This window comes from Streptomyces sp. NPDC037083 (assembly GCF_055606485.1).
On sequence record NZ_JBVJSQ010000003.1, the window covers coordinates 112,525 to 168,470 of the forward strand.

The window sequence follows — 55,946 nt, forward strand, 5'->3', positions numbered from 1 at the left end:
CGTAGCCCTCCTCGCCGCTGCTCAGCTTGATGTAGTCGCCGCGCTGGACGGTCTTGGAGGCGAGGATGTGGATGCCCGCGAAGAGGTTCGCCAGCGTGTCCTGAAGCGCGAGCGCGACGGCCAGACCGCCCACGCCCAGGGCGGTGAGCAGCGGCGCTATGGAGATGCCCAGCGTCTGCAGCACGACCAGGAAGCCGATCGCCAGGACCAGGATCCGGGTGATGTTCACGAAGATCGTGGCCGATCCGGCGACGCCGGACCGCGACGAGGTCACCGACTGCACGAGCCCGGCGACGACCCGCGCCGCCGACACGGTCACCACGAAGATCAGCAGCACCGTCAGGCACTGGTTGACGGTGTGCTGGACGGCCTTCGTCAGCGGCAGCACCGCGGCCGCGGCCGCCGCGCCGCCGACGATCGCGGCCCACGGCACCACGGTGCGCAGCGCGTCCACCATGACGTCGTCGCCGCTCCACTTCGTGCGCTTGGCGTGCTTCGCCAGCCAGCGCAGCAGGGTGCGCGACAGGAAGGCGGTCAACAGGCCGGTGGCCAGGGCGATCCCGGCGATGACGCTGTCGTCCAGGGTCAGGGTGCGGTTCACCGGTCACCTCCGGGAAGTCGATGTGCGGCCGACGGGGCCGCAGACGGCCGGATGCGAAGTCTCGTCACGATGTCACCTGCTCGGTTCCGGGAGTGCGGTCGTGCCCGTCCTGCTCGCAGAAGAGGCACGACCGCTCATCCTGCCGCATCCGGCACGGGAGTTCGTACTCGAGGATCCGGCCGCGGCGCGGGGCAAGGGTGGCCGGGCCGGCTCAGATGACCTTCATCCGCACCAGCGCCCCGAGCGTCAACGCGCCCGGTACCAGCGGCAGCCACACGGTGATGATGCGGTAGCCGAGGACCACGGCCGTGGCGACCGCCACCGGGCCGCCCGCCGCCACCAGCGCCACCACCAGTGCGGCCTCGACCGAGCCGATCCCGCCCGGCGTCGGCACCAGCGCGACCGCCGCCGTGGCCGCCAGGTAGGCGACCGCCATGTGCGCCACCGGCACCGGCAGCCCCAACGCCCGCCCCACCGCGGCCAGACCGGCGGCCTGAAGCAGGGGGAACGCCAGGGAGCCGCCCCACAGGGCCAGCGCCCGGGCCGGACGGCAGTGCACCGAGCGTGCCTCGCCGAGCGCGGTGCGCAGGAAGGAACAGACCGCCGACCGCAGCCGCCGTACGAGGGCGAGCGTGGCCGCCGCCGCCAGCGCGACCGCCGCGAGGGCGACCAGAAGCGGGCCGAGCGCCCCGTCGGGCAGCAGGGAGCCGACGCGCAGCGCGTCGGGGAAGGCGAGCAGCAGCACGGCGAGCAGGCCCACCCGGGCCGCGCCCTCCGCCAGCAGATACAGCGCGAGGGCCGCCGAGGAGCGGGCCAGCGGCACCCCGCACACCGCCATGAACCGCAGGTTGACCGCGCTCGCGCCGAGACCCGTCGGCAGCAGGTGGTTGGCCGCGCCCGCCGCGAACTGCGTCGCCAGCAGCCGGCGGCCGGGCAGCCGCTCCACGACCGCGCCCTGCCGGGTCACGGCCGCCGCGACCCACGTGAGGCAGGTCGCCGCCACCGCGGCCAGCAGCCAGGGCCACTCGGCCCGCCGCAACTGCGCGAGCCCCTCGGCGAGGACGGACCGGTGGCGCACCGCGACCACGGTGACGAGCAGCAGCGGCAGCAGACACAGGACCTGGCGCACCGGCAGTCGCCGGGCCGGCCCGGCCGGAGGGAGCGAAACCGTCGTCACACTCGAAGAGGCTGTCCGCACGGCGCCAACTGCGGGTTGCGGCAGCGGGGACGGAACATTACGTACTGTCATCGGGTCCTTCGCGTTCGAGGCCTTCGTGAGGAGGGAGGACGGGAGAAGCTTGACCTCAAGGAAGGTCGAGGTTCTACGGTCGCTTCCATGAGCATGGATGTCACGGCCATGACGCAGCTGTACAGCGTCATGCACGCCCAACAGGAACGCCGCCCGTTCGATCCGGTCACGCTGCGCCGCATCGGCGCCTTCGCCCGCCCGCACCGTCGGCGCATAGCGCTGTTCGTCATGCTGGGGATGCTGACCGCGCTGCTCGCGGTCGCCACCCCCGTGCTCGCGGGGCGGGTCGTCGACGCGATCGTGTCGCACGGCGACGCGGACACCGTCGTCCGGCTGGCACTGCTCATCGCGGGCATCGCGGTGCTGGAGGCGGCGCTCGGCATCCTGGGCAGGAGGCTCTCGGCGACGCTCGGGGAAGGGCTCATCCTCGATCTGCGCACGGCTGTGTTCGATCATGTGCAGCGGATGCCGGTCGCGTTCTTCACACGTACCCGTACGGGGGCGCTGGTCTCCCGACTCAACAACGACGTGATCGGCGCGCAGCGCGCCTTCAGCAACACGCTCTCCGGAGTGGTCTCCAACCTGGTCACCCTGGTGCTCACCCTCGCCGTCATGCTCACCCTGTCCTGGCAGGTGACGCTGCTCGCGCTCGTCCTGCTGCCGGTCTTCGTGATCCCGGCGCGGCGCATGGGCAGCCGGATGGCGGGCATGCAGCGGGAGGCGGCCGCCCTCAACGCGGCGATGGGCACCCGGATGACCGAGCGCTTCTCCGCGCCCGGCGCCACCCTGGTCAAGCTGTTCGGCCGCCCCGAGGAGGAGTCGGCGGAGTTCGCGGCCAGGGCCGCCCGCGTCCGGGACATCGGCGTCCGTACGGCCACCGCCCAGTCGGTCTTCATCACCGCCCTGACCCTGGTCTCCGCCCTGGCCCTCGCCCTCGTCTACGGACTCGGCGGCCGCCTCGCCCTCGACGGCACGCTGGAACCGGGCGCCGTCGTCGCCCTCGCCCTGCTCCTGACCCGTCTCTACGCCCCGCTCACCGCCCTCGCCGGAGCCCGGGTGGAGGTGATGAGCGCCCTGGTCAGCTTCGAGCGGGTGTTCGAGGTGCTCGACCTGAAGCCGCTCATCGAGGAGAAGCCGGACGCCCGTGAGGTGCCCGAGGGGCCGGTGTCCGTCGAGTTCGACGACGTCCGCTTCGGCTACCCCGCCGCCGACAAGGTCTCCCTCGCCTCCCTGGAGGAGGTCGCCGCCCTCGACACCCGCGGCGGCGAAGAGGTCCTGCACGGCGTCTCCTTCCGCGCCGACCCCGGCCAGACCGTCGCCCTCGTCGGCTCCTCCGGCGCCGGCAAGTCGACCATCGCCCAGCTCCTGCCACGGCTGTACGACGTCGACGAGGGCGCCGTCCGCATCGGAGGGGTCGACGTGCGCGAGCTGAGCGCGACCTCCCTGCGGGCCACCCTCGGCATGGTCACCCAGGACGGCCACCTCTTCCACGACACCGTCCGCGCGAACCTCCTGCTCGCCTCGCCCACGGCCGACGAGGGCGAACTGTGGGACGCCCTGCGCCGCGCCCGCCTCGACGACCTCGTCCGCTCCCTGCCCGACGGCCTCGACACGGTGGTCGGCGAGCGCGGCTACCGGCTCTCCGGCGGCGAACGCCAGCGCATGACCATCGCCCGGCTGCTGCTGGCCCGCCAGCGTGTCGTCATCCTCGACGAGGCCACGGCCCACCTCGACAACACCTCGGAGGCAGCCGTCCAGGAGGCCCTCGCCGAGGCTCTCGCCGAGCGCACCGCGGTCGTCATCGCCCACCGCCTGTCCACCGTGCGCGCCGCGGACCTCATCCTCGTCGTCGAGTCCGGCCGGATCGTCGAACGCGGCACGCACGAGGAACTCCTGGCGGCCGGCGGCCGGTACGCGGAGCTGTACCGCACGCAGTTCGAGCAGCCGGGGGTGACCGAGGCGGCCGCGCTCTGAGGGGCGCTGCGACGGCACGCTTCCGCTCGACGGACCGGGCGGACCGCCCGAGGCCGTACCCGCCGGTTGTCTCGACGGGCGGCCGGCACGCCGACTTCGCCGTGCGCGTCGAACCGCACGCGAGCCCCGCCCACGACCCCCGGTTCCGGCGGGCGCCCGCCACCGCTCACCTCGGCGAGATGCCCGGCAAACCCTTGAGGATTGACGGGGGTTGTGAAAGGCGACAAGAATCAGCTCACTTCGCCGCGCCTGAAGTGAGCGAAGTGACGCGAGTGCTCTGGTCGCGCACGCCTTCGGTCCGTTCCGTCCCTGTGCCCGCTCGCGCTCTACCACCTCCCACATCTTCACTTCCGTAGAGGCTCAACTTGTCGCGTTCGCAACAACTCAGAAGTCTGTCCGCTTTGGCCGCCACGGCCTTCGTCGCGGCTGCCGCCACCGCCGTACCCCTGCTCGCGGCCGGCACGGCAAGCGCCACGACGTCCGGCGCGTGCGACTCCGCCACGGTGCAGTACCGCATCGTCGGCGCCGACGGGAACGTCGTCGGCGCGGACTGGACCTCCCAGGGTGGGCTCTACCTCTGGAAGACCGCTCCCGGAACCGTCGAAGTCCGGCTCGCTCCCGGCCAGAAGGTCGGGGACGGCTGCAAGTACCCCGTCTCCCTCGCCGAATACACCACCGAAGGGCCCAACTGGAGCACCTCCGGTCGTCAGACCCTGGTCGACAAGGCCACGGTCTACCTCACCGCCGCGGACGTCGCCGACGGCGGGGACGACAAGCGAACCTGGCAGAAGCTGAACGTCAAGACGCCCGACTGCTACGGCCAGATCGACCTGTACGGCGACGACGTCACCTACGACGGCGGGACGGGCGAAGGGCACGGCCCCGCGCCCTACGAGCCCGAAGGCGTCGTCACCCCCAACCACCTCATAGCGGCGTGGAACGGCGGCGACAAGCCGTGCAAGCCCAGCACACCGGAGAAGCCCTCCCCGACTCCGACGCAGCCGACGCCCACGTCTCCGGCCACCCCCACCGCTCCCGCCGGGGACCAGCCCCCCGCTGAGACGACGGCCCCGCCGACCACTCCCAGCACCTCCACGACCCCTCCCACGAACCCGGACGTTCCTCCGCTGACGACTCCGCCCACCACGCCGGAGCCGACGCCCAGCGACAGCGCCCCGCCGCTGGCGGAGACCGGCTCCAGCGCCCCGGTCGGTCTGATCGCGGGAGGCGCCGCCGTGGTGGTCGCCGTCGGAGCCGGAGCGGTCTTCCTGGCCGGACGCGCGCGCCGCTCATGACGCAGGCACAACGGGGCACTCGCGTGCTCTAGTACGGCGCTCGTGCCCCGGCACGGCGTCAAGGCTCCGCTCGCGGCACTCGCCGTGAGCGGAGCCTTTCTTCGCGAGACCCGCCGCGTCCTCGGTGGACGCGGGTCGCGGCGGGTCGGCTCAGGATGCGGAGCCGGTGACCGTGTTGCCCAGATTCCAGCTGGGCTGCATGGCGGCGACCGCGGCCGTGGCGTCGCTCGCCCGTGGCACGGCGGGCCCGGGTGCGGCGACCGCGGTACCGCCCCAGGCCAGTTGTAACGCGGCGGCCGGTATGAGCAGCAGGCCGACCGCGGAGCGGAGACGGCGGCCGAGCCGGAAGAGGTGAGGGCGTCCGTTCCGCGTGATGCGTTGTCCCTCGTCCAACGTACTGTCCCTTCGGACGTGCGGGTGGGGGTTCCGCCGCGACGCGTGCGAAGCGTGCCGCGGCGGCGGACCGAGGTGAGTGGGTGCGGGGCCCCGGGCCTCACCCGGGCAGGGGCGTGTACTCGAACCAGTCGAAGTGGACCGCGCCGGACGCGGCGTACAGGCCGACCACGCGCCCGGTGAAGCCGCCCGCCACCTCGGTGGAGAGGTAGCGGCCGTCCAGCGAGGCCAGTTCCTTGACGGCGCCGTCGGCGGTCTCGACGCCGAAGACCAGCGAGTCGGGGCCGGTGCGCGAGTCGTGCGGCGCGGGAGCCGGTCCGGTGCGCACCGTGAGCACCAACGGCCCGCCGTCCATGGTGAGTTCGGCGGCCACGCTGCGCAGCGGACCGATCCGGGCGATCACCTGGACGTGCCCTTCGGGGTCGGCCTCGACGCTGTAGTGATGACGCTCGTCCAGGCGGACGGTCAGGCCGCCGCGCCCTTCGGCCGGATCGAGCAGAGTCCGTGCCCGGAAGGCGAGATGCTGCTGCCGGCGGCCGAGGAGTACCGCGTCCGGTGCGTCCAGGGACCCGCCCTGGGAGCGCAGGGTCAGCCAGCCGTCGCGTTCCTTGGTGGTGACCAGCTCCGCCGGACGCTCACGCAACGAGAGCCAGTGCGGCCGCAGTTCGCCCGGCTCGAAGTCGTCGCGCTCGTCTTCGACCCGGCCGGGGGCCACGGGCCAGGGGAGCGGCGGGAGTTCCGGGCCGATCTCGCCGACCACCGGCCAGCCGTCCTCCCAGGAGACCGGGGCGAGGAAGGTCTCGCGGCCCAGGACGTGCCAGCCCGGGGTGCCGCCCTGCGGTCGCACGCCGAGCAACAGCATCCACCAGGTCCCGTCCGGCGCCTGGACGAGGTCGGCGTGGCCGGTGTTCTGCACGGGTCGGCTGGTGCTGCGGTGGGTGAGGATCGGGTTGGCCGGGCAGGGCTCGAACGGGCCGGCGGGGGAGGGGCCGCGGGCGATGGACACGGCGTGGCCGCGTTCGGTGCCGCCCTCCGAGATCATCAGGTACCAGTACCCGCCGATCCGGTACAGGTGTGGCCCCTCGGGTGCGGCGGCGCCCGGGGTGCCCGACCACAGCGGGTACGGCTCGTCGAGGGCCTCACCGGTGTGGGGATCGATGCGGATCTGCTGGATCCCGGCGAACGTGCACCAGCAGGTGCCGTCCTCGTCCCAGGCGAGGTCGGGGTCGATGGTGGTGACGCCGGGCAGCGGAACCGGGTCGGACCAGGGCCCGGCCGGGTCGGCGGCGGTGAACAGCACGCTGCCGCCGCCGGGGGCGACGTTGGTGACGGCGAGCCAGAACCGGCCGTCGTGGTGGCGCAGCGTGGGAGCGTAGACGCCGCCCGAGCAGGGGGTGTCCGCGGGCAGGTCCAGTGAGCCGGGCCGGTCCACCACGTTCCCGATCTGAGTCCAGTTCACCAGGTCGCGGCTGTGGAAGACCGGGACGGCGGGGAAGTACTCGAAGCTGGAGCAGGCGAGGTAGTAGTCCTCGCCGACACGGCAGACGCTCGGGTCGGGATGGAAGCCCGGGATCACCGGGTTGGTGGCGGCTGCGAGGTGCGTCGGCATGGTGTCAGGCCCTCCTGGACAGGTGAGAGTGGTCGGATACGGGGTCGGACGGTGCCGGCGGCTGAACGCCGCCCCGAGCGGGTCCGCGGGCGATGCCTGTCCTCCGTCTCGCGTACGGGCTCGGGGCGGAGGCGGCCCGGCAGGATCCGCTGCCTCGCAGACGTGGTGAAGCCCTTCGACGCTGGCACGGGCCTGCAGCCGGGTCAAGAGAAAGTTTCTTGGAAACCATGGCTCATTCGAGCTTTCGGTTTTCTCTCTCAGGCTCTTGCGCGGCCTTTGAGGCCGCCCTTAACCTCCCGACGATGTCGAAGCGCTTCGACGGCCGGCAGGGGGTGCGGCCGCAGAGAGGAGCAGCCATGACGGGACGACGCCTCGGCGCGCGCCTGGGCGGTCTCGCCTTCGGCGGGGACTACAACCCGGAGCAGTGGGACGCGGACGTGTGGAAGGAGGACGACCTGCTCATGCGCCGGGCCCGGGTCAACCTGGCCACCGTCGGCGTGTTCACCTGGGCCCTGCTCGAACCGGAGGAGGGCCGCTACGAGTTCGGCTGGCTGGACGAACACGTGGAGCGCCTGCACACGGGCGGGATCGCCGTGGACCTCGCCACCCCCACCGCGTCACCCCCGCCGTGGTTCACCCTGGCCCACCCCGACGCGCTCCCCGTCACGCCCGAGGGGACCCGGCTCGTCCACGGCAGCCGGGACACCTACTGCCTGGCCGCCCCCGCCTACCGAGAAGCGGCCCGGCGCATCGCCTCCGCCCTGGCCGAGCGGTACGGCGCCCACCCGGCGGTGGCGCTGTGGCACGTCCACAACGAGTACGCCACGGTCTGCTTCTGCGACCATGCCGCCGCCGGGTTCCGGCGCTGGCTGGGGCGCCGCTACGCCGGACTCGACGCCCTCAACGAGGCCTGGGGGACCGCCTTCTGGAGCCAGCGGTACGCACGGTGGGAGGAGATCCTGCCCCCGCGCGCCACCCAGTGGCACCACAACCCGGCCCACGTGCTGGACTTCCGCCGCTACTGGTCGGACGAGGCGCTGGCAGCGTACCGGGAGCAGCGCGACGCGATCCGAGCCCACAGCGACCGCCCGGTCATCACCAACCTGATGGTGCCCGGCTACCAGCACCTCGACCTGTGGGCCTGGGGCCGTGAGGTGGACATCGTCGGCATCGACCACTACCCGGACGCCCCCGGCCTGGGCGCCGCCGCGGACATCGCGTTCGGCGGCGACCGGGCCCGCTCCTTCGGCGGCGGCAGGCCCTGGCTGCTCGTCGAGCAGGGCGCCTCCACCGTCTACGCGGGCGACCGGATCCTGCCCAAGGAACCGGGGGACATGCTGCGCCACTCCCTCCAGCACCTGGCCCACGGCTCCGACGGCGTGCTGTTCTTCCAGTGGCGCCAGTCCCGGGCCGGAGCCGAGATCTGGCACTCCGCCCTGGTCCCGCACGCCGGACCGGACTCCCGGATCTTCCGCGAGGCCGTGACCACCGGCGAGGCCGTGGCCCGTCTCGGCGAGGTGGCCGGTTCCCGGGTCACCGCCGAGGTGGCCGTCCTGCACGACTCCGACGCCTGGTGGGGGCTGGACGGCCAGGGCCTGCCCTCGGGCGAGCTCGACTACTGGCAGACGCTGCGGCGCGCCCACCGAACCCTGTGGGAGGCCGGGGTCACCGTCGACTTCGCCCATCCGGAGGCCGATCTGACGGGGTATCGGGTCGTCGTCGCACCCGCCCTGTACGTGCTCTCGGCGCGCGCCGCGGAGAACCTCCGCCGCTACGCCGCCGCCGGCGGCACGCTCGTGGTGCAGTACTTCAGCGGCGTCGTCGACGAGCACCACCAGGCGCGTCTGGGCGGCTACCCCGCGGCGCCGCTGCGCGACGCCCTCGGGATCCGCGTCGAGGAGTACCGGCCGCTGCCCGCCGGGGCCGCCCTCACGCTCTCCGACGGCACGACGGGAACGTCCTGGAGCGAGTACCTCGACACCCGGGGCGCCGAGACCGTCGCCGCGTTCCCGGACGGACGCCCCGCGATCACCCGGCACACCCACGGCGACGGCACCGCGTGGTACCTCTCCACCCGGCTCGACGACGACGGCTACGCCGGGCTGCTGCGCCGGACCCTCGCCGACGCCGGGGTGCGCCCTGTCCTGCCCGGCATGCCGGCCGGCGCCGAGGCGGTCCTGCGCCGCGCCGACGACGGCCGGGGCTGGTTGTTCCTGCTCCATCACGGCAGTGAGCCCTGGCACGTACGGACGCCCGGGCACGAACTGCTGACGGACCGCCCGGTCCCCGACGGCGGGCTCGACGTGTCTCCCGGCACGGCCGCCGTGATCCGCCTCGAATGAGCCGGAGGGGGTGCCGCCTGCCGGAACGGGCCGGAGGGGGTGTCGCCTGGAACGGGCCGAAGGGACGCCGTCTGCCGGAATGAGCCCGTGAGAAAGTTTCTGGCGGGACAGCATTGTGTTTCTCTCCCGGCTCAGGGATTCCGCACGACGGTCTGGGCGGCGCGGACGGTGCGCGGGGCGGCCCCGAGTTCGCGGCGGCAGGCCTTGTTGAACGCCTGCAGATCGGGAATGCCTACAGAGGCCGCGACGGCGGGGATGGACAGCGTCGTGGCCCGCAGGAAGTGGCGCGCCGTTCCATCCGCCGGGCACGGATGTAACCGACGACCGTCTCCCCGGTGGTGGCGCGGAACAGCCGGGTCAGGTGGTTGTGCGAGACGCCCGCCGCCCCCTGGCGATCTCGGGCACCGTCAGCGGCTCGGCCAGCCGGGCCTCGATCAACGCCACCGCCGCCACCACCGCGGGATGGGCGGCCTGCGGACCGCGCGTGCTCGGCGCGGCCAGTTGGGCGACCCGCCACAGGGCGGCCCACACCTCGGCCGCCGCCCGCGCCGGAGTGTGCGGCCAGGTTGCGAGCGCCTGCCACAACTGCGCGGTGAGCAGGGAGCGTTCGGGTCCCGTGTCCTGGATCACCGGGACGCTCGTAGGTGCGCAGGCCGAACCCAGGCGCAGGTGGACGTACAGGTGCTCGGAGCGGCCCCGGTAGCGGTAGCGGACCTGCGTCCCGGGCGGAACGAGGCTGACCCGGCCGGGACGGATCGAGTGCGGCGCGCTGTTCACCGTCAGGTCGGCGTCGTAGCCGTAGAGGTGGAACTGCCACAGGTCCGGCAGCAGGAACTCGTCCACCCGGCCGGCGGGGCCGTGCGCACCGACGCCCACGGCGGCCAGCGCGGGGGGCTCGTCGAGGTGGGCGAGGACCGTGTGCATGGGCAGGTTTTCCACCACGGGCGTCCGTCGACCCGCACCAGGACGTCGGCCCTCGGCCTCGCCTTCAAGTCGGGGTGAGAATCGACCAGTAGAGGGTGAACGCGGCCCACGCGGAGCGCCGCCCGCGCCCCTGGCGTGGCCGTCATGGAGAACAGTCGGGAACTGCTCGGCTCGGTCCTGATGGCGCGGTTCGTGGCGCGTGGATCGTTGCGGCTGGACGCGGTCGTCCCGGCGGAGCTGAACGCCGAGGGCCTGCGGGCGCTGGCGGAGGGTGTGCCGCAGGTGCCGTTCGGGACACCGCTGTCCGAGGCGTACGCCAGGGGTTCGTTCGTCCGTCGGCTGCTGGAGATTGCGAAGGTGGCGGGGGCTCTGCACAGCCTGGTGGGTCCGCGGCCGACGGGGGACCACCACTTCGTCCACGTCCGCGAGCCCGGGGGCGGGGACGCGCAGCCGCTGCACGGGGACGCCGTCATCGACGTCAGGCCGGACGCGTTCGACGTGCAGTTGATGTACTACCCGCAGGCGGTGACGCTGGAGATGGGCGGCACCCTCAGTGTGCCGGGCAGCCATCTGCGCCGGATCAACGAGTCCGACACCGGCCGCTACCAGGACCTGCGTGGCCAGGACCGGCTGGTCTGCCCGGCCGGGACAGTGGTGTTTCTGCACCACGGGCTCTGGCATGCGGGCAGACGCAACGACAGCGACACCGTCCGCTACATGTTCAAGATCCGCTTCAACCCGACGGTCTGTCAGCGACGCCTGTGGGACACCTCGGATCTGGACGATCCGCAGGTGACGCGCGAACTGGACGTGACGTTCCCCTGGTACGAGCCGGCGACGGGCCGCCTGGAGCGGTACAACCGCATCCTGTGGTGGCGGACGCTCACCGGCGACGACGGCTTCGACATCGACCACTGGGCGACCCGGGTCTCCAACCGCCCGCAGGAGGGCACGGCATGACGACGGAACCGATGCCCCCCCCCGCCCGGTCCTCCGAGCCGGCCGCCCGGGCGCCGCACCAGCAGGTGCGGGTGCGGTACCTGGCCAACTCCGCCCTGGACTCCCACGTCGTCGGCTGGTCGCTGTACGACGGCACCGGCCGCACCTCACCCACGACGGGCGACAGCGACGAACCGCCGTACGAGACCGGGCTGGCGGCGCTGTGGGACGGCTGGCGGCTGATCCAGGCCGCCCAGCTGATCCCTCCCTACCCGGGCCATGAGTGCGACGTCTCCTTCCTCAAGCACGAGTTCTTCTTCGAACGCATCGTCCAGGCACGGACGGAGCCGCAGGAGGAGGGCGGCCCCGGCCGGGCGACCCGCTGACGGTGCCGACGAGGCGCGGGAAGTCGGCCGACCGGCTGTCGGCCCCCGTCCGGCGGACGGCCCTCACCGCCATGGCGGAGGCGCTCCCTGACGACGCAGGGCCTCGCCGACCGGCGACCCTGCGGACGGCGTGGCCCCTCACTCCTCCTTCGGCGGCGCCGTGCTCTCCCGCACCGTGAGGGTGGTCGCGATCTCCAGTCCGGACTGCGGCACGTCCTCGCCCCGGCCGAGCGCCAGAGCCAGATCCGTGGCGGCCATCGCCATCTCGGCCAGCGGCTGGTGGACGGTGGTCAGGGGCGGATCCACCCACGCCACGACCGGTACGTCGTCGAAGCCCACCACGCTGAGATCGTGCGGGATGCGCAGACCCAGCTCCCGTGCGGCCTGGTAGACGCCGAGGGCCTGCATGTCGTTCGCCGTGAACACCGCGGTGGGACGGTCCGCCCGGGCCAGCAGCCCCCGAGCCGCCTCGTAGCCGTGCTCGCGCGTGAGGAGGGTCTTCACCACCAGGGCGGGGTCCGTGGCCAGGCCGGCCTCGGCGAGAGCGGACGTGTAGCCGGACAGCCGGGCGAGGCAGAAGGGGTGGTCCGGCCCGCTGATCATGGCGATGCGACGGTGCCCCAGGCCGAGCAGGTGCCGGGTCGCCGTCTGCCCGCCCCTCCAGTTCGTGGCGCCCACGAACGGCACGTCGTCGGGCAGTTCGTCGATGGGGTCGAAGACGACGAACGGGATGCCCTTCGCCTTCAGCTGCTCCCGTTCCGCTTCGGAGAGCTGTGCCACGGACAGAACGGCCTGGGGACGTCGCCCTACCGTGTCGTCTAGCTGCTCGGCCGTGTCATGGAGCCCGAACTCGGAGACCAGCACCCCGACCCGGTTCCTGCGGGCCACGCGCTCGACACCGCGGATGATCTCCACGGCCCACATGCTCTCCAGCTCGCGGAAGACCAGCTCCACCAGGTTGCTGCGGCTCTTGGGGGGCTTGCGGTATCCGTAGTCGTGGATCAGCCGCTCGACGCGGGCCCGGGTCTCGTCCGACACCCCGGACCGCCCGTTGAGCACCTTCGAGACGGTGGGCACCGAGACGCCCGCGGACTCGGCGATGTAGGCGATCGTCACCGATGCGGGTCCCTCACCGCGTTCGCCGGGGTTCTCCCCGGGAGCTCTTCCCGCTCGGTTGTCCGGCACAGTCGCCTGTCCCCATCCCCTCAGCCTGCTGCCGCCCCCATTCTGGCACCCCTGACGCACTCCCCGAGGCGCGAACGGGCCGCGCGCGGCAGGCCGTTGGTGCGGTCGCCGTCACCCGGATCGCTCGACGCCCCACAGCGGCAGCCGCTCGAAGAAGGCGACCGCCTCCTCACGCCACCGCGGACGCCAGCCGGCGGCCACCGCCGACGCCTTCTCCGCGTAGCGGCGCATCTCCCCCTGCATCCTCGCCGGAACGCCACGGTGCTCACCGATCTCCCGGACGGCCGCGATGGTCTCCGGCGTGCAGGACGGGTCACCGAGGGCTTCTTCCAGCACGCGCCGCTCGGCGTCGTCGACGGCCGCCAGCAGAGCGCAGACGGTGTAACTGCGCTTGCCGTCGCGGATGTCGGTGCCGGTCGGTTTGCCCATGGCGGCCGCGTCCCCGAACAGGTCCAGGTAGTCGTCACGCATCTGCCCGCAGATCCCCACCAGCCGCGCATAGTCACGCAGTTCCCCGGCGAAGAGCGCCGGCTGCTCGCCCGCGGCCAGGAGCCCCAGCTGCATGGGCGCCAGGATCGAGTAGCGGGCGGACTTGTAGTCGGCCACACAGTGCAGAACATCCTCGCCCGGAGTGGTCGTGTCGCGTTCCAGGTCGATGATCTGGCCCACGAAGGTGTCGGCCGCCGCCCGCGTCTGCACCTCCACCATGGCCTGCCGCACCGCCGCAGGCACCTTCGCGTCCAGCAGCACCCGCAGCGACAGGGCCAGCGCGAGGTCACCCGCGAGCACGGTCAGACCGAGGGCCGTCTGCGGGTGGCCGGGGAAGCGCTCGCGGTAGGCGTAGTAGGTGGACGGGCCACCGCGCCGGGTGGGGCTGTCGTCGATGAGGTCGTCGTGCACCAGGCCGTGGGTCTGCAGCAGCTCGATGCTCAGCGCGGCGGCGTCCAACCCCTCGACCGGTTCGTCCGTCACCAGCCCGGCTGCCTCATGCAGCAGAACGACCCGCATCCGCTTCCCGCCGCGCAGGGACAACTCCCGCAGCAACGTCAGACAGTCCGGGGTGAAACGGCTGAACGACGGCACATCGAGCCCGGCGCCCAACGTGTCGAAGTAGTCCTCGAAGAGCGTGTTGAACCTGCGCTCGTACCCGGCGACCCGCTCGAGAACCTGCTCGCTCATCACTCGTACTTCCTGCTCGGGCATCGGGGGACACCGGTGTAGACGTGCGACGGCACGGGTTCGTGCCCGCGTACAGCGCGGCGGTCGCTTCCGGGAGTCCCGCGGTCGGTAGAGACTTCGGTCTTCTCCCCGGAGTGAAGCGATGTTCCTCACAATCTCCGGGCCTCACGCGTGGTTGTACAGTGACAAACGCCCTTGACCTGCACCAAGCAGGCAGGGAGCCGTCTTCCAGGAGTTGAAAATGCTGCGCACCATGTTCAAGTCCAAGATCCACCGTGCCACCGTCACCCAGGCCGACCTGCACTACGTGGGATCGGTGACCATCGACGCCGATCTGTTGGACGCCGCCGACCTGCTGCCCGGCGAGCTCGTGCACATCGTCGACATCGACAACGGTGCTCGGCTGGAGACCTATGTCATCGAGGGCGAGCGCGGCTCGGGTGTCATCGGCATCAACGGAGCCGCCGCCCATCTCGTGCACCCCGGTGATCTGGTGATCATCATCAGTTACGCTCAGGTGACCGACGCGGAGGCGCGGGCTCTGCGGCCGCGGGTCGTGCACGTGGACCGCGACAACCGGATCGTGGCTCTGGGAGCCGATCCTTCGGCGCCGGTACCGGGTTCCGACCAGGAGCGCAGCCCGCACGCGGTGTCGGTCTGACCGAAGCAGAACAGCAGACCAGCAGACCCAGCCGACCCCGCACCCATCGCACCGGGAGTGCCCATGAGCGACATCGAGATCCGCGACGACCGGGCGGCGGGCCGCCTCGAGGCCATCGGGGACGGCGGCGACGTCGTGGGCCGCATCGAGTACTTCGTCCTGGAGTCGCCCGCCCCCGCGCTGGTCCCGGTGCACACCGTCGTCGAGCCGGCTCACGAGGGCAAGGGCATCGCGGGGTCGCTGGCGCGCGAGCTGTACGCCGTGTCCGAGCGCGAGGGCCTGCCCGTCGCGCCGCTGTGCCCGTACGTCGTGAAGTGGGCCGAGCGCCACCCCGACGAGGCCCCGGCGGCGGACCCCGCCCTGCTGAGCGCCGCCAAGGACTGGCTGCGCGCCCACCCCGGCCGGTTCTGAACCGAACCGGCACCCCTACACCCCGACACCCCGGCGCCGCCGGGGACGTCGGGCGGGCGAGCCCACTCGGGTGAGTGTCCGACGCGGGCCCGGGTACGCGGGGGAGTAGTCCAGAGCCACGCTTCACCACTGGCCGGAGGACCTGATGACCGACCCGTACCCCGCCCCCGTCCCGCCCGCACCGACCCCAGGCCCCGACCCGGGCCCCCCGGAGCCGTTCCCCAGCCCGATCCCGGTCCCGGAGCCGCCGCCCGGCCCCGATCCGACGCCGCCCCCGCGCCCGGGACCCCCGCCCGGCCCCGACCCGACGCCGCCCCCGCGCCCGGGCCCGCCGCCGGATCCCTCTCCGTCCCCGATTCCGCCGGGCCCGGAGCCGGTTCCCAGTCCGGAACCGGGACCGCCCCTGAGCTGAGACGGACGGAAGCGGGCGGCGAAACCCGACCCCGCCGGCCGCCGGCCGCCCGCCTCGGCCGTACGCGCCACCCGCCGCGCGCCACCGACCGCACCGCCGGCCGCACCTGTTTTCTGGGCGCGGCCGGCGGACTTTGTCAGCTCCGTCCCGTCAGCGGGTCTTCACGTCCGTTCCGTCAGCGGGTGTTCATGCCTCGACCTCCGAGCGGTCCCCGCCCCACAGGGTGTGGTACGCCCCCTCGCGGTCCACTCGCCGGTAGGTGTGAGCGCCGAAGAAGTCCCGCTGTCCCTGGGTGAGCGCCGCCGGCAGGCGCTCCGCGCGCAGGGCGTCGTAGTAGGCGAGCGCGGCGGCGAACCCGGGCGTCGGCACGCCCTGGAGCGTCGCGGACACCAGCACCTCGCGCCACGGATCCTGCGCGGCCGCGATCTCCGAGGCGAACGTCTCGTCCGACAGCAGGCTCGGCAGGTCCGCCCGGGCGTCGTACGCGGCGCGGATGCGGTCGAGGAACGCGGCGCGGATGATGCAGCCGCCGCGCCAGATCGCGGAGACGGCGCCGAGGTCGATGTCCCAGCCGTACTCCTCGCTGCCCGCGGCGATCTCGTGGAAGCCCTGGGTGTACGACACGATCTTCGACGCGTACAGCGCCTGCTCCACCCGGTCGGCGAACGCCTGCGCCTCCGCCTCGCCCAGCGCGGACGCCTTCGGTCCCGCCAGGCCGCGCGACGCCTCGCGCAGCGCCGCGTGCCCCGACAGCGATCGTGCGAAGACGGCCTCCGCGATGCCCGACACCGGCACGCCCAGGTCCAGCGCGATCTGGACGGTCCAGCGTCCGGTGCCCTTCTGCTCGGCCTGGTCGACCACGACGTCCACGAAGGGCCGGCCGGTCGCCGCGTCCACGTGGGACAGGACCTCTGCGGTGATCTCGATCAGATAGGAGTCGAGGCGGCCGGTGTTCCAGGTGCGAAAGATGTCGGCGATCTCCGCGGGCTCGTAGCCGGCGACGTCGCGCAGCAGCTGGTAGGCCTCGCCGATCAGCTGCATGTCGGCGTACTCGATGCCGTTGTGGACCATCTTCACGAAGTGGCCGGCGCCGTCCGGGCCGACATGGGTGACGCAGGGCGAGCCGTCCGCCGCCTTCGCGGAGATCTTCTCCAGCATCGGGCCCAGCGACTCGTACGACTCCGGTGAGCCGCCCGGCATGATGCTCGGTCCGTGCAGGGCGCCCTCCTCGCCGCCGGAGATGCCCGTGCCGACGAAATGGAGGCCCTGCTCGCGCAGTTCCCGCTCACGGCGGCGGGTGTCGGCGAAGTGCGCGTTGCCGCCGTCGATGATCATGTCGCCGGGTTCGAGCAGCGGGGCGAACTCCCGGATCACCGCGTCGGTGGGCTCGCCGGCCTTCACCATGATGACCAGTCGGCGGGGGCGTTCCAGTGCCGCCACGAACTCCTTGGCGGTCTCGGCCGCGACGAACTCGCCCTCGTGACCGAACTCCTCGACCAGAGCGTGCGTACGTGCCGCTGTCCGGTTGTGCAGCGCGACCGTGTAGCCGTTGCGTGCGAAGTTGCGGGCGAGATTGCGTCCCATGACCGCGAGACCCGTGACGCCGATCTGGGCTGAAGTGCTCATACGGTTGGCTCCTTGAGAGGTGTGCCCGTCAGTATCGTCCTGGGGACGTCCTGGGGACGTCCTGATCGTCCTGGGGACATCCTGACGGGTTTCGTCCCCGGTTACCCGATGGGTCCCCCTGTGCTCCCGATGCAGTCGGAGCGGCCGGTTGTCGCCTTGTCATGGCCTGTTCGCGGCCTTTATTTTTGCCGCTCCTGACGCAATGTCGAGGGGGACCCCCATGGCCGTACGCGGTCGGCACCGCCGGTATCAGCCGAACAGGATCAACCGAGCCTCGCTCACCGTCACGGCGGGCGGCGCCGGCATGGCGATACCGCTCATCGGCACCGGAGCCGCCCAGGCGGCCGACGTGGACACCTGGGACAAGGTCGCCGCGTGCGAGTCGACCAACGACTGGAACATCAACAGCGGCAACGGCTACTACGGCGGCCTGCAGTTCACCCAGTCCACCTGGGAGGCGTACGGCGGCACGCGGTACGCGCCCCGCGCGGATCTGGCCACCAAGGACCAGCAGATCGCCGTGGCCGAGAAGGTGCTGGACGGGCAGGGCCCCGGCGCCTGGCCGGTGTGCTCGGCGCGGGCCGGACTGAGCCGGGGCGGCGACGCCCCCGACGTCCACCCGAACGGCACGTCGACGAAGTCCGCCCCGTCGTCCGCGAAGGCGTCCCCCCAGACCTCGAGGACGAAGACGTCCCTCGACGACGTGCGGGCGCACAGCACCCCCCAGTCCCGTGCGGGCACCGCGCAGATGTACACGGTCGTCCGCGGCGACACCCTCTCGGGCATCGCCGACACCCAGGAGGTCGACGGCGGCTGGCAGCGGCTCTACGCCGCCAACCGGACGACCATCGGCGCCGACCCCGACCTCATCCTGCCCGGTCAGCGGCTCAGCCTGAGCGAGCGGGCGAGCGCGCCGAGCAGGACGCCGGGCGCCACCAAGCCCCGGCCGGAGAAGCCGAAGGCCTCCCCGGGCGCCAAGAAGACCAAGCCCGCCAAGAGCAACGGGACCCGGGACACCGACGACAAGGCGAGGACCGGCCATTCCCTCGTGGCGCCTGTCGGCGCCGCCACCGGAACGCCGTACCACGCGACCGGTTCCTCCTGGTCGAAGGGCTACCACACCGGCGTCGACTTCCCCGTGCCCACCGGCACGTCCGTGAAGGCGGTCACGGCGGGCGAGGTGGTGAGCGCGGGCTGGGGCGGCTCCTTCGGCTACCAGGTGGTCATCCGGCACGCCGACGGCCGCTACACGCAGTACGCCCATCTGTCGGCGATCTCGGTACGGGACGGGCAGTCGGTGAGCGGCGGCCAGCGCATCGGCCGTTCCGGCTCCACGGGCAACAGCACGGGCCCGCATCTGCACTTCGAGGTGCGGACGGGGCCCGGCTTCGGTTCGGACGTCGACCCGGTGGCCTATCTGAGGGCCGGGGGCGTCAGGATTTGACCCGCACCCGATGCCGGTCGACGACCGGCATCGGGATGTACAGACCTCCGTAGACCGGGGTGTAGAACGACGGGGACGCGTCCGGGTCGGACGAGTCCTCCTCGTAGGGGTCACCCCCCGCGCCGGCCGGGGTCGACGCCGGCACGAGCCGTTCGTCGCCGACCTCCGCCGGCAGGTCCGCGAGCCGCACGCTCTCCAGCCGCAGGCGATCCAGCCGTGCTTCGTCCAGCCGTGCGTCGTCCAGTCGCACCTCGTCCAGGCGTACGCCCTCGACACGCCCATCCTCGAGGTGCGCGGCCGTGAGTCGTACGTCCTCCAGCAGTGGCGCGAGCGACTGCTGCGGGATCACGATCGCGCCGCTCCCGCCCGCCGTCCGGCCGGACACCACGCCGGAGGCCTCGGCCGCTGCGGGGGCCGCAGCGGCGGCCGGTGCCGCTTCCCTCCGCGGGCGCGCCGTGCGCGGATCGGTCGTCCGCGCGTCGGTCGACTGCGGGGCCGTCGTCTGGAGGCGCTCCGTCGTGAGCAGGATCAGGCCGCCCGCCGCCACCACACCGCAGCTCAGGGCGAGCACGGTGCCCGTGGTGCCGTGGCGGAAGGTCTCGCCGAACATCGTGATGCCGACGGCGGCCGCCACCACGGGGTTGACCACGGTCAGCGTCGCCAGCGGGGCCGCGAGGCCCGCACCCCGGTAGGAGGCCTGCGACAGCATCATGCCCGCCGTGGCCAGCACGCCGATCACGGCCAGGGAGGGAACGTCGGCCGTGGAGACGCCGCCGGTCCAGTCGACGGCGACCGTCTTGGTGAACACCGAGGACATGCCGAACGCTATGCCGGACGCCGTCGCCAGGAGCATGCTGCGCACCGCCGGGTGCCGGTGCGCGGCCCGGGCGGCGATCATCAGGGTCACGACCGCGCCGGCGGTGACCACGGCCACGGTCACCCGCTGGGCCGTGCTCAGCGACTGCGCGTCCGCCGCGCCGACCAGGGACAGCAGACCGGCCAGACCGACCGTCGCCATGATCGCGCCCCGCCAGGCCGTCGCTCCTGCCCTGCGGCCGACGAACAGCGCGGCCATGGGCAGGGCGAACACGATGGTCAGCGCGCCCAGCGGCTGGACCAGGCTGAGCGGACCGTAGGCCAGCGCCACCACGTGGAGAAGTCCACCGGTACCGTTCAGCGCGACCGCCGCCCACCAGCCCGGCCGGCGCAGCGGAGCGTACTCCTCGCCGGGCGAGGACATCGCGACCTGCTCCTGCACGATCGCCCCGGCCGCGTAAGCGACGGCGGAGACGAGCGACAGGACCACAGAGAACGCGAGGGCGCTCATGAGCTGCTCCTCTGCGCGAGGCGGGGGCCCGGGGCCCGGCGCGGCGAACGGTCGTCATCCATGACCAACACGATGCCCTGTCGGTGTGTTCCCGTCGTCGTCCCTGAGCACGCAATGAGTCCTACTACCGATGGAGTACGAGGGGCCCTCCGTCCTCCCTCAGGCGGGTGACGTACCAGGGATCCCCCTGATCACCGTCCCTGGCTCCCTTGGTATTACTGGCCTTCGTGGACCTCGACCCCGATCTCGCCGCGCTGCGCCCGCTCGGCGGCTTCTTCGCCCTGCACTGCCCTGGAGGCGGCTCGCGAGGGCCGGCCCGGCGGTTGCCGACCCTCGCACGGGTCTACGAGGAGATCCCCCACGAGGAGGTTCCCGGGGCCGCCGCGTCCGACGGGTACGGGGATCCGCTGGGCTTCCGGGTCCGGAAGGTGGTCCGGGCCCTGCGCGCCCCCGAGGAGCGCATCGGCGCGTCCGTGGCGTACCAGGGGCTCACCGCCCGGCTGTGGTCGGTCGCGCTGGGCTGCGCCGTCCTGTACGGGGCCGTCCCGGACCTCGCTCCGGGGCTGCTGCGCTGGGACCCGGACGCGACCGCCCCGGACGACCTGTGGCTGACGGGGGTGCGCCCGCGGCCCGGGGACGCGGCGACCGTGGCCGAGGCGGTCGTCGACGGTCACCTCGAACCCCTGTCGGCTGCCCTGCGGGCCCGTCACCCGGTCGCGGCGGGCCTGTTGCGGGGCAACGCCGGATCCGCCCTGGCCGCGACCGCACGGCTGCTGGAGCAGTGGGCCCGTGCGCACGGCCGCCCCGACGCCGCCGCACGCACGCGTGCCCTCACCGCGGAGCTGTTCGCCCACCCGTTCCTCGCGGACACCGGCACCCTGACCGGCACCGCCTTCCGCCGTCGCAGCTGCTGTCTGTACTACCGGGCGCCCGGCGGAGGGCTGTGCGGCGACTGTTGCTTCACACGAGCCCCGCGCTCTTCCCCACGCGCCCCGTCTGGGTGACCATGAAAGGGAGCCGGTCGCTGAGATAGGGGTTACGGGTGCGAGTGGGATTGCTGACCCGGGAGTTTCCCCCGGACGTGTACGGCGGCGCCGGTGTCCATGTCGAGTTCCTCGCCCGCGAGTTGCGGCAGCTGATCGACCTCGACGTGCACTGCTGGGGCGAGGGCCGCACGGACGGCGTCCTGCGCCACCGTCCCTGGTCCGCGCTGGACGGGGCCAACGACGCGCTGCGCACCTTCTCCGTGGACCTCGCCATGGCGGCCGCCCTCGAGGGCCGCGAGCTGGTCCACTCCCACACCTGGTACGCCAATCTGGCCGGGCATCTCGCCCAGCAGCTGTACGGCGTTCCACACGTGGTGACCGCCCACTCGCTGGAGCCCCTGCGGCCGTGGAAGGCCGAACAGCTCGGCGGCGGCTACGCCCTGTCGAGCTGGGCCGAGCGGAGCGCGGTGGAGGCCGCCGACGCGGTGATCGCCGTCTCCGGCGCGATGCGCGAGGACATCCTCGCCTGCTATCCGGCACTCGCCCCGGACCGGGTGCACGTCGTGCACAACGGCATCGACACCGCGCTCTACCGTCCCGACCACGGCACCGACGCCCTCGCGCGGATCGGCCTCGACCCGGACCGCCCGTTCGTCCTGTTCGTGGGCCGGATCACACGACAGAAGGGCGTGCCCCATCTGCTGCGCGCCGTGCGGGACATCGACCCGGCAGCCCAGGTCGTGCTGTGCGCGGGCGCGCCCGACACCCCCGAGATCGACCAGGAGTTCCGCGACCTCTTCGCCGAGCTGAGCCGGGCCCGGGACGGCGTGCACTGGATCCCCCGGATGCTGCCCCGCCCCGAGGTGATCCAGCTGCTCACGCACGCGGCCGTGTTCGTGTGTCCCTCGGTGTACGAACCCCTCGGCATCGTCAACCTGGAGGCGATGGCCTGCGGCACTCCCGTCGTGGCCTCCCGGGTCGGCGGGATCCCGGAGGTCGTCGAGGACGGCGTGACCGGCAGGCTCGTCGCCCCGGGCGACGGGGACGAGGCCTTCGAGGCGGGCCTCGGCCGTGCGCTGGACGAGGTCCTCGGCGACCCGGCGGCGGCGCGGCGCATGGGCGAGGCCGGACGGGCCCGGGCAGTGGGGGAGTTCGGCTGGGACGCGGTGGCCCGGCGTACGGTCCGGCTGTATGAGGAGATCCTCAAACAGGCGTAGGGAGCCCCGCGCCGGGGCAGCCATGGGTATCTACCACGGTGAGGGGAGCGGTCATGCGTCGTGGAGGGCCATCGGTGCTCGGGATCGTGCTGGCGGGCGGTGAGGGCAAACGTCTGATGCCCCTGACCGCGGACCGTGCCAAACCGGCGGTCACCTTCGGCGGCACGTACCGGCTCGTCGACTTCGTGCTGTCCAACCTTGTCAACGCCGACATCCTGCGGATCTGCGTGCTGACGCAGTACAAGTCGCACTCGCTGGACCGGCACATCACCACCACCTGGCGGATGTCGAGCCTGCTCGGCAACTACGTCACCCCGGTCCCGGCCCAGCAGCGGCTCGGCCCGCGCTGGTACCTCGGCAGCGCCGACGCCATCCTGCAGTCGCTGAACCTCATCTACGACGAGCGGCCCGAGTACGTGGCCGTGTTCGGCGCCGACCACGTCTACCGCATGGACCCGCGGCAGATGCTCACCCAGCACATCGAGAGCGGCGCGGGCGTGACGGTGGCGGGGATCCGGGTGCCGCGCACCGAGTCCTCCGCCTTCGGGGTGATCACTCCCGGCTCCGACGGTCTGACGATCGAGCGGTTCCTGGAGAAGCCCACCGACCCGCCGGGTCTGGCGGACGACCCGGAGTCGGTGTTCGCGTCGATGGGCAACTACATCTTCACGACCAAGGCGCTCATCGAGGCCCTCCAGCGGGACTCCGAGGACGAGTCGTCCGTGCACGACATGGGCGGTTCGATCCTTCCCCAGCTCACCGAGCGGGGCGAGGCCCAGCTCTACGACTTCAGTCAGAACCACGTCCCCGGCGAGACCACCCGCGACCAGGGCTACTGGCGCGACGTCGGCACGCTCGACGCGTACTACGACGCCCATATGGACCTGATCGCCGAACGCCCGGCCTTCAACCTGTACAACCGCAGCTGGCCGATCTACACCCATTCGGGCCAGCTCTCCCCGGCCCGTTTCAACGCCGGCGGCATCGCCAGCGAGTCCATCATCAGCGCGGGCTGCCTGATCCGCGGGCAGGTCTCGCGCTCGGTGCTCTCGCCGGGCGTCCTGGTCGACCCGGGAGCGGTCGTGCAGGGCTCGATCCTGCACGACAACGTGCACATCGGGCGGGGTGCGGTCGTGCGCGGGGCGGTCCTGGACAAGAACGTCGAGGTGCCGCCGGGTGCGACCATCGGCGTGAATCCGGAGCGGGACGCGGAGCTCTACACCGTCTCGAGGGGCGGCGTGATCGCCCTGGGCAAGGGCCAGCGGGTGACGTGAACTTAATGCACTGTTAACTGTGTGTAGTGTGATCGTACTTGACCGTAATCGCTCAGGCGCGGTTGACTGCTGCCTCACTCTCCGTCGACACGAGGCAAGTACGTGACTGCTGATGACCTGCTGGCACCCCTCGACCTGGCGTTCTGGAACCTCGAATCGGCCGAGAACCCCATGCACCTGGGCGCGCTCGGCGTCTTCTCGGCGTGCTCGCCCACCGCCGGCGAGCACGCCGCCGACCTGCTCGCCGCCCGCGCGGCCGCCGTCCCCGGACTGCGGATGCGGATCCGCGACGTGTGGCGGCCCTTCGATCCCACGCAACCCTTCGACCTGCGTCGCTCGCTGGCCTTCGGCGGCGCGACCCGGGAGGCGGACCCCGACTTCGACCCCCTGCACCACGTCACGCTGCACCCGCCCGCCCCCGACTTCCAGTCCGCGGCCGGCCGCCTCATGGAACGGCCCCTGGAGCGCGGCCGCCCGCCGTGGGAGGCCCATGTGCTGCCGGGCCACGACGGCGTGTCCTTCGCCGTGCTCTTCAAGTTCCACCACGCCCTGGCCGACGGCCTGCGCGCCCTGGCGCTGGCCGCCGCCGTCCTCGACCCCATGGACCTGCCCGCACCCCGGCCCCGCCCCGCCGAGCCGCCGCGCAGGCTCCTGCCCGACATGCGCAGCCTGCCCGACCTGGTGCGCGGCGCCGTCTCCGACGTGGGCCGGGCCCTGGACATCGGCGCGTCCGTGGCCGTGCACACCCTGGGCATGCGCCCCACCCCCGCCCTCACCGCCCAGCCCTCCGGCAGGCGCCGCACGGCCGGTGTGGTCGTCGACCTCGACGACGTGCACCGGATCCGCAAGGTCGCCGGCGGCACCGTCAACGACGTGCTGATCGCGGTGGTCGCGGGCGCCCTGCGCCGTTGGCTCGACGAACGCGGCGACGGCAGCGAGGGCGTCGTGCCACGCGCGCTCATCCCGGTGTCCAAGCGCCGGCCGCGCACCGCCCACCCTCAGGGCAACCGGCTCTCCGGGTACCTGACACGGCTCCCGGTCGACGACCCCGACCCGCTGAGCCGCCTGGCCACGGTCCGTGAGGCCATGGACCGCAACAAGGACGCCGGCCCCGGCCGCGGCGCGGGCGCGGTCGCGCTGCTCGCGGACCACGTCCCGGCCCTCGGCCACCGTCTCGGCGGCCCCCTGGTCGGTCAGGCCGCCCGGCTCTGGTTCGACATCCTCGTCACCAGCGTCCCCCTGCCCGGCTTCGGCCTCAAGCTCGGCGGCAACCCGGTCACCGAGGTCTTCCCGTACGCCCCGCTGGCCCGCGGCCAGGCCCTGGCGGTGGCCGTCTCGACGTACCGCGGCCAGGTCCACTACGGACTGGTCGCCGACGCCGAGGCGGTCCCCGACCTGGACCGGTTCGCGTCCGCGCTGACCGCCGAGGTGGAGACGCTCATCACGGCCTGCGGCTCTTGACGGGAACGGGTTTGGAGGAGGGGCCCGGCGCTCCGTAAAATTCCCCGTTCGAAGGCGGGCGCGGTCGGAGCGCCGCACAGGTGAGCAGGGAAGCGGCAGCGCGATGACGGTGACAGAGGACGGCTCGGCGGCGATCGCCGACGAGGTCGTGGACGAGGTCGTGTACGGGCCCGGCATCGACCCGGAGCGGCTCGCGGTGTGCCTCGCCGTGCTCGACGAGCTCGACCAGCTGGACGTCGACCACCCGGACGCGATCGCCGTGCGCCGGGCCACCGCCGGCGTCTACCGCACCGTGAAGCAGCGCCGTCGGCAGGAGCGCCGGGCCGCCAAGACCGCCCACGACAAGGCGGTCACCGAGGCGACCGCCACCGGCTCGGCCCAGCGCATCGACGACGAGACCGAGGGCATCCTCCCGTCGTCCGTCACGCAGGAGGGCCGGATCGCGGGGATACTCCAGCGCCCACGCTCCTGCTACACCTGCAAGACCAGGTACGTCGAGGTCGACTACTTCTACCACCAGCTCTGTCCGGCCTGCGCCGAGCTGAACCGCTCCCGCCGCGACGCCCGCGCCGACCTCACCGGCAAGCGCGCGCTGCTCACCGGCGGCCGCGCCAAGATCGGCATGTACATCGCGCTGCGGCTGCTGCGCGACGGCGCGCACACGACCATCACCACGCGCTTCCCCAAGGACGCCATCCGCCGCTTCAAGGCCATGGACGACTCCGCCGACTGGATGCACCGCCTGGAGGTCGTCGGCATCGACCTGCGCGACCCGGCGCAGGCCGTGGCCCTCGCCGACCGGGTCGCCGAGGCAGGCCCGCTCGACATCCTCGTCAACAACGCGACGCAGACCGTCCGCCGCCTGCCCTCCGCCTACGCGGCCCTGGTCGACGGCGAGAGCGCCCCGCTGCCCGCCGGCGAGCTCCCCGCCCACCACGTCATCGGCGCCTTCGGCTCCGGCGCCGTCGACGGCCTGGCGGCGTTGCCGGCCGGCATCAGCAACCTGGACGCCCAGCAGGTCGCCGACCTCGCCCTGGTCGCGGGCAACGCCAGCGTCGCCCGGCACCTCGACGGCACCGCCATCGACGCAGGCGGCCTGGTCCCCGACGTCGTCGACACCAACACCTGGGTGCAGACCATCGAGCAGATCTCCCCGGTGGAGCTTCTCGAGACCCAGCTGTGCAACTACACGGCGCCGTTCATCCTGATCAGCAAGCTCCGCCCGGCCATGGCCGAGGCCGCCGGGAAGGCGGCGAGCGGGCGCGCGTACATCGTGAACGTCTCGGCGATGGAGGGCGTCTTCGGCCGCGGGTACAAGGGCGCGGGCCACCCGAACACCAACGCCGCCAAGGCCGCGATGAACATGGTGACGCGGACCAGCGCCCAGGAGATGTTCCAGACCGACGGCATCCTGATGACCTCGGTCGACACCGGGTGGATCACCGACGAGCGACCGCACTTCGACAAGCTGCGGCTCGCCGAGGAGGGCTTCCACGCGCCGCTCGACCTCGTGGACGGTGCGGCCCGGGTCTACGACCCGGTCGTGCGGGGCGAGGCGGGCGAGGACGTGTACGGGGTCTTCCTGAAGGACTACGCGCCGGGCAAGTGGTAGCCGGCACGGGCCGGGTGCGGCCGGTCGTGCCCCCACGGCGCGGCCGCACACCGGCGCGGCCGCTGCCCGTCAGGTCGCGGTGCGCGCCCTTCTCACCCGCGTGCCGCCGTCCACCAGCAGGTCCGCGCCCGTGACCCACTCCGCCGCGTCCGACGCCAGCCACAGCACCGCCCTCGCCACGTCCTCCGGCTCCCCGATGCGGGCCAGCGGCAGGCCGGCCGCCGTCGCCTCCTCGCCCGGCTCCCAGACGAACCGTGCCATCTCGGTGCGGACGAGGCCGGGGGAGACCGAGTTGACCCGCACTCCCGGGCCCAGCTCGCCCGCCAGCTGCTCGGTGAGGTGAAGCAGCGCCGCCTTGCTGGTGCCGTAGGCGCCGACGCCCGGGCCGACGTGGCCCGCGCCCTCCGTGCAGATGTTGACCACCGTTCCGCCGTACTCGCGCATCCAGCCGTGCCACGCGCACTGCACCAGCCGCAGCGGCGCCTCGACGTTGACGGTGAACGCCTTCCGCCAGGCCTCCGGGTCGGCGTCCATCAGGGGGCCGTACGGCTGGTTCGTCGCCGCGTTGTTGACCAGGACGTCCAGACGGCCGAACGCGCGCAGACACAGCGCGGTGAGTGCCTCGGGATGACCGGCGTCCGCGACGCTTCCGGCGAGACCGACCCCGCCCAGCTCGGCGGCGGCGCGCCGCACCTCGTCCGGGTTCCGTGCGCTCACGCACACCCGTGCCCCGGCGTCGGCGAGCGCGCGGGCCACGGCCCGGCCGATGCCCCGGGTGGCCCCGGTGACCACGGCGGCCCTACCGCGCAGACCGTTCCGGCCGTACGACGACGTCATCGGCGTACGGTCTCACGACTCATCCTCAATCGACAGCCCTCAGAGGGGAGTTGCGGGCCGCGACCAGTTCCAGCACGGTGCGCCAGTCCTCCAGGACACCCGCGTCGAAAGCGGCCGTCAGGCCGTCCTCGTCGGCCTGGCGCAGGGTGAGAAAGTCGTCGTCCGCGGAGGCGCCGCGCCAGGGGTGCAGACGCACCAGGCGGGCGACCCGGGGGCCGAGCAGCGGCCGTACCGCGTCGGCGGCGAGCGCCGCCCGGCCGCCGGGGTCGGCGGGCCGCAGCAGGTGTCCGACGGGGCGGACCAGCCCGGTGAGCTGGAGCTCCTTGTCCGCGGGGCGACTTCGGCGCAGCAGCGCGGCCGTCCGCAGCGCGTGGTCGTGGAGGTCGACGGCGGGAGCCGGGCCGTGCGAGGCGTCCCGCACGCCCCGGCACGCGTAGAGCAGGTCCATCAGCTCCTCGACGCTGCGCAGCTCCATGCCTCGGTCCTCCCGCGAGACGGCTGTTCGGTACATCAGCAGATCATGGCCTGCTTGCGGCCGGGCGAACGGGACCTGAACGTCGCGGCGGCCGAGCGGCGGGTCGGGCGGCGGGTCGGCGTGGGCGTGTCCCGCTGTACGCCGGACGAGTGAACCCAACAGGTGCATCCGTGTGGAAAAGGGTTCAATTCACCTGCGGGGATACCGGGGTGACTCGCCATGGTTACCCCAAATTTTCAGCCCTATCGAGCGGCACCCCGCTCATTTGGTTACTCTGTAGCGGACGGACAGCAGGACGGAGTGCCACCCACACCCATCGTCCGTCTGGGACACGCCGGTTCACAACGGCCAGCTCTCCTGGGAGTCACCGGCGCAACCGTGTCGCCAACGACTCCAGCCCGACCCGAGGGAGCGTCGAGCGCCGGACCGAAGAATGGCCGGCACGCCCCGAGGGTGACCGACACATAAGGAGTGCGCGGTGACACCGGAGAAGACGAATCGCGAGCAACGCCCCAAGGAACGCCCGGAACGGGCCGGCCGCCGGCCCGGCGAGCTCGGCAGCCTCGACGTGTGGGCCCGTTCCGCCCCGATCCGGCTGGCGGGCTACGAGGACGACCTCGCCGAGCCCCACATCCTGCCCAGCGTGGACTGACCCCGCCCGCGGGATCCCTCGCGATCGCCGACCGCATGGGCGTGCGCAACCGCAGGCCACGCCCATGCAGACCCTCCGGCCCCCGGCCCCCCAGGCTACGGCTCCCGGCCCTCCTAGCTACGGCTCACGGCCCTCCGGCCCCCGCCGACGGCTTCCGGCCTCCGATCCTCCGGCCCCCGCCGACGGCTTCCGGCCCTGAGGCTTCCGGCCCTCCGGGCAACGGTCTTCTCCCCCTGAGCCGGCGGCTTCCGGCCCTTCGGGCAACGGCCTCCCGCCCGACGGCCAACCGCCTGCGGCCCGGCGGCCCGGCGGCCCAGCGGCTCTCGGCCCTCCGCCCGCAGGATCCCCGGCTCCTGCCCCCGGCCCCCGGCCCCCGACCCCTGGTTCTCGCACCCAGTCCAGTGGGGCGGTTCGTCGCCAGGGGTGCAGGTTTTCCAACTGTTCTGCCAGTCGCAGCAGTTCGCCCTCGGTTCCCGGTCGTCCCACCAGCTGTACGGCGGTGGGGGCGCCGGACGGCAGTGTCCCGAAGGGGACCGCCATCGCCGGCCAGCCCGTCAGGTTCCACGGCGGTGTCAGCGGCGAGTAGTTCGTGTTCACCAGGACATTGCGCAGCCAGCCCCGCTCGTGCCACGGTGCCGACCTCGGCGACCGTCGTGCCAGCGCCGGGGTGAGCAGCACGTCGTACCGTGCGAAGAACGGCTCGAGGCGCCGGCGCAGGTCGTCCCGCGCCGAGCCGTCGCGCACCCCCTTCAGGAAGCGTCGCCCGACGGCCGCGTGCACCCGGGTGCGGCGGGTCAGCATTCGCGCGTCCAGGCTCCCGGCGTCCACCGCCGTGCCCGCCGTCCAGTGGGCGAGCGACGTGACGCCCAGCGACAGCGGATAGGGCGGCTCGGCCCGCTCCACGTGGTGTCCCGCCCGCACCAGCACCCCGGCCGCCTCCCGGGCCGCGTCGGCGTACGGCCGGCTCACCGCGACCCCGGCCAGCGGACTGCGCACGGAGACGGCGACCTTGAGCGCGCCGGGCTCCACGGCCCCCGTGACCTCGGTGTCCGCCAGGACCGACAGCATCAGCCGCGCGTCGCCGACCGTCGTCGCGAGCGGCCCGTTCTCCGACATCCCGAACCAGTCGCCCTCCCCGATCCCGGCCGGCACCACTCCGCGGCCCGGCTTGACGGTGACCAGTCCGCAGTTGGCCGCCGGGATGCGCAGCGAGCCCATGCCGTCGTTGCCGAGCGCGACGGGCGTCATCCCGGCGGCGACCGCGGCCGCGCTCCCGCCGGAGGAGCCGCCCGCCGTGCGGGAGGTGTCCCACGGGTTGCGGGCGGTGCCGTGGACGCCCTCCGTGGTGCCGAAGACGCACAGCTCCGGCACGTTGGTCAGCCCCACGACGACCGCGCCGGCCGCCCGCAGCCGGGCCACGGTGACATGGTCGGCGCCGGCCGGCTCCTCCGGCGTCGCGGCCGAGCCCACCCGGGTCGACTCGCCCCGCACCCCGAGGTTGTCCTTGACCGCCACGGGCACCCCGGCCAGCGGCAGTTCGGCCAGATCGGCCCGCGCGCCGACCTCGTCGGCCTCGGCGAGGGCGGCCGCGGCCCGCACCACCCGGAACGCCCCGATCCGTCCGTCCAGTCGCTCGATCCGCGCGAGGTGCTCGGCCACCACCTCGCGAGGCGTGACCTCCTTCGCGCGTACGGCGGCGGCGATCTCTGTGGCGGTCCGGCCGACCCAGCTGGTCACGGCAGCTCCTCAACGTTTCACTACTCGCGAGTACGTAGGAGAACTCTGCCCCGCCGGGAGCTCCGCGTCGACCGTGCGGACGTCTTGCGGGCCGGCGGACGGCCGGGGCGCCGACGAGGTGCAGGCTCCGGCGGCCGGACGACGCCGTCCCCGTCCGGCGACGGCCGTGGTTCAGGGGCTCCTCTGAGCCCTGAGCCATTCCTCCACCTCGCCCACGTGGGCGGCCGCCGCCGCACGCGCCGCCTCCGGGTCGCGGGCCAGCAGGGCGCGGTGGATCGCGGCGTGTTCGCGGCGGGTGCGGGCGAAGGCGCCCTCCTCCCGGCGGCCGCGCCGCACGCGGGCCCGGAAGGTGCGTGAGGAGAGGCCCTCCAGGATCGCCGCCATGGTCTCGTTGCCGGCGGCCTCCGCGACCACGCGGTGGAAGGCCAGGTCGTGCGCGAGGATCTCCTCCGGGTCGTCCGTGGCGTTCATCGCCGCCAGGTGCCCTTCCACGAGGGCCAGTTGGTCCGGGGTGATACGGGCCGCGGCCAGAGCTGCGGCCGTCGACTCCAGGATCCGGCGGACCTCCAGCAGCTCCGCCAGCCGCGGCCCGCGCGACAGGTCGGCGACCACGCCGAACGTCTCCAGGAGGTCCCCGGCCTGGAGCTGCGTGACGTAGACGCCGGAACCGTGCCTGGCTTCCAGCACGCCCAGGGCCGTGAGCGCCCGGATCGCCTCGCGCATCGAACTGCGGGAGATGCCCAGCCGGGCCGCGAGGTCGCGCTCGGTCGGCAGCCGCTGGCCCGGCTCGAGCTCTCCCTCGCCGATCATCGCCTTGATCCGCTCGATGGCGCGCTGCGCCACGGTGCCCTTCGGGGCGGCCGTCCCGCTGAGCGGGGTGTCTTCCACGAGGCCTCTCCTGTCGCCGGTGCGCGGTCCGAAACCGCCGCAGTGGTCGGACCAATTGAGCCGTGAATCCGTCGAAAACGGTATCCGGGGGTGTTGAGAGAGGGAAGTGGTCTGATAAATATGCGGCAGCAACCGCTGTGGCGGCCCGGTGAGACCGGCCGATCGTGCGATGTGTCCGTCCCGGCGGCGACTTCCGGGCCGTCCGACCGCAAGAGCCGGAAGGAGAAGACGACGTGAGCGACTTCGAAGGGCCGACGGCCCCGGCGACGGGGGACGCCGTCGGCCGCCCGGCGAGCCCGCCGTCCGGCGCCGCCGTCCGCGTCGCGCTCGCCGTCGGCGGCGGGGCGCGGGGCCCGCGGCTCGGGCCGGCGCAGCGGTGAACCGCCTCGGACGCAGCGCCGTCCTCGTCAGCCCCCTCGGCCTCGGCGGCGCCGCCATCGGGAACCTCTACACGGAGGTCGGCGAGGAGCAGGCGCACGCGACGGTCGCCGCCGCCTGGCAGCAGGGGATCCGCTACTTCGACACCGCGCCGCACTACGGCCTCGGCCTGTCCGAGCGCCGGCTCGGCGCGGCCCTGCGCGAGCACCCCCGCTCGCACTACACGGTCTCCACCAAGGTGGGCCGCCGGCTGCAACCCTGCGACGAGGGCGGCGACGACCTCGCCAACGGCTTCGCCGTGCCCGCCACGCACCGCCGGGTGTGGGACTTCAGCGCCGACGGCGTTCGCCGCACCCTGGAGGCGAGCCTGGAGCGCCTCGGCCTGGACCGGGTGGACGTCGTCTACCTCCACGACCCCGACGACCACGCCGAACAGGCCTTCCGAGAGGGCTACCCGGCGCTGGAGAGACTGCGCCGCGAAGGCGTCGTCGGCGCGATCGGCGCCGGCATGAACCAGGCGGAGATGCTCACCCGCTTCGTCCGGGACACCGACGTCGACGTGGTGCTGTGCGCCGGCCGGTACACGCTGCTCGACCAGCGGGCCCGGGCCGAGCTGCTGCCCGCCGCCGTCGAGCGGGGCGTGTCGGTGGTGATCGGGGGCGCCTTCAACTCCGGCCTGCTCGCCGATCCCACGCCCGGCGCGACCTACGACTACACGCGCGCGCCCGCCGGGCTGCTGGAGCGGGCGCTGCGCATGAAGGAGATCGCCGACCGGCACGGCATCAGCCTGCGGGCCGCCGCCCTGGCCTTCTGCTCCGCCCACCCGGCCGTCGCGAGCGTGCTGGTCGGCACGCGCTCGGCGGACGAGGTGCGCGACTGCGCCGCACAGTTCGCCACCCCGGTGCCCGCCGCCTTCTGGCAGGAGTTGCGGGACACCGGCCTGTCCGTTCACGAGGAGCCGTCATGAGGGTCGCCCTGCACACCAAGGTCCGCGCGGACCGCATCGCCGAGTACGAGGCCGCCCACCGCGAGGTGCCGGTCGAGCTCACCGACGCCATCCGGGCCGCCGGCGCCACGTCCTGGACGATCTGGCGCAGCGGCACGGACCTGTTCCACGTCCTGGAGTGCGCGGACTACGCACGGCTCCTCGCCGAGCTGGAGAAGCTGCCGGTCAACGTGGTCTGGCAGGCCCGGATGGCCGAGCTGCTGGACGTGGCGCACGACTACTCCGACGAGGGCGCCGGCGCCGGCCTGCCCGTGGTCTGGGAGCTGCCGTGACCGTCGACGCGCACCAGCACGTCTGGGACCTGTCGGTCCGGGACCAGGACTGGATCGCCGAAGGAAGTCCGCTGCGACGGGACTTCACCGTCGCCGACCTCGTTCCCGAGGCCCGCGCGGCCGGAGTCGACCGCACGGTCCTGGTCCAGACGGTCACCGTCGCCGAGGAGACGCCCGAGTTCCTCGCCCTGGCGGCCGGGAACGAGCTGATCGCGGGCGTCGTCGGCTGGACGGACCTCACCCGCGCCGACGTCGCCGACGAACTGGCCCGGCTCCGGGAGCTCCCGGGCGGCCGGTTCCTCAAGGGCGTCCGGCACCAGGTGCAGGGCGAGTCCGACCCGCGGTGGCTGCTGCGGGAGGACGTACGGCGCGGGCTCGCCGCCGTCGCCGACGCCGGTCTCGTCTACGACCTGGTGGTGCTGCCCCACCAGCTCCCGGCCTGCGCCGCTGCGGCCGCGGCCCTGCCCGAACTCACCTTCGTCCTGGACCACCTGGGCAAGCCGCCCATCGCCTCCGGCGCGCTGGAGCCCTGGGCCGCCGACGTCCGGGCCCTCGCCGCCCTGCCGAACACGGTGTGCAAGCTCTCCGGCATGGTCACCGAGGCGGACCCCGACGCGTGGCGGGTCGACGACCTGCGGCCGTACACGGAGACCGTGCTGCAGGCCTTCGGAGCGGACCGGCTGATGTACGGCTCGGACTGGCCGGTATGCACCCCCACCGCCTCCTACAAGGACGTCCTGGACATCGCACGGCAGTTGACCGACCCGAGCGACCACGACCAGATCTTCGAGACCACGGCCGTGCGCGTCTACGGCCTGTGAGCCGTCCCCGCCAGGCGGGTCGGCGGCAGGTACTCGCGCACATACGTCCGCTGCCAGCACGCGCCCGTCTCCCGCAGCTCCCGCCAGGTCGTGTACCGGTAGCGGAAGAGGCGGGCGCGGACGTGACGCGGGGGCCGGTCGGGCGGGAACGGCGAGCGGCGCAGCAGCTTCAGCGTGTCGCGGTCGTTCTCCAGCAGCCGTTCCACCAGCGCGGCGAACCACGTCCCGGCGTAGGCGGGGGAGAGCGCGGCGAACCACATCATCCAGTCCAGGCGCAGATGGTAGGGGGCGAACTGGCGCGGCCAGTGCCGGGGGTCGCCCGGCTTGCCCCGGAACTCGTACTCCCGCCAGTCGGAGTCCTCGTGCGGGACGTCGTCGAGCGTGCCCTCGACGACCACCTCGTAGCGGATCCGGCTGACGCTGCCGAACGCGCCGTAGGTGTTGACCAGGTGCAGCGGATCGAAGGAGCGGTTCATCACCTGGCGGCGGGACAGCATGTTGACCACCGGGTGGTAGCTGAGGAACAGCAGCAGGGCGGCCACGGCGAGGACCACGATCTCGAACCACATCGGTGTGGCGGGGGTCGGGTGGTCGCCGGAGGGCAGGGCCAGCGCGGGCACCGCCAGGACGACGGTGATCCAGTTCAGCCACGAGAAGTTGCCCGACAGCACCAGCCACAACTGGGTCAGGATCATCAGGGAGGCGGCCGCCGTCGCGACCGGCTGCGGGGTGAACAGCAGGAACGGCACGACGAGTTGGGTGAAGTGGTTCGCGGCGGCCTCGGCGCGGTGCAGCGGCTTCGGCAGATGGTGGAACCACCAGCTCAGCGGGCCGGGCATCGGCTGGGTCTCGTGGTGGTGGTAGAGGCACGTCAGCTTCCGCCAGCACTCGTCGCCCCGCATCTTGATCAGACCCGCGCCGAACTCGACCCGGAACAGGATCCAGCGCAGCAGGAACAGCACGACGATCGGCGGGGCCACCTCGTCGTTGCCGAGGAACACGGCGAGGAAGCCGGTCTCCAGCAGCAGTGACTCCCAGCCGAACGAGTACCACGTCTGCCCGACGTTGACGATCGACAGGTACAGCGCCCACGGCGCCAGCCACAGCGCCATCGCCGCCCAGAGCGGCAGCAGGCCGTCCGCTCCCGCCAGCAGCGCCGCCGACACCGCGCAGCCCGTCCAGGCGCAGGCCGCGAACAGCCGGTCGGAGTAGCGCAGATGGAACAGGCTCGGCGCCCGCCGGAAGGGCACCCGCTCGACGAACCGGGGCACCGGCAGCATCCCGCGCTCACCGAGCAGAGCCCGGAACTGCAGGGCAGCCGTCAGGAACGCGACCAGATACACGCCGGCCAGGGCCCGCTGGAAGACCAGCCGGCTCAGCCAGTACTCGGGTGCGGTGAACCAGTCCACGGCCGTGCGCTCCTCTTCTCACTCCCGCCCCGTCACTGTGGGTGCTCGGGTCCTCCACTTGCGTGACCGCGGTGGGTGCAGCAGACAATAGTGGGCGAATCACCTCAGGGGGATGGACCGAGACGATGCGGGAGAACGTGGTGCGACTACCCACTGCCACTGCCCTCACCGCCTGCGCGCTCTCGGCGGCGCTCCTCGTCGCCGGCCGCGGCGGTGACGGCGGGAAGTACACGATGCCTGGCCCCGAAGCCGTCATCCCGGCCGCGGAGGGGCGCACCGTCTTCGCCGACCCCCTCACCGGCCTCCTGTCGGACGACGGCGCCGACGCCGACTCCGCCCCGGAAGCGGAGGCGGACCCCGGCTCCGGCGAAGACGCCGGTTCCGCGGAAGGGGACGGTTCCGACCTCGACCGCGGCGCCGACCCGGGCGCCGTCGGCCCCGAGACCGTCCCGGAGATCCCCGACGTGCCCGACGGCGGCGGGCTGATCCCCGACGGCCCCGACGAGTCCGACGGGCTCGACCCGTCCGACCCCGTCTTCGGCAGTCCCGTCGACGCCGTCATCGGCTGACCCGGCCGCAGGCCCACGCTCCCCGGTCGAAGAATCGGGCAAATCCTGGCAAGGTGGCCCCATGGCTGATCGGGGAGCGAGTGCCCTGTCACCGCCGGACGAGTGGCCCGCCCACCCGGATCCGATCCTGGCGCTCAACGGGATGGGCAGCTTCGACTGGGACCTGGACTCGGGGCTGTTCCACATGGACGCCCGAGCCCACGAGATCTTCGACCTCAGCCCCGGCGAATACGACGGTGACCCGGCCACCCTCTCGGCGCGGGTCCCGCCGAACGAGGCCATGCGCCTGGACGCCCTCGTCGCCCAGGCGATCAAGGACGGCAGCGAGAACTACGGCGCCTACTTCCGTCTGCGGCTGCGTGCCGGCACCCTGCGCTGGACCCACACCCAGGGCTACATCCGCCGCGACGAGACCGGCCGCCCGCGCCGCATCGTCGGCATCGTGCGTGACGCGACCGACGAGCTCGGCGACCTCGCCGCCCGCCGCGACGAGGACACCCTCGACGACGCGCGCCGCGAGCAGACCAACGTCGTCCAGCTCACCACGGCCGCCCTGGCGCACGCCCGCACCGTGCAGGACGTCATCGACGTCCTCAAGGACACCCACGGCCTCACCCACCTGGGCGCGACGAGCCTGGTCATGGGGCTGGTCGAGGCGGGCCGCATCCGGATGGTCGCCGAGGGGCCCGAGGGCAGCTTCGTACCCGGCACGCTCGTCACCCGGATCGACGAGCCCTACCCGATGAGCGAGGTCGTCCGCACCCTCACCCCGCGCTTCATCGAGTCGCCGGAGGAGTTCGCCGGCGGCTACCCCGTCCTGTGGCCGCACCTCACCGACCTGAAGATCACCTCGGCGGCCTATCTGCCGCTCATCGTGCAGGCCCGCCCGATCGGAGCGATGGGCCTGCTCTACAGCGACCGTCACGGCTTCACCCCCGAGGAGCGCAACATCCTCGTCGCCCTCGGCAGCAGCATCGCGCAGAGCCTGCAACGGGCCATGTTCTACGAGCAGGAGAAGGACATCGCCCAGGGCCTCCAGGAGGCCATGCTGCCGCGCACCATCCCCAGCGTGCCCGGGGCCGACGTCGCCGTCCGCTACCGCGCCGCCACCATCGGCGGCTCCCACGGCCGCGACATCGGCGGCGACTGGTACGACCTCATCCCGCTGCCCGGCGGCCGGGTCGGCGCCGTCATCGGTGACGTCCAGGGCCACGACACCCACGCGGCCGCCGTCATGGGCCAGCTGCGCATCGTCCTGCGGGCGTACGCCGCCGAGGGGCACCCGCCGCCCACCGTGATGGCCCGCGCCTCCGTCTTCCTGCACGAACTCGACACCGACCGCTTCGCCACCTGCCTGTACGCGGAGGCCGACCTGACCACCGGCGTCGTCCAGGTGGTGCGCGCCGGGCACATCGACCCCCTGCTGCGCGGCCCCGACGGCGCCTGCCGGCGCATCCCGGTGCCCGGCGGTCTGCCGCTCGGCCTGTCCGCCGAGTTCGGCAGCCTGGAGTACCCGGTCGGCACCGTCGAACTCGACCCCGGCCACACCCTGCTGCTGTGCACCGACGGACTCGTCGAGCAGCCCGGCGCCGACGTCGACGACGGCATGCTCGCCCTCGCCGCCTTCATCTCCGCCGGCCCCGACGACGTGCGCACCCTCGCCGACCAGCTGATCGACGTCGCCGAGGAGCGCGGCGGGGACGACGACGTGGCCCTGCTCCTGCTGCGCCGGCGCGGCCCGGACGGCTCGCGGGCGGGCAACCGGCTCCAGCAGCACGTGGCGCCCGGCGACCCGGAGGCCCTCGCCGAGGCCCGGCACATGATCCGCGCCGCCGTCCGCGCCTGGGGCTCCCGGGACCGCTCCGACGAGATCGAACTCGTCGCGGACGAACTGATCACCAACGCGCTCATGCACACCGAGGGCGCGGCGATCGTCACCCTGCGGGCGCTCACCGGCGGCGAACGCCGGCTGCGCGTTGAGGTCGAGGACTCCTCCAGCGCCCTGCCGCGACGCCGTGAGGCGGGCGAGTCGGGCGTCTCCGGGCGGGGCCTGATGCTGGTGGACCTGCTCACCGACGCGTGGGGCGTGGAGGCGCGCGGCGGCGGCAAGTGCGTGTGGTGCGAGTTCGCGGTGCCGGCGCCGGACCGGCCCTGACGCCGCACCGCGAGGCAATGTCCGTCCCGGATGGCACTCTGGACGTATGCCGGAACTTCCCGAGGTCGAAGCGCTGAAGGACTTCCTGGCCGAGCATCTCGTCGGCCACGAGATCGTGCGGGTGCTGCCCGCCGCGATCAGCGTGCTGAAGACGTACGACCCGCCCGTCACCGCCCTGGAGGGCCGGCGGGTCACCGCCGTGCACCGGTACGGCAAGTTCCTCGACCTGGCGACCGGCGACGGCCCGCACCTGGTCACGCACCTGGCCCGCGCGGGCTGGCTGCACTGGAAGGACCGCCTGCCCGACGGACCGCCCCGCCCCGGCAAGGGCCCCCTCGCCCTGCGGGTCGCCCTGGAGACGGGGGAGGGCTTCGACCTGACCGAGGCCGGCACCCAAAAGCGGCTCGCGGTGTACGTCGTCGGCGATCCGCAGCAGGTTCCCGGCGTGGCCCGCCTCGGCCCCGACCCGCTGGCCGCCGACTTCGACGAGGCCCGCTTCACCGCGCTCCTCGCGGGCGAGCGCCGCCGGCTCAAGGGGGCCCTGCGCGACCAGAGTCTGATCGCGGGGGTCGGCAACGCGTACAGCGACGAGATCCTGCACGCGGCGAGGATGTCCCCTTTCAAACTCGCGGCGTCCTTGACCCCGCAGGACGCCCACATCCTCTACGAGGCCCTGCGCACGACGCTCACGGAGGCGGTCGAACGCTCGCGGGGCCTGGCGGCGGGGCGTCTGAAGGCCGAGAAGAAGAGCGGTCTGCGCGTCCACGGCCGCACCGGCGAACCCTGCCCGGTCTGCGGCGACACCATCAAGGAGGTCTCCTTCAGCGACTCCTCGCTCCAGTACTGCCCCACCTGCCAGACGGGCGGCAAGCCGCTGGCCGACCGGAGGATGTCCCGGCTGCTGAAGTAGTCACCAGTAGGGGCTGCCCGCCAGATAGGCGACCAGCGTGAGCAGGGCCAGGACCAGGGCCGGGACAGCCAGCCCCTTGGCGACCGAGGTCAGACTCCGGGTGCCGCTCGCCGCCGAAGCCGCGTACCGTGCGCGCCGCGTTCTCAGGTCGTGGCGGGCGAGCGCACTGACGACGAGGGCCAGCGCGGCGGTGATCAGGGACACGGTCAGCAACGGCAGCGCTCCCTGGTCGTGGACGTTCTCCTCGACGTTGCCCGTCAGCCCTTCGCCGCTCCGGTCGACGACGGCCACCACGGCCGCCCGGACGGCCAGGATCACCGTGACGACCGCGGTGGCCGCGAGGGCGAGGGCGGCGCCGGCGAGAGCGGGGGCGACGCGGGACAGGGGCGGAGTGCGGCCCGTCGTCCGCTCCCGGTCGGCCTGCTCCCTCTCCCGGTCGGCCTGTTCCCGGTCGGCGCGCTCCCCCTGCTCCGTCTGCTTGTCGTCCTGTTCCCTCTGCGCCCGGCCGGTCTGCGCCGTGCGCCGCTGTTCCCGAGTCGCCTGCTGCGCGCTCTGCCGGTGCGGGTCCGTGCGGTCCGTGCTCGCCCCGTGCGCGAGCGTTCGGGTGCCCTCCGTCGAGGCCGGCGTCCCGTCCGCTTGCGGCCCGGCGTCCGAGGGCGCGATGACCAGCGGGTCCTGGTCGTGGGCGGACTCGTCCGCCGGCTCATCGGCGCCGCTCGGGGCCCGGGAGGGCGACGGACCCACCACCGCCTCGACGTGGACCACCGCCTCGTCGGCCACACCCTTCAGCGCGATCTCACCGGACAGGTGCCCCTCGGTGCTGGTGTCGACGCGGACCGTGAAGCCGTTCGCGGTCGGCTCGACCCGCAGCCATGACTGCGCGGGCTGGGCCACACAGTGACGGGCCAGCGGTGGGCCGTTCATGGTGACGGTCTTCTCCTGAAGGGGCGAGCCCTTGGGCACCAGGCCGAAGTCCAGACGGTCCGGGGAGGGCGCCAGCCGGATGTCGTGCAGCGCGCGGCTCGCCTCGTCGGCTATCTGCCGGATGTCGTTGCGCGCGACGTCCTCCAGAGCCTGACGGGCCCCTTCCGCCAGGGGCAGGGACTCGTTCTGGAGGCGGGAGTGCAGCTCCAGCACGGCGCCCTGCCGCGTGAAGGCGTTGTCGCTGTTGACGGCGGCGAGCAGGGAGGACGGGGACGGGAGGGCGGCGATCTTGATGCGGCCGCGCCGGCTGTGCGCGAGATGCAGCTCTCCCTGCATCTCCACCGTCTTGCTCGGGGTCTGGTTGGGGTTCTGTTCCTGTACGTGCTCGAAGACGTAGTCGTAGAGGTCGTCCAGGGAGACCTCGCCGTCCGCGTCGAGGTCGGCCTCGCCGGTCGCCAGGCCCTCGACCACCGCGTGCGTGAACACCGAGGGCCGCGGGGCGGAGTTCTCGGCGAGCTCGTCGCCCTCGAAGGCGAACTCCATGGAGTTGGACGCCGTGATGACGGCCCAGCCCCGCCCGCCGGGCGGCTTGTCCTTGGCGAACGACTCCAGGACGTTGACCGCGCCGGACGCGCGCACGGACGTCGAACCCCGGGAGAAGGCCCCGCCGTAGCAGCAGTCGAGGAACAGGACGGTCCGGCCGGCGCGGGTGCGGGACATGCACCCACGGACGAAGTGGGCAGGGATCGCCGTGGCGTCCAGCAGCCGGGGCTCGGTGTCGCTGGCGGCGAAGTACAGTTCGCCGGACTCGCTCTTGAGGCCGTGACAGGAGAAGTGCAGCACCAGCGTGTCGTCGCGGCGGCGGTCGCTGAAGAAGCCCTGGATGCGCCTGCGCATGGTGTCGGCCGGCGCGTTGCTCACGACGTCCACGTCGAAGTCGCCGATCTGCGGATCCTCAAGCACCCCGGCGAGTGCGGCGGCGTCCTGGGCCGGGGCCTTGAGCCTCTTCAGCCCCTGGTCGGCGTAGCGGTCGTTCGCGATGATCAGCGCGTGTCTGGCGGTCGTCATGGCGGGGCTCCGGCCGTGGAGTGCCGTTGGAGGAAGATCTCGAACGCCTGGGCCACCTGTTCGTCGGTCGCCTCGGAGATCTCCAGTACGTCGTCGTCCAGGGTCAGGTGCAGGGAGGGCCGGGAGTCCCGGCAGCGGCCGCGCCAGTCGCGGATCGCGTCCAGGACCTGCCGCAGCCCCGTGATCGTGCTGCCCAGACTCACCAGGAGGGCCCCGATGGCGGCCACCTCCACGACCCGGGCGCCGGGCGGGGCCTCCTCGCCGGGCACGGACGTGACGTCCTCCACGTCGAGCCGGAGCAGTTCCTCGCGCAGATGGCCGGTCAGTTCCTCGACGTCCTCGACGTCCGCGCTCTCCTCGGTCACGAGGATCTGCAAGGTCTTGTCCACCGGGGCGGCCCCCTTCGGCGATACGCACAGGGGCGGCGCGGAGTCGGACGGTCGGTGGCTCCGCGTCCGCGTCCACCCCCTATTTTCCGCCGCCCGTCGCACGGTCGCAAATCACCGAGCGACGAGGAAGGCGGGTGGGAGCGGGCCCGGAAACATGCGCGGTACCGGCGTCGACACGAAGTGACCTGAACTCACTTCGGTGCGACGTCAGTGGGCTTCGAGCGTCACCAGGTGTTCGCCGGAGGCCGTGCGCAGTTCGTAGCGGGCGATCTCGTCGGGGTGCAGGGCGGCCGCCCCCTGCATGGTGTTGGGGCGGGCGTCGTGCCGGGGAACGATCCAGCTGGTGACCGTCTGCTCGGAGCCGTCGCGGCCGATGGCGATCAGGCGGCAGGACCGGGGGCCCGCGCCGTCCTTGACCTGCAGCTCGACATGGCTGCCCCAGGCCTCGTCCTCGGTGGTGATCTGCGCCCACACCCCGGACTTCTCGTCCGTGGCGGTGACCCGCACGGCGTTCTCGCCGCCGTCGCTCCCGCCGGCCATCATGGCGAGCACGGGGGAGGCCAGGGCGACCACCACCGAGGCCGCCACCGCGTACAGCACGCGCCGGCGCACGGCCCGATGCCGGGCCGCCACCTCGGCGAGCAGCCGGTCGAGCAGCTGCGGGCCGGGGCCGGCGAAGGGGTGCACGGCGCGCGGGGTGGCGCGCCGGTAGAGCATCATCTGTCGTGCGGTGGGCCCGAACTCGGTGACCTGTGCCGCACACTGAGGACACTCCATGAGGTGGTCCTCGAAGCGGAAGGCTTCCGTTTCGTCCAGCACGCCGAGCGCGTACGCGCCGACGTCGCGATGCCTTTCCAGGGACCTCATGCCGAAACCTCGTGCCGTTGAGTGCCAGTGGGGTTACTCCTTGCTCCCACCGGTACGCACCCGGCAGACGAATCACTCAAGCCACGTACCGAATCGTGACCCAGATATTCGGAGCGGTCCGCCTCGCGGATTGGTGCGAATCTAAAAAAGATGAATCGCCAGGTGGCCGAGAGGCAGCCCGAGCTGCCAGGCGGGCGTCCAGACCTTGGGTCCCTCGTCCTCGCCGGCCGGCGAACCGCCCGGCACGGCGTTGAGGTCGGGGGCGAGCAGCTCCGTCTCCTCCAGCCAGCGCCAAGCCGCGGCCGCCAGTTCGAGATCGGGAGCGGGGCCCTCCAACTGGGCGGCTTCGGTCCTCAGTTGAGACATACGTTCGTCGACCCAGTTCTGCCACGGCTGGTCGTACGCCGTGAGCGAAAGCCAGGTCTCCAACTGGGTGACGACCCGGATGCCGGGCAGCTCTCCGTCGGTGTCGGACAGGAAGATCGTCAGCGCCAGGGCGTCGCGCCCGGCGCGGAACTCGAAGGACGTCGGCGGCATCAGATCGCCGGTCCGCAGCAGTTCGTCGGCGATGTACTCGGCGTACAACCAGGCCATGGGGACGGTGAGTTCACCGCCGTCGGTGCCGTCCGTGCTCTGGTGACCTCTGTGCAGCATCCCTTCCTGCCTTCCTCCGGTGCTTGCGCGTCGCCCGCTGCCGGGACCCCAGTCCGGAACACGGATGAGTACACCCGATTACTCAATGGGGGTCCTCGGCAAGGCGCTTTACGGAGGCTTGACCCGACCGTGGGTTTCAGTGCAGGTCGGCCGCGTATCCCGGAAGCACCCGGCGCAGGGCGCGCAGCGCGTAGTAAGCGCGCGACTTCACGGTACCGGGCGGAATTCCGAGCGTTTCGGCGGCCTCCGCCACACTCGCCCCTTGGAAATACACCAGCACCAGGACTTCACGGTGCTCCGGAGTGAGTGTCTTCACAGCCTCGCGGACATCGAGGGCGGCGGCCGCCCGCTCGGCGTGGTCGGCGCAGACGGGCGCGTTCTCCAGGACGGCGTCGCCGACCTCGGGCGGCCGCGCCTGCCGGGCCCGCCGCGCGTCGATCGCGAGCCGCCGGCCCACGGTGAGCAGCCAGGGCCGTACGGAGTCGAAGGCGTCGGCGCGCAATGCCTCTGGGTGCTGCCAGGCACGCACCAGGGTCTCCTGGACCAGGTCCTCGGCGCGCTGGCGGTCGCCGTCGCACAGCCTCAGCAGCAACGCGAAGAGCGGCCGGCCGTGCTCGCGCTGCAGCGCGGCGAGCTCGTGCTCGGCGGTCGTCGTTCCGGCATGGAGGGCGGTTCCGGCGGTCATGGGCGTATGGCACCCCAAGGGGCCGGTTCGGGACAGGGTGCGCACAGGGGTCTGCGGCGGACGGTCGATCGCGTCGACGAACGGTTCGACGAACGGTCCGGCTACGCCGATCGCGGGCATCGGTGCTGGACGAAGGGAGTGCCGGGGCGGTCCACCGTCGTCGATGGACTAGTAGTGATGCGTGCGTAAATATGACAATCCATGTGAATCGGGGTGATCCGGTGCTCGCACGCAGACACCAAGTGGCCCTGGTCCTGACGGCCGTTCTCGCGTCGGCCGCCGCCTGCCAGGCCCACGACCAACGGCCGGCCGCCCGGCCCGGCCGCCCGGCGCCGTCCGCCGCCCGCGGCTTCACCCTCGTCGCCACCGGCGACGTCCTCCCGCACACCACCGTCATCGACCGCGCCCGCTTCGACGCCGGCGGCGCCGGCTACGACTTCCGCCCCATGTTCGAGGGCGCCAAGTCCGTCGTCGCCCGGGCGGACCTGGCCCTGTGTCACATGGACGCGGTGTACGGAGCGAACGGCGCCCCCACCGGCCCTTCCGCAGTGGCCTCCGTGACCTCCCCGCCCGAGATCGCCGGGGCCCTCGCGGCCACCGGCTACGACGGCTGCTCCACCGCCTCCGACCACAGCCTGGACGACGGCCCCGACGGCGTGCGGCGCACCCTCGACGCCCTGGACGCCGCCCGTGTGCGGCACGTGGGCACCGCGCGCACCGAGGCCGAGGGCAACTCGGTCACGCTCCTGCGCGCGGGCCCGGCGAACGTCGCCCACCTCGCCTACACCTACGGCACCGACGGCCACCCCCTCCCGCCGGGACAGCCCTGGACCGTCGGCCTCATCGACGAGAACCGGATCCTCGCCGACGCCAAGGCCGCCCGGAAGGCGGGCGCCGACGTGGTCGTCGTCTCCCTGCACTGGGGCACCGAGTGGCAGGACGCCCCGGACGACCGGCAGATCGCCCTGGCCCGCACGCTCACCGCCTCGCGCACCGACGGCCGCCCCGACGTCGACCTGATCGTCGGCGCCCACGCCCACGTGCCGCAGGCCTACGAGAAGGTCAACGGCACCTGGGTGGTCTACGGAATGGGCGACCAGATCGCGGGCGAGATGTTCAACCGCCAGGGCCTTCAGGACGCGCGCGCCAGCCAGTCCACCGTCGCCCGCTTCACCTTCGTCCCGCCCGTCCGGCCCGGCGGCCGCTGGGAGGTGCGCAAGGCCGAGTTCGTGCCGCAGATGTACGACATCGACGCGGGCCGGGTGGTCGACCTCAACCGGGCCCTCGCCCAGGGCGCCGGAGTCCAGGGCGTGCGCGACCGCATCAAGGCCGTCGTCCTCAGCCGGGGCGCGGCCGCGGACGGGCTGGTGATGGGGGAGTAGGAACGTTCCGCCGCGGCGGGGACGACGGGAGTGACGCCGGTGCTACGGCACCACGGTCACCGGCCAGCGCCCCGCCTTCACCAGCCGCACCGCGACGGACCCGACGATCCGGTGCCCGGCCTGTTCGGAGGCGCCCACCACCACCGCGTCCGCCCTGAGCTCGTCCGCCGCCTTCACCAGACCGCCGTAGGGGTCGCCGCGGAAGGTGTGGAACTCCCAGCGCACGTCGAATATCCCCCGGGTCCGCTCGGTGGCCTCCCGGATCTGCGCGACCAGGTCCTCGGCGATCGCGTCGGTCGTCTCCGCGACCGGCGCCCCGAACGCCGCGCCCGCGGCCAGCACCGGCTGCACGTACACCACGGCGAGCAGCGCGTGCTGGCGGCGGGCCAGACCGGCGGCGTAGGCCGCCGCCCGCAGCGAGGAGTCGGAGCCGTCCACCCCGGCGAGGATCACCTTGGGGCCGTCCGTGCCCCGCTCGAACTGGTGGGCCGGCTGCTGCGAGTGCTGTTCCGTCACGGCCCGAGGCTATCGGAAGCGCCAGGTCCGGCCGGTGGGCGGGCTCCTCGACGGGCGGTGCGCCCCGGGTGGTTCCTACAGTCGAGACACGACAAGGGCGAACCCACCGTCTTCGTCGCCTCCTGGCGGCTCACCGGCAAATGTCCGCGGCCGCTGCCCGACGAGCGCCGCGGCCTGACCGACCCCGAGGCCAAGGTCCGCATGCGCTACCTCGACCTGGTCTCCAGCCCCGCAGCCCGCGACGTGGTCCGCGCCCGCTCCACCGCCGTGCAGGCCCTGCGCCAGGGACTGCTGGAGCGCGGATACCTCGGCAGCGGCGCTCCGACCGCGCCGGCGTCCCCTACACCCCGGACGACGGCCGCGGCGACGTCGTCCTGGAGACGTACGAGCGACTCGTCGAGGACAGGACCCGACTTCCCACCTTCTACAAGGACCTTCCCACCGACGTCTTCCCGCTCACCCGGCAGCACCGCGTCGACCCCCGCCTAACCGAACGCTGGGACCTCGTCGCCTTCGGCACCGAACTCGGCACCGCCTGCTCCGAGTTGACCGACCCGGTCGAGCAGGCGTCGGCGGCTCACCGAGCAGTCACTGCTGGCCGCGGGCGGCGACCCGGAGGCGATGAACTCGACGAGGACTTCCTCGACGCCCTCGAGTGCGCCATGCCCCCGACCGGCGGCCTCGGCATCGGCGTCGACCGCCTGGTCATGTGCCTCACGATCCGCGAGACCCTGCCGTTCCCGCTGGTACGGCGCCGCTGACCGCCCCCGGGCGCGTCCCGGGGCCCGGCGTGCCCGCGACTGCGCCGGGCGGGTGGAATCGTGCCGCCGGTGCGGTGTCGGTGTGGTGGGCCGGGGTCCGGCCGGGCGAGTGATGACTGCATGAAGAAGGAGCAGTTGTTCACGCGCCGCCGGGCGTTGCTCGCCGGCGCGGCAGCCGTCGGAGCGGTCGGCACGGCCGGAGTGTTCCTGTGGGGCGAGGACGGCGAGCAGGTCGAGGCCGCCCCCGCCGCGGGCGCCCTGCCGCGCAGTCTCCCGCTCAAGCCCTCCGCCTACCGCCTCCAGCCGCTCACCGGCTACGGCCCGCCGCGCATCGGGCCCGGCCGCACCCCGGTGCGTCACGAACCGCTGCTGAGGATGACCGGCCGCGGCCGCACCATGGTGCTGACCTTCGACGACGGACCCGATCCCCGCTACACGCCCGGCATCCTCGACACGCTCGCCGAGTACGACGTGCGCGCGATGTTCTTCGTGTGCGGGGAGATGGCGGCCCACCACCCGGACCTGCTGGCGCGGATGACCGACGAGGGGCACGTCGTCGGCAACCACACCTGGTCCCATCCCCTGCTCACCCGGCTGACCCGGCGCCGGATCCGCTGGGAGATGTCCCGCACCAGCGACGTCATCGAGGAGGGCTGCGGCGAGCGGCCGCGTTGGTTCCGCGCCCCCTACGGCGCCTGGAACCGCGCCGTCTTCCAACTCGGCGCCGAACTGGGCATGGAACCGCTCGCCTGGACGGTCGACACGCTCGACTGGACCACCCCGGGCGCCGGCGCCATCGTCGACCGGGTCGAGCGGGGCGCCGGCCCCGGCGTCGTGGTGCTCTCGCACGACGCCGGGGGCGACCGCTCGCAGAGCGTGCGGGCACTGCGCCGGTATCTGCCGCAGCTCCTGGACTCCGGCTACCACATCAGCGTGCTGCGCCGGCAGTACACCTGACGCGGGCGCCCCGCCCGCCCGGTCCGGGAGCCGCTCAGCGGACCTCGGCCAGGCGGGCGAAGGCGACGACGTTCCCGTCGTATCCGTTCGCCTTGGAGAAACCGCCGCCGCAGGTGATCACGCGCAGTTCGGGGGCGCCCTTCGAGGCGTAGACGCGGTCGCCGGGGAAGTTGTTCTTCTCGAAGACCTCGATGCCGTAGATCTCGAAGATCGCGGTCTTTCCGTCCTTGCGCGAAATTTCGACGCGGTTTCCCCTCTTGAGGGCGCCGAGTCCGTAGAACACGGCGGGGCCCAGCTTGTTGTCGACATGGCCGACGACCACCGCGGTCCCCTTCTCGCCGGGCGAGACGCCGCCGGTGAACCAGCCGGCCAGGTTCGGGTCCTCCGGCGGGGGTGCGCCGACCCAGCCGTCCGCGTCCAGGCCGACCGCCATGACCGGCGCGTCCACCCGGATGGCGGGGATCCGTACCCGGTCCGGCTCGGCGTAGGGCAGCGGAGCCGGGGCCGGCCCCAGGCCGCCGACGACGCTGCGGCCGTCGGCCGCAGCAGCCGAGGCCGGCTGCGGCGGGCCGATGTCGAACTCTCCCGACCCGTTCCTGATCAGCGCGAGACCGGTCAGCAGAACAAGCGCTATCACGCCCCAGGGGGCGCGCTTCCTCCGCCGCTCCTCTTCTTCCGCCGCCTCGGACAGCTCGTACGCAGACATTCGCCATCCCCTTTCGACGCGGCCGTCGCCGCGTCCTTTCGCGCATACGAGAACGCTAAGTCCCGTGGCGGAAACCGGCGACGGGGCGGCAGCGAACGGGTGGCTCGGGTTTCCCCCGGTGCGCCATCCGAGTTGACGGCGGAAGTAATTTTCTGACGGTCCGTGACCTGCGGCTATATCCGATCGCGTGCATTTCGCTCGGCGTGTCCTCTCACCAGGACGGACCATTCCCGAAATGCGGGCGCGTGCGGGGCGTCTGAGGGTCGTTCCGGGAGGCGCTTTCTCGCCGACATGCCGGGGACGGGCCCCGGGACGCCTTCCGCGGAGGATCACATGCGTACCACTCGTGTCCTTGCGGCCTCGGCGGTGTCCGCCGCCGCGGTCGCCGCCCTCGGACTCACCGCCCCCGCCGCCGTCGCACGGGACGGCATGGGCGCCAACCCGAGCAACATCGTCGTCCTGCCCAGCGTCATCGCGCGCGGCGGCCAGATCACCGTCACCGTCGACGGCTGCCCCGCCGGCGGGACCATGACCTCGCCCGCCTTCCCGCAGGCCACCCTGACGCCGATCAACGGCGCCAACCAGACCGCCAAGGGGACGGCGACCATCAACAACAACGCCCGGCCCGGCCCGTACGACATCACCGTGAACTGCTCCGGCCGGACCCTGACCCGCCCGGCCGCCTTCAGCGTCATCGGCGGCGTCCGCGGCGGACTGGGCGGCAGCACCAGCACCGGCGCCACCCCGACCGACATGGCCATCGGCGGCGGGCTCGTCGCCGCGGCCCTCGTGGGCGGCGGTCTGTTCTGGATGCGGCGCCGCGCCGAGCGCCGCATCTGACGTCCGTCCCCCTTGAAGACCGCACGTGGCACAGGCCTTCGCCCCGGTCCCTGTCGGGATCCGGGGCGAAGGCCTGTGGGCGGCGGCGCGTGGGCCGTCAGCCGCCGTCCTCGGTGTTGCGGCGCCGTGCGAACCGGTACGCGGCGGCCATCGAGCCCGCGATGAGCGCGGCGCCCAGCCCGATCTCCTGGAGGTCGAAGCCCGCGACGCTGCCGCCCTCGCCGGCGTGCACACCGCGCGGAACGGGCGCCGGGGAGACGTCGGCCGGGTGGCCGGCGGCGATCGTCAGCTCCTTGAGGGCGCTGACCCCGCCGCAGACGAACGTCACCCGGTACGAGGCGCCCGGCCTGGCGTCCCAGTCGACCTGGGCCACCGCCGACGAGGACCCCCGTGGGATGACGACCGTGTCGAACACCCCCGACGAGACCGTCACGGAGCTTCTGCAGCCGCTGACCTCACGGTCCACCTGGAGGGCGACCTGACCGCCCCGCGCTACGGTCGAGGGCAGCAGGTGGTAGCCGTTGGACATGACGTAGTGGCCGTCGTCGTCGTTGGCGACGGCGGCCGGTGCGGAGAAGGTCAGGGCGGTGACGCCCAGCAGTGCGGCCGAAGCGACGCGTATCGCGCGCATGGTGGATCCTCCGGTCCCCGAGGAGCAGCTGCGGACCTTTTCCGCTTTCGTGATCTGTGCACCTCGATGACCGAAACGCTAGGAACATGTGTGCGCTCCCGCGATCGCAGGCGTGCGAACGGGTCACGGGTGTGGGCCGCTCAGGGGACGCCGTTCCTGCGGCCGGGGGACGGCGGCGGCGTGGCGGCCGCCGTCCGGGGCGCGAAGGCGGGGTGAGCGGACGTCAGCCCCGAGGGCCTCAGCCCTTGACGCCGGGGAAGAGGTTGAGGAACGGTTCCGCCGACGCGGTGATGCCCCGGCTGTAGGGGGCGTCGAAGTCCCAGATGAGGAAGAGCAGGAAGGCGATGAGCGCGGAGAACAGTCCGGCCAGGACCAGTTCGCGGGCGGTGCGCCGGATCTGCAGCGCGAAGACCATGCCGATGGTGATGACGGCCCCGGCCAGCAGCCCGAACCACACCACGCCGGGCATGGTCGCCCCGGTCGACTCGGCGCGGGCGTTGCGCGCCTGGTCGGCCGCGGCCATCTGGTCGAGCAGCGGCTGATAGGCCTGCGCCTGGAAGTCGGAGGCCGGCTGGTAGTCGGTGACGTCCACCCGGACCCGCCGGAGCAGCTCGCCGCCGCGCTCGGTGACCTCGCCGTCGTCGGCCATCCTCTGCCACTCGGTGGTGACGACGTGTCCGACATAGGCGTTGACGTCCGCCCGAATGCGGTCACGGACGTCGGCCGGGTAGACCCGCACCCGCTCCGAGATCTCGTGCAGCGCCTGGGCCTCCGCCTGGACGTGGTCCTGGGCGACGCTGCGCGCCTCCCAGACGCCCGCGATGGCCAGGCCCAGGACGATGGCGTACACCACGCCGATCCACATCGTCATGTACTCGATGACGTCAGGGGTCTCGGAGGGGTCCTCGTCCTCGGGTGCCCTGCGGTGCCGTACGAGGGTGACGACGACCACCACCGCGCCGGCGGCGAGCATCGCGAGGGTGAGAACAAGCCATTCCGGCAAGAGATGCCTCCTGGATCGGCGTTAGCGGGGTCGCAGCGCGGCGACGGCGATCACCGCGGGCACGGTGATGAGCAGGACGTAGGTGACGGGCGACTGGCCGCCGCGGGCGGGACGCCGACGCGGCGTGGAGTGGTACGCGGGATAGCTCACGGGGCTCGCTGAGGGGCGCGGCGGCGTCGGCTTCGGCGTCGGCTTCGGTGGCGGCGTCGGGTCGGGCACGGGGGTGGGGGCGACGACCGGGCGTGGGGGCGGCGGTGCGGGCCGGGGCGGCGCGGGGGCCGGGGGCGGCTTCGGGCGCGGCTTCGGCGCCTGCGGCCAGGGCTCGGGTGGCGGCGTCGGCTCTGGCGGCGGGCTCGGGGCCGGGGACGGCTCCGGGGGCGGCGGCGTGGGGGAGGGCGTCGGCTTGGGCGGCGGTTTCGGCTGGGGCGGCTCGGGCGGCGGGGTGGGCGTGGGCTTCCGGCACCCCGGGGGCGCGGGCCAGGAGTGGCTGCCGGCGACCGCCACCGCCTCGGTGCCGTCCGGGCCCGTCGAGGCGTACGCGCACGCGTCGGCCGTGGCCACCCCGGCCGGCGCGGCCGTGAGGATCCAGGCCACGGTCACCAGGGCCAACGCCCTGGTGAGGAGGGCGGATCGGGTCGGTTCGGGTCCATGCACGACGGAGATCATGAGGCTTCGGCCGTCCCTGCGTGCCCACGCCCGGCGGGGATTGCCCCGAACGGGGGAAGTTCGCCTCCGCCGGTTTGCCGGGCGGTGCGTGCGTGCATCCGGCCTGCCGTGCGCATGTGCGACCGGCGCCGCCCTTCGTGAGCGGCGCGGGCGACGGCCGCGGGGCCGTCGGAGCAGCCCGTGGCCGTCCGCGTCACAGGTCGCGGAAAGAATTTTGTGCCGTGTTTGAACGCAACCACTGCCCCCGTGCGTACTCAGGGCCGTGCGGCGGCGCAGCAGGGCGCTGCAACACCCTTGTGACGATCGGGGAGTTGTTGACGATGAAGACCACCTGGCGGAGCGCCTCACTCGCGGCGGGCACGGTGGCCGTGCTGGCGCTGACGACGGCGTGCGGATCGGAAAGCGGCACGTCGGCGTCCAGCCAGAACGTCGGAGCCACGGCTCCGGCCGGTGGCATCGCGGGCGTCGGCAGCGGTTACGGCGGTGTGGGCGCCAGTGCGAGCGCCAGCGCCCCCGGCGGCGTCGGCGCGGGCACCGGAACCGGAGCGCAGTCGGCGGGCGCCGGCGAACTGGCCGTCTCCGCGAACGGCGAGCTCGGCAAGATCCTCACGGACAGCGCCGGCAAGACCCTCTACCGCTTCGACGCGGACACCGCCGAACCCCCCAAGTCGAACTGCGAGGGCGACTGCGCGACCACCTGGCCGCCGGTGTCGGCCGACGACGTCAGCGCCGGCGACGGCATCGACAAGTCGCTGCTCGGCGAGATCACCCGTCCCGACGGCTCCAAGCAGCTCACCGTGGGCGGCTGGCCCGCCTACTACTACGCGAAGGACGCCAACGCCGGCGACACCAGTGGCCAGGGCGTGGGCAACAAGTGGTTCGCACTGACCCCCGAGGGCAAGAAGGCCAAGGCGGGCGGCGAGTCCGCCGCCCTCGCGGGGCTCTCGGTCCGCAAGGACCCCAACCTCGGCGAGATCGTCGTCGACAAGAACGGCATGACGGTCTACCGCTTCCTCAAGGACAAGGCGTGGCCCAAGCCGGTGTCGAACTGCAACGGCGCCTGCCTGGAGAAGTGGCCGGCCGTCGCGCCGGTCGAGGCGAACGACACCGAGGGCGTGCAGAAGAAGGGCCTGATGAGCTTCACCCGGGGTGACGGCGTCAAGCAGCAGACGGTCAACTGCTCGCCGATCTACACCTTCTCCGGTGACAAGGCCCCCGGTGACATCAACGGCCAGGGTGTGGGCGGCACGTGGTACGCCGTCGCGCCCGACGGAAAGCTGGTCGGAGCGCCGGCGCAGTAGAGATCACCTCCCCAGGGCCGATCCCCGGACTGCCCCATCGCGCACGACCACTGGTCCGCCCCCTCCGCGCCGCACGGAGGGGGCGGACCGCTGTGCTTGTCCCGTCCCCGTGTCGTGTGCGTAGACTTTCGCCGCCCTGAGGGCCGCTTCGGAGACTCTCCGCAGCGCCTCGGGCACTTTTCGTAGCCCGTCGGGGGGTCGTCGATTCGGCACGTGCCGCAGGCAGTGACCGGGAACGGACGGTCAATTTCCGTTTCTGCTCGCCCGTTTGGCGGGCGATCAGTAGCCTCAGCTCGAACACCGGATCGCCTACGCCTTGGAGAGATAGATGGAGCGTCCCGCCTGGGCCCCTCGGAGCATCGACATCTCGGTGCCCAGCGTCTCGCGGATCTACGACTACTACCTGGGCGGATCGCACAACTTCGAGGTGGACCGGGAAGCGGCCCGCAAGGCCATGGAGTTCATGCCGGGACTTCCGAAGATCAGCCAGGCGAACCGGGCGTTCATGCGCCGCGCCGTGCGCCACGCGGTCGCGGAGGGCGTCACCCAGTTCCTCGACATCGGCTCCGGCATCCCCACCTTCGGCAGCGCGCACGAGGTCGCCCGGGCGGTCAGCCCTGATGCGCGCGTGGTCTACGTCGACCACGACCCGGTGGCCGTCGCGCACAGCCAGGCGGTGCTGGCGGACGACCCCGGCGCCGACGTCGTGGCCGCCGATCTGCGCAAGCCGCGCGAGATCCTCGGCAGCGTGCAGGTCGAACAACTCATCGACCTGCGGCGGCCGGTGGCGCTGCTGCTGGTCGCCGTCCTCCACTTCGTGGAGGACGCGGACGACCCGTACGCGGCGGTGGCCGAGCTGGGCGCGGCGCTCGCACCCGGCAGCCTGCTGGTGCTCACGCATGCCTCGTACGAGGGAATCCCGCTGCCGCCGGAGCGGGCCGAGCGCGCGGTGGACGTGTACAAGGACATTCGCAATCCGCTGATCATGCGCTCACGTGACGAGATCGGGCGGTTCTTCGAGGGGTACGACATGGTGGAACCGGGACTGGTGCCGATGCCGCACTGGCGGCCGGACACGGCGCCGGAGGACGAGGATCCCTGGGCCTTCTCCGGTTTCGCGGGCGTGGGGCGCAAGGCGTGAGCGCGGAACCGGACGGGCCGGAGGACAGACTGCGGCGGTTCGCGACGATCTGGAGCCGGGCCGTGTTCCCGGTGACCTCGACGTCGTTGACCCGGCCCGAACTCGAGGAACAACTGCTGCCGCTGGCACGGCGGTTGTGCGAGGCCCTGCTGGAGCGGGGCTTCGACGCCGAGGCAGGCAGGCAGGTCGGCGCCGCCCTCGTCGACGCGCACTGCACGGACCCCGACGCGCTCAGCCGGTCCCTCGACTGCGTCGACGCCTACCTGGTGCTGTACTGCGGCGAGGACGGTCCCCAGGAGGACTTGCGCACCCGCGCCTCACGGCTGCAGCACGCCATGGCCGCCGGCTACGCACAGGCCCTGCGCGAGCGCACACTCGCCGAGCAGGAGGCCATCGCCCAGGCCGCGTTGCGGGCCCAGGGCGTCGTCGCGCAGGCCCTGCACGCGAGCGAGGCGCGCTTCCGCGCCGTGTTCGAGGGCGCCGCCATAGGCATCGCCATCGCCGACCTGGACGGCAACGTCCTTCAGGTCAACGGGGCGTTGCTGCGCATGTTCGGCGGCTCCGAGCAGAGCCTGCGAGGTCGCAGGGTCCAGGACCTGACCCACCCCGAGGACGCTCCCCAGATCTGGAAGCTCTACGACGAACTCGTCCGCGGCGAACGCGAGCACTACCACACGGAGAAGGCGTTCAGCCGCCCCGACGGAACGGTCCTGTGGACCAACCTGACGGTCTCCCTGCTGCGGGACGCCGACGGCGACCCGCAGTACCAGCTCGCCCTGATGGAGGACACCACCGAGCGCCGGCTGCTCAACCTCCGGCTCCGCTACGAGGCCACCCACGACGCGCTCACCGGCCTGCCCAACCGCACGCTGTTCTTCGAACGCCTGGAGAAGGTGCTGGGCGCGGGCGAGGGCAAGCGGTTCGGGCTGTGCTACCTCGACCTGGACGGCTTCAAGACCATCAACGACAGCCTCGGTCACGCGGCCGGCGACCGGCTGCTCGTCGAGGTCGCCGACCGGCTGCAGTCCTGCGCGACCGCGCCCGGCGAGATGGTCGCGCGCCTCGGCGGTGACGAGTTCGTGGCGCTGACCACCGGCAGCGACACCCGTCACGAGGTCGACGAACTCGCCGCCCGCATCATGAACGCCCTGGTCGCGCCGGTGAGCATCGACGGCCGGGAGCTGACCGTGCGCGGCAGCATCGGCATCGTCGAGGGCCCGGCGGGGGAGCGCAGCGCGGCGGAGGTGCTGCGCAGCGCAGACATCACCATGTACCGGGCCAAGTCGGCGGGCGGCAACCGCTTCGAGGTCGCCGACCCGGAGGCGGACGCCCGCGCCATCACCCGGCACGGGCTGACCACCGCGCTCCCGGCCGCGCTCGAACGCGGTGAGTTCTTCATCGAGTACCAGCCGCTCGTCCATCTCGGCGACGGCAGCGTGCGCGGCGCCGAGGCCCTGGTGCGCTGGCTGCACCCGCAGCACGGCGTGCTCGGCCCCGACCGGTTCATCCCGCTCGCCGAGCACACGGGCCTGATCGTGCCGCTGGGCCGCTGGGTCCTGGAGGAGTCGGTCCGCCAGGCCGGCGAGTGGCGTGAACGCACCGGCGACACCGACCCCCTGCGCATCAACGTCAACCTCTCCCCGTGCCAGCTGACCCATCCCGGCCTGGTGCAGGACACCGTCGACATCCTGGAACGTGCGGGTGTCCGGCCGGAGGCCCTGTGCCTGGAGGTGACGGAGTCGGCGCTGATCGGCGCCGACGACGACCTGCTCAAGCCGCTGCGCCGGCTCGCCGAGATGGGCGTCGACATCGCCCTGGACGACTTCGGGACCGGCTACTCCAACCTGGCCAACCTGCGCCGCCTCCCGGTGAGCGTGCTCAAGCTGGACCGCTCCTTCACCCAGGGCATGCAGCAGTTCCCGGCGGACCCCGTCGACCTCAAGATCGTCGAGGGGATCGTTTCGCTCGCCCACAGCCTGGACCTCGCGGTCACGGTGGAGGGTGTGGAGACCGGCGCCCAGGCCGAGCAGCTGCGCATACTGGGCTGCGACACGGCCCAGGGCTGGTACTACGCCCGCCCCGGCCCGCCGGACCGGCTCCACGAACTGGCGCTGGTGGACGCGACGGGGTGATCGGAGGGCTCGTTGCGGGGGCGCGTGGGTCACCCACGAAGATGGGCGGGTGACCCACGAGAACGACGACGTGAACGAGGCGATCGCCGGCGAGCTGGCCCTGATGGACCCCGCCGTGCGTGTCGCACGCCCCCTCTTCGAGCGGCTGCTCGACCCCGAGTTCGTGGAGGTCGGCGCCTCGGGCCGGCGCTACACGTACGAGGACATGCTGTCCTGGCTGCCCGACCACCCGGGCGGCGGGCAGGACGCACCCCGCCGGGAGCCGCCGGCGATCGAGGCCGTCCGCCTCGCCCCCGGCCTGATCCACCTCACCTACGAGACCGACTTCGGCGGCCGGCACGTCCGCCGCAGCTCCATCTGGCGCCGAGGCGACGATCAGGCGGGCTGGCGCATGTACTACCACCAGGGCACCCCCGTCCCGCCGGCCCTGCCCTGATCGCCCCGAAGCGACGAGGAGCGGGGAACGCCCCCGGCCTTCGCGGCGGAGGGGGCCTGCGCGCCAGGCCACGACGAAACGGCGCCACCCCGCCGTCGCGGGAGGAGCCTGCCCGCCCGGCCACTGGGTCGGCGCGGCCCCGGCCGTCGCGGGGAGCGCCTGCGCGCCCGGCCACGACGGTGGCGTGGCCCCTGGTGCTGCCGATCGCCGCGGCCCGGCCCGGCGCGGCCTCCTCACCGCTCCAGCAGCATCCGCTGGAGCTCCCTCGCCG

Annotated in this window: 52 protein-coding genes and 2 pseudogenes (2 of these 54 only partly in view); 29 read left to right on the forward strand and 25 right to left on the reverse strand. The window is 72.8% G+C overall.

Going from position 1 to position 55,946, the window contains the following annotated elements; translation table 11 throughout:
• On the reverse strand, nucleotides 1-601 hold the 5' portion of the coding sequence (locus tag ACZ7DE_RS09120; protein ID WP_470759096.1) for a mechanosensitive ion channel family protein. Its footprint begins 497 nt before the window's first position; 601 of the gene's 1,098 nt are visible here — the first part of the coding sequence; it begins with the start codon at nucleotides 599-601; the stop codon falls past the left edge of the window.
• A gap of 211 nt (nucleotides 602-812) precedes the next feature.
• The gene (locus ACZ7DE_RS09125; RefSeq protein ID WP_470759097.1) at nucleotides 813-1,778 is read right to left on the reverse strand and encodes a lysylphosphatidylglycerol synthase transmembrane domain-containing protein; all 966 of its coding nucleotides are present in this window, start codon (nucleotides 1,776-1,778) and stop codon (nucleotides 813-815) included.
• A 159-nt stretch (nucleotides 1,779-1,937) separates the two neighbouring features.
• Here ACZ7DE_RS09125 and ACZ7DE_RS09130 point away from each other — a divergent pair, with 159 nt between their 5' ends.
• Both ACZ7DE_RS09130 and ACZ7DE_RS09135 read left to right on the forward strand, forming a co-directional pair.
• On the forward strand, nucleotides 1,938-3,824 hold the full coding sequence (locus tag ACZ7DE_RS09130; RefSeq protein WP_470759098.1) for an ABC transporter ATP-binding protein: 1,887 nt from the start codon (nucleotides 1,938-1,940) through the stop codon (nucleotides 3,822-3,824).
• A 401-nt stretch (nucleotides 3,825-4,225) separates the two neighbouring features.
• On the forward strand, nucleotides 4,226-5,119 hold the full coding sequence (locus tag ACZ7DE_RS09135) for a hypothetical protein (protein ID WP_470759099.1): 894 nt from the start codon (nucleotides 4,226-4,228) through the stop codon (nucleotides 5,117-5,119).
• A 150-nt stretch (nucleotides 5,120-5,269) separates the two neighbouring features.
• Here the strand turns inward: ACZ7DE_RS09135 and ACZ7DE_RS09140 are convergent, their stop codons facing one another.
• The gene (locus tag ACZ7DE_RS09140) at nucleotides 5,270-5,512 is read right to left on the reverse strand and encodes a hypothetical protein (RefSeq protein ID WP_470759100.1); all 243 of its coding nucleotides are present in this window, start codon (nucleotides 5,510-5,512) and stop codon (nucleotides 5,270-5,272) included.
• Nucleotides 5,513-5,612: 100 nt separating this feature from the next.
• Entirely contained in the window at nucleotides 5,613-7,121 is a 1,509-nt protein-coding gene (locus tag ACZ7DE_RS09145; RefSeq protein ID WP_470759101.1) for a glycoside hydrolase family 43 protein, read from the reverse strand.
• Between the two features lie 356 nt (nucleotides 7,122-7,477).
• Between ACZ7DE_RS09145 and ACZ7DE_RS09150 the strand changes: the two genes are divergently transcribed.
• On the forward strand, nucleotides 7,478-9,463 hold the full coding sequence (locus ACZ7DE_RS09150; RefSeq protein ID WP_470759102.1) for a beta-galactosidase: 1,986 nt from the start codon (nucleotides 7,478-7,480) through the stop codon (nucleotides 9,461-9,463).
• 131 nt (nucleotides 9,464-9,594) lie between these two features.
• Here the strand turns inward: ACZ7DE_RS09150 and ACZ7DE_RS09155 are convergent.
• Nucleotides 9,595-10,387 (reverse strand): annotated as a pseudogene (locus ACZ7DE_RS09155) (helix-turn-helix transcriptional regulator).
• A 144-nt stretch (nucleotides 10,388-10,531) separates the two neighbouring features.
• Between ACZ7DE_RS09155 and ACZ7DE_RS09160 the strand changes: the two are divergent.
• On the forward strand, nucleotides 10,532-11,347 hold the full coding sequence (locus tag ACZ7DE_RS09160) for a phytanoyl-CoA dioxygenase family protein (RefSeq protein WP_470759103.1): 816 nt from the start codon (nucleotides 10,532-10,534) through the stop codon (nucleotides 11,345-11,347).
• An 11-nt stretch (nucleotides 11,348-11,358) separates the two neighbouring features.
• On the forward strand, nucleotides 11,359-11,712 hold the full coding sequence (locus tag ACZ7DE_RS09165; protein ID WP_470760061.1) for a hypothetical protein: 354 nt from the start codon (nucleotides 11,359-11,361) through the stop codon (nucleotides 11,710-11,712).
• A 138-nt stretch (nucleotides 11,713-11,850) separates the two neighbouring features.
• On the opposite strand, the gene ACZ7DE_RS09170 is transcribed toward ACZ7DE_RS09165, so the two are convergent.
• On the reverse strand, nucleotides 11,851-12,828 hold the full coding sequence (locus ACZ7DE_RS09170) for a LacI family DNA-binding transcriptional regulator (RefSeq protein ID WP_470759104.1): 978 nt from the start codon (nucleotides 12,826-12,828) through the stop codon (nucleotides 11,851-11,853).
• Between the two features lie 180 nt (nucleotides 12,829-13,008).
• Entirely contained in the window at nucleotides 13,009-14,076 is a 1,068-nt protein-coding gene (locus ACZ7DE_RS09175) for a polyprenyl synthetase family protein (protein ID WP_470759105.1), read from the reverse strand.
• 241 nt (nucleotides 14,077-14,317) lie between these two features.
• Between ACZ7DE_RS09175 and panD the strand changes: the two genes are divergently transcribed.
• Complete coding sequence (gene panD, locus ACZ7DE_RS09180) at nucleotides 14,318-14,737, forward strand: aspartate 1-decarboxylase (RefSeq protein ID WP_470759106.1); 420 nt, start codon at nucleotides 14,318-14,320, stop codon at nucleotides 14,735-14,737.
• A 63-nt stretch (nucleotides 14,738-14,800) separates the two neighbouring features.
• Nucleotides 14,801-15,148 carry a GNAT family N-acetyltransferase gene (locus ACZ7DE_RS09185; protein WP_470759107.1) on the forward strand — a complete coding sequence of 116 codons (348 nt, stop codon included), beginning with the start codon at nucleotides 14,801-14,803 and terminating at the stop codon, nucleotides 15,146-15,148.
• A 598-nt stretch (nucleotides 15,149-15,746) separates the two neighbouring features.
• On the opposite strand, the gene gndA is transcribed toward ACZ7DE_RS09185, so the two are convergent.
• A complete protein-coding gene (gene gndA, locus ACZ7DE_RS09190) occupies nucleotides 15,747-17,186 on the reverse strand; it encodes an NADP-dependent phosphogluconate dehydrogenase (protein ID WP_470759108.1) in 1,440 nt (479 codons plus the stop codon).
• A 220-nt stretch (nucleotides 17,187-17,406) separates the two neighbouring features.
• Here gndA and ACZ7DE_RS09195 point away from each other — a divergent pair, with 220 nt between their 5' ends.
• Nucleotides 17,407-18,630, forward strand: coding sequence for a transglycosylase family protein (locus tag ACZ7DE_RS09195; RefSeq protein WP_470759109.1), 1,224 nt, complete (start codon nucleotides 17,407-17,409; stop codon nucleotides 18,628-18,630).
• On the opposite strand, the gene ACZ7DE_RS09200 is transcribed toward ACZ7DE_RS09195, so the two are convergent.
• A complete protein-coding gene (locus ACZ7DE_RS09200; protein WP_470759110.1) occupies nucleotides 18,620-19,957 on the reverse strand; it encodes a DMT family transporter in 1,338 nt (445 codons plus the stop codon). The two genes, ACZ7DE_RS09195 and ACZ7DE_RS09200, sit on opposite strands and share 11 nt — an antisense overlap.
• Nucleotides 19,958-20,166: 209 nt before the next feature.
• On the opposite strand from ACZ7DE_RS09200, the gene ACZ7DE_RS09205 reads away from it, so the two are divergent.
• The 5 genes from ACZ7DE_RS09205 to ACZ7DE_RS09225 all read left to right on the forward strand — a co-directional run bounded on the left by ACZ7DE_RS09205 (nucleotide 20,167) and on the right by ACZ7DE_RS09225 (nucleotide 26,507).
• Nucleotides 20,167-20,961, forward strand: a complete 795-nt coding sequence (locus ACZ7DE_RS09205) for a (2Fe-2S)-binding protein (protein WP_470759111.1) — start codon at nucleotides 20,167-20,169, stop codon at nucleotides 20,959-20,961.
• A gap of 38 nt (nucleotides 20,962-20,999) precedes the next feature.
• Nucleotides 21,000-22,160 carry a glycogen synthase gene (glgA, locus tag ACZ7DE_RS09210; RefSeq protein WP_470759112.1) on the forward strand — a complete coding sequence of 387 codons (1,161 nt, stop codon included), beginning with the start codon at nucleotides 21,000-21,002 and terminating at the stop codon, nucleotides 22,158-22,160.
• 53 nt (nucleotides 22,161-22,213) lie between these two features.
• On the forward strand, nucleotides 22,214-23,434 hold the full coding sequence (gene glgC, locus ACZ7DE_RS09215) for a glucose-1-phosphate adenylyltransferase (RefSeq protein WP_470759113.1): 1,221 nt from the start codon (nucleotides 22,214-22,216) through the stop codon (nucleotides 23,432-23,434).
• A gap of 102 nt (nucleotides 23,435-23,536) precedes the next feature.
• Nucleotides 23,537-24,895 (forward strand): wax ester/triacylglycerol synthase family O-acyltransferase, encoded by a 1,359-nt coding sequence (locus ACZ7DE_RS09220; protein ID WP_470759114.1) that lies wholly within the window; start codon nucleotides 23,537-23,539, stop codon nucleotides 24,893-24,895.
• 103 nt (nucleotides 24,896-24,998) lie between these two features.
• Nucleotides 24,999-26,507, forward strand: a complete 1,509-nt coding sequence (locus ACZ7DE_RS09225; protein WP_470759115.1) for an SDR family NAD(P)-dependent oxidoreductase — start codon at nucleotides 24,999-25,001, stop codon at nucleotides 26,505-26,507.
• 69 nt (nucleotides 26,508-26,576) lie between these two features.
• Here the strand turns inward: ACZ7DE_RS09225 and ACZ7DE_RS09230 are convergent, their stop codons facing one another.
• Nucleotides 26,577-27,344, reverse strand: a complete 768-nt coding sequence (locus tag ACZ7DE_RS09230; RefSeq protein WP_470759116.1) for an SDR family oxidoreductase — start codon at nucleotides 27,342-27,344, stop codon at nucleotides 26,577-26,579.
• Between the two features lie 25 nt (nucleotides 27,345-27,369).
• Nucleotides 27,370-27,819 carry a hypothetical protein gene (locus ACZ7DE_RS09235; RefSeq protein WP_470760063.1) on the reverse strand — a complete coding sequence of 150 codons (450 nt, stop codon included), beginning with the start codon at nucleotides 27,817-27,819 and terminating at the stop codon, nucleotides 27,370-27,372.
• Between the two features lie 478 nt (nucleotides 27,820-28,297).
• Here ACZ7DE_RS09235 and ACZ7DE_RS09240 point away from each other — a divergent pair, with 478 nt between their 5' ends.
• Complete coding sequence (locus tag ACZ7DE_RS09240) at nucleotides 28,298-28,471, forward strand: hypothetical protein (RefSeq protein WP_184826938.1); 174 nt, start codon at nucleotides 28,298-28,300, stop codon at nucleotides 28,469-28,471.
• Between the two features lie 396 nt (nucleotides 28,472-28,867).
• On the opposite strand, the pseudogene ACZ7DE_RS09245 reads toward ACZ7DE_RS09240, so the two are convergent.
• Nucleotides 28,868-30,208, reverse strand: a pseudogene (locus ACZ7DE_RS09245) (amidase); the annotation flags it as partial.
• 171 nt (nucleotides 30,209-30,379) lie between these two features.
• Complete coding sequence (locus tag ACZ7DE_RS09250; protein ID WP_470759117.1) at nucleotides 30,380-31,096, reverse strand: FadR/GntR family transcriptional regulator; 717 nt, start codon at nucleotides 31,094-31,096, stop codon at nucleotides 30,380-30,382.
• Between the two features lie 233 nt (nucleotides 31,097-31,329).
• Between ACZ7DE_RS09250 and ACZ7DE_RS09255 the strand changes: the two genes are divergently transcribed.
• From ACZ7DE_RS09255 to ACZ7DE_RS09270, 4 genes are read left to right on the forward strand one after another with little or no spacing between them, the layout of a single operon-like run.
• A complete protein-coding gene (locus tag ACZ7DE_RS09255; RefSeq protein ID WP_470759118.1) occupies nucleotides 31,330-31,476 on the forward strand; it encodes a hypothetical protein in 147 nt (48 codons plus the stop codon).
• Complete coding sequence (locus tag ACZ7DE_RS09260) at nucleotides 31,473-32,441, forward strand: aldo/keto reductase (protein WP_470759119.1); 969 nt, start codon at nucleotides 31,473-31,475, stop codon at nucleotides 32,439-32,441. The genes ACZ7DE_RS09255 and ACZ7DE_RS09260 overlap by 4 nt, the downstream gene beginning before the upstream one ends.
• Complete coding sequence (locus tag ACZ7DE_RS09265; RefSeq protein WP_470759120.1) at nucleotides 32,438-32,752, forward strand: L-rhamnose mutarotase; 315 nt, start codon at nucleotides 32,438-32,440, stop codon at nucleotides 32,750-32,752. The genes ACZ7DE_RS09260 and ACZ7DE_RS09265 overlap by 4 nt, the downstream gene beginning before the upstream one ends.
• A complete protein-coding gene (locus tag ACZ7DE_RS09270; protein WP_470759121.1) occupies nucleotides 32,749-33,573 on the forward strand; it encodes an amidohydrolase family protein in 825 nt (274 codons plus the stop codon). The genes ACZ7DE_RS09265 and ACZ7DE_RS09270 overlap by 4 nt, the downstream gene beginning before the upstream one ends.
• On the opposite strand, the gene ACZ7DE_RS09275 is transcribed toward ACZ7DE_RS09270, so the two are convergent.
• Nucleotides 33,561-34,982 (reverse strand): lipase maturation factor family protein, encoded by a 1,422-nt coding sequence (locus ACZ7DE_RS09275; RefSeq protein ID WP_470759122.1) that lies wholly within the window; start codon nucleotides 34,980-34,982, stop codon nucleotides 33,561-33,563. The two genes, ACZ7DE_RS09270 and ACZ7DE_RS09275, sit on opposite strands and share 13 nt — an antisense overlap.
• A gap of 140 nt (nucleotides 34,983-35,122) precedes the next feature.
• On the opposite strand from ACZ7DE_RS09275, the gene ACZ7DE_RS09280 reads away from it, so the two are divergent.
• The 3 genes from ACZ7DE_RS09280 (at nucleotide 35,123) to ACZ7DE_RS09290 (ending at nucleotide 38,616) form a co-directional block, all read left to right on the forward strand.
• Entirely contained in the window at nucleotides 35,123-35,551 is a 429-nt protein-coding gene (locus ACZ7DE_RS09280; protein ID WP_470759123.1) for a hypothetical protein, read from the forward strand.
• 61 nt (nucleotides 35,552-35,612) lie between these two features.
• Entirely contained in the window at nucleotides 35,613-37,706 is a 2,094-nt protein-coding gene (locus ACZ7DE_RS09285; protein ID WP_470759124.1) for a SpoIIE family protein phosphatase, read from the forward strand.
• A gap of 46 nt (nucleotides 37,707-37,752) precedes the next feature.
• The gene (locus ACZ7DE_RS09290) at nucleotides 37,753-38,616 is read left to right on the forward strand and encodes an Fpg/Nei family DNA glycosylase (RefSeq protein WP_470759125.1); all 864 of its coding nucleotides are present in this window, start codon (nucleotides 37,753-37,755) and stop codon (nucleotides 38,614-38,616) included.
• Here the strand turns inward: ACZ7DE_RS09290 and ACZ7DE_RS09295 are convergent, their stop codons facing one another.
• The 5 genes from ACZ7DE_RS09295 to ACZ7DE_RS09315 all read right to left on the reverse strand — a co-directional run bounded on the left by ACZ7DE_RS09295 (nucleotide 38,617) and on the right by ACZ7DE_RS09315 (nucleotide 43,203).
• On the reverse strand, nucleotides 38,617-40,608 hold the full coding sequence (locus tag ACZ7DE_RS09295) for a caspase family protein (protein ID WP_470759126.1): 1,992 nt from the start codon (nucleotides 40,606-40,608) through the stop codon (nucleotides 38,617-38,619).
• A complete protein-coding gene (locus ACZ7DE_RS09300; protein WP_470759127.1) occupies nucleotides 40,605-40,997 on the reverse strand; it encodes a hypothetical protein in 393 nt (130 codons plus the stop codon). Before ACZ7DE_RS09300 ends, ACZ7DE_RS09295 begins: the two co-directional genes overlap by 4 nt.
• Before the next feature lie 207 nt (nucleotides 40,998-41,204).
• On the reverse strand, nucleotides 41,205-41,864 hold the full coding sequence (locus ACZ7DE_RS09305; protein WP_470759128.1) for a zf-HC2 domain-containing protein: 660 nt from the start codon (nucleotides 41,862-41,864) through the stop codon (nucleotides 41,205-41,207).
• 141 nt (nucleotides 41,865-42,005) lie between these two features.
• Nucleotides 42,006-42,518 (reverse strand): hypothetical protein, encoded by a 513-nt coding sequence (locus ACZ7DE_RS09310; protein ID WP_470759129.1) that lies wholly within the window; start codon nucleotides 42,516-42,518, stop codon nucleotides 42,006-42,008.
• 136 nt (nucleotides 42,519-42,654) lie between these two features.
• Nucleotides 42,655-43,203: a sigma-70 family RNA polymerase sigma factor gene (locus ACZ7DE_RS09315; protein ID WP_470759130.1), complete on the reverse strand. Its 549-nt coding sequence runs from the start codon at nucleotides 43,201-43,203 to the stop codon at nucleotides 42,655-42,657.
• 221 nt (nucleotides 43,204-43,424) lie between these two features.
• Between ACZ7DE_RS09315 and ACZ7DE_RS09320 the strand changes: the two genes are divergently transcribed.
• On the forward strand, nucleotides 43,425-44,585 hold the full coding sequence (locus ACZ7DE_RS09320; protein WP_470759131.1) for a CapA family protein: 1,161 nt from the start codon (nucleotides 43,425-43,427) through the stop codon (nucleotides 44,583-44,585).
• 42 nt (nucleotides 44,586-44,627) lie between these two features.
• Here the strand turns inward: ACZ7DE_RS09320 and ACZ7DE_RS09325 are convergent, their stop codons facing one another.
• Entirely contained in the window at nucleotides 44,628-45,101 is a 474-nt protein-coding gene (locus ACZ7DE_RS09325) for a universal stress protein (protein WP_470759132.1), read from the reverse strand.
• A 140-nt stretch (nucleotides 45,102-45,241) separates the two neighbouring features.
• Between ACZ7DE_RS09325 and ACZ7DE_RS09330 the strand changes: the two genes are divergently transcribed.
• Nucleotides 45,242-45,862, forward strand: a complete 621-nt coding sequence (locus ACZ7DE_RS09330) for an amino acid--tRNA ligase-related protein (RefSeq protein WP_470759133.1) — start codon at nucleotides 45,242-45,244, stop codon at nucleotides 45,860-45,862.
• Between the two features lie 120 nt (nucleotides 45,863-45,982).
• Nucleotides 45,983-46,819, forward strand: a complete 837-nt coding sequence (locus tag ACZ7DE_RS09335) for a polysaccharide deacetylase family protein (RefSeq protein WP_470759134.1) — start codon at nucleotides 45,983-45,985, stop codon at nucleotides 46,817-46,819.
• Nucleotides 46,820-46,853: 34 nt separating this feature from the next.
• Here the strand turns inward: ACZ7DE_RS09335 and ACZ7DE_RS09340 are convergent, their stop codons facing one another.
• Nucleotides 46,854-47,525, reverse strand: a complete 672-nt coding sequence (locus ACZ7DE_RS09340; RefSeq protein WP_470759135.1) for a class F sortase — start codon at nucleotides 47,523-47,525, stop codon at nucleotides 46,854-46,856.
• Between the two features lie 333 nt (nucleotides 47,526-47,858).
• Here ACZ7DE_RS09340 and ACZ7DE_RS09345 point away from each other — a divergent pair, with 333 nt between their 5' ends.
• The gene (locus ACZ7DE_RS09345) at nucleotides 47,859-48,365 is read left to right on the forward strand and encodes a hypothetical protein (protein ID WP_470759136.1); all 507 of its coding nucleotides are present in this window, start codon (nucleotides 47,859-47,861) and stop codon (nucleotides 48,363-48,365) included.
• A gap of 97 nt (nucleotides 48,366-48,462) precedes the next feature.
• Here ACZ7DE_RS09345 and ACZ7DE_RS09350 read toward each other — a convergent pair whose 3' ends face one another.
• The 3 genes from ACZ7DE_RS09350 to ACZ7DE_RS09360 all read right to left on the reverse strand — a co-directional run bounded on the left by ACZ7DE_RS09350 (nucleotide 48,463) and on the right by ACZ7DE_RS09360 (nucleotide 50,653).
• Nucleotides 48,463-48,996 (reverse strand): hypothetical protein, encoded by a 534-nt coding sequence (locus ACZ7DE_RS09350; RefSeq protein ID WP_470759137.1) that lies wholly within the window; start codon nucleotides 48,994-48,996, stop codon nucleotides 48,463-48,465.
• Nucleotides 48,997-49,234: 238 nt separating this feature from the next.
• Nucleotides 49,235-49,999, reverse strand: a complete 765-nt coding sequence (locus ACZ7DE_RS09355) for a bestrophin-like domain (RefSeq protein WP_470759138.1) — start codon at nucleotides 49,997-49,999, stop codon at nucleotides 49,235-49,237.
• Nucleotides 50,000-50,020: 21 nt separating this feature from the next.
• Nucleotides 50,021-50,653, reverse strand: a complete 633-nt coding sequence (locus ACZ7DE_RS09360; protein WP_470759139.1) for a hypothetical protein — start codon at nucleotides 50,651-50,653, stop codon at nucleotides 50,021-50,023.
• A 332-nt stretch (nucleotides 50,654-50,985) separates the two neighbouring features.
• Between ACZ7DE_RS09360 and ACZ7DE_RS09365 the strand changes: the two genes are divergently transcribed.
• The 4 genes from ACZ7DE_RS09365 to ACZ7DE_RS09380 all read left to right on the forward strand — a co-directional run bounded on the left by ACZ7DE_RS09365 (nucleotide 50,986) and on the right by ACZ7DE_RS09380 (nucleotide 55,675).
• Entirely contained in the window at nucleotides 50,986-51,966 is a 981-nt protein-coding gene (locus ACZ7DE_RS09365) for an SCO0930 family lipoprotein (RefSeq protein ID WP_470759140.1), read from the forward strand.
• A gap of 328 nt (nucleotides 51,967-52,294) precedes the next feature.
• Nucleotides 52,295-53,107, forward strand: a complete 813-nt coding sequence (locus ACZ7DE_RS09370) for an SAM-dependent methyltransferase (protein WP_470759141.1) — start codon at nucleotides 52,295-52,297, stop codon at nucleotides 53,105-53,107.
• Nucleotides 53,104-55,239 (forward strand): putative bifunctional diguanylate cyclase/phosphodiesterase, encoded by a 2,136-nt coding sequence (locus ACZ7DE_RS09375; RefSeq protein ID WP_470759142.1) that lies wholly within the window; start codon nucleotides 53,104-53,106, stop codon nucleotides 55,237-55,239. Before ACZ7DE_RS09370 ends, ACZ7DE_RS09375 begins: the two co-directional genes overlap by 4 nt.
• A 49-nt stretch (nucleotides 55,240-55,288) precedes the next feature.
• Nucleotides 55,289-55,675, forward strand: coding sequence for a nuclear transport factor 2 family protein (locus ACZ7DE_RS09380; protein WP_470759143.1), 387 nt, complete (start codon nucleotides 55,289-55,291; stop codon nucleotides 55,673-55,675).
• Between the two features lie 233 nt (nucleotides 55,676-55,908).
• Here the strand turns inward: ACZ7DE_RS09380 and ACZ7DE_RS09385 are convergent, their stop codons facing one another.
• Nucleotides 55,909-55,946, reverse strand: partial view of a LysR family transcriptional regulator gene (locus ACZ7DE_RS09385; RefSeq protein WP_470759144.1) — the 3' portion only. It continues 847 nt past the right edge of the window; only the last 38 of its 885 coding nucleotides appear in the window; the start codon falls outside the window, past its right edge — the gene reads right to left on this strand; its stop codon occupies nucleotides 55,909-55,911.

Excerpts from the sequence above, each read along its gene's own strand:
- ACZ7DE_RS09130 (WP_470759098.1), top strand. The coding sequence starts at position 1,938 with ATGAGCATGGATGTCACGGCCATGACGCAGCTGTACAGCGTCATGCAC.
- ACZ7DE_RS09145 (WP_470759101.1), bottom strand. The coding sequence starts at position 7,121 with ATGCCGACGCACCTCGCAGCCGCCACCAACCCGGTGATCCCGGGCTTC.
- ACZ7DE_RS09150 (WP_470759102.1), top strand. The coding sequence starts at position 7,478 with ATGACGGGACGACGCCTCGGCGCGCGCCTGGGCGGTCTCGCCTTCGGC.
- ACZ7DE_RS09160 (WP_470759103.1), top strand. The coding sequence starts at position 10,532 with ATGGAGAACAGTCGGGAACTGCTCGGCTCGGTCCTGATGGCGCGGTTC.
- ACZ7DE_RS09165 (WP_470760061.1), top strand. The coding sequence starts at position 11,359 with ATGCCCCCCCCCGCCCGGTCCTCCGAGCCGGCCGCCCGGGCGCCGCAC.
- ACZ7DE_RS09175 (WP_470759105.1), bottom strand. The coding sequence starts at position 14,076 with ATGAGCGAGCAGGTTCTCGAGCGGGTCGCCGGGTACGAGCGCAGGTTC.
- panD (WP_470759106.1), top strand. The coding sequence starts at position 14,318 with ATGCTGCGCACCATGTTCAAGTCCAAGATCCACCGTGCCACCGTCACC.
- ACZ7DE_RS09185 (WP_470759107.1), top strand. The coding sequence starts at position 14,801 with ATGAGCGACATCGAGATCCGCGACGACCGGGCGGCGGGCCGCCTCGAG.
- gndA (WP_470759108.1), bottom strand. The coding sequence starts at position 17,186 with ATGAGCACTTCAGCCCAGATCGGCGTCACGGGTCTCGCGGTCATGGGA.
- ACZ7DE_RS09195 (WP_470759109.1), top strand. The coding sequence starts at position 17,407 with ATGGCCGTACGCGGTCGGCACCGCCGGTATCAGCCGAACAGGATCAAC.
- ACZ7DE_RS09200 (WP_470759110.1), bottom strand. The coding sequence starts at position 19,957 with ATGAGCGCCCTCGCGTTCTCTGTGGTCCTGTCGCTCGTCTCCGCCGTC.
- glgC (WP_470759113.1), top strand. The coding sequence starts at position 22,214 with ATGCGTCGTGGAGGGCCATCGGTGCTCGGGATCGTGCTGGCGGGCGGT.
- ACZ7DE_RS09225 (WP_470759115.1), top strand. The coding sequence starts at position 24,999 with ATGACGGTGACAGAGGACGGCTCGGCGGCGATCGCCGACGAGGTCGTG.
- ACZ7DE_RS09230 (WP_470759116.1), bottom strand. The coding sequence starts at position 27,344 with ATGACGTCGTCGTACGGCCGGAACGGTCTGCGCGGTAGGGCCGCCGTG.
- ACZ7DE_RS09235 (WP_470760063.1), bottom strand. The coding sequence starts at position 27,819 with ATGGAGCTGCGCAGCGTCGAGGAGCTGATGGACCTGCTCTACGCGTGC.
- ACZ7DE_RS09265 (WP_470759120.1), top strand. The coding sequence starts at position 32,438 with ATGAGGGTCGCCCTGCACACCAAGGTCCGCGCGGACCGCATCGCCGAG.
- ACZ7DE_RS09285 (WP_470759124.1), top strand. The coding sequence starts at position 35,613 with ATGGCTGATCGGGGAGCGAGTGCCCTGTCACCGCCGGACGAGTGGCCC.
- ACZ7DE_RS09290 (WP_470759125.1), top strand. The coding sequence starts at position 37,753 with ATGCCGGAACTTCCCGAGGTCGAAGCGCTGAAGGACTTCCTGGCCGAG.
- ACZ7DE_RS09295 (WP_470759126.1), bottom strand. The coding sequence starts at position 40,608 with ATGACGACCGCCAGACACGCGCTGATCATCGCGAACGACCGCTACGCC.
- ACZ7DE_RS09305 (WP_470759128.1), bottom strand. The coding sequence starts at position 41,864 with ATGAGGTCCCTGGAAAGGCATCGCGACGTCGGCGCGTACGCGCTCGGC.
- ACZ7DE_RS09310 (WP_470759129.1), bottom strand. The coding sequence starts at position 42,518 with ATGCTGCACAGAGGTCACCAGAGCACGGACGGCACCGACGGCGGTGAA.
- ACZ7DE_RS09315 (WP_470759130.1), bottom strand. The coding sequence starts at position 43,203 with ATGACCGCCGGAACCGCCCTCCATGCCGGAACGACGACCGCCGAGCAC.
- ACZ7DE_RS09330 (WP_470759133.1), top strand. The coding sequence starts at position 45,242 with ATGTCCGCGGCCGCTGCCCGACGAGCGCCGCGGCCTGACCGACCCCGA.
- ACZ7DE_RS09335 (WP_470759134.1), top strand. The coding sequence starts at position 45,983 with ATGAAGAAGGAGCAGTTGTTCACGCGCCGCCGGGCGTTGCTCGCCGGC.
- ACZ7DE_RS09340 (WP_470759135.1), bottom strand. The coding sequence starts at position 47,525 with ATGTCTGCGTACGAGCTGTCCGAGGCGGCGGAAGAAGAGGAGCGGCGG.
- ACZ7DE_RS09345 (WP_470759136.1), top strand. The coding sequence starts at position 47,859 with ATGCGTACCACTCGTGTCCTTGCGGCCTCGGCGGTGTCCGCCGCCGCG.
- ACZ7DE_RS09350 (WP_470759137.1), bottom strand. The coding sequence starts at position 48,996 with ATGCGCGCGATACGCGTCGCTTCGGCCGCACTGCTGGGCGTCACCGCC.
- ACZ7DE_RS09365 (WP_470759140.1), top strand. The coding sequence starts at position 50,986 with ATGAAGACCACCTGGCGGAGCGCCTCACTCGCGGCGGGCACGGTGGCC.
- ACZ7DE_RS09370 (WP_470759141.1), top strand. The coding sequence starts at position 52,295 with ATGGAGCGTCCCGCCTGGGCCCCTCGGAGCATCGACATCTCGGTGCCC.